37 protein-coding genes and 3 pseudogenes are annotated in these 44,951 nt (G+C 63.7%); 23 read left to right on the top strand and 17 right to left on the bottom strand.

Annotated elements, in window-relative coordinates:
* Positions 1-103: 103 nt before the first annotated feature.
* Positions 104-373 (bottom strand): annotated as a pseudogene (locus IVB01_RS19340) (transposase); the annotation flags it as partial.
* 75 nt (positions 374-448) lie between these two features.
* Here IVB01_RS19340 and IVB01_RS19335 point away from each other — a divergent pair.
* A complete protein-coding gene (locus IVB01_RS19335) occupies positions 449-1,471 on the top strand; it encodes an IS110 family transposase (protein ID WP_247494749.1) in 1,023 nt (340 codons plus the stop codon).
* 257 nt (positions 1,472-1,728) lie between these two features.
* Here the strand turns inward: IVB01_RS19335 and IVB01_RS19330 are convergent.
* Together IVB01_RS19330 and IVB01_RS19325 are read right to left on the bottom strand one after the other, a co-directional pair.
* Positions 1,729-2,510 (bottom strand): annotated as a pseudogene (locus tag IVB01_RS19330) (transposase); the annotation flags it as partial.
* 932 nt (positions 2,511-3,442) lie between these two features.
* Complete coding sequence (locus tag IVB01_RS19325; protein ID WP_247494748.1) at positions 3,443-4,666, bottom strand: AMP-binding protein; 1,224 nt, start codon at positions 4,664-4,666, stop codon at positions 3,443-3,445.
* Between the two features lie 89 nt (positions 4,667-4,755).
* On the opposite strand from IVB01_RS19325, the gene IVB01_RS19320 reads away from it, so the two are divergent.
* Positions 4,756-5,907, top strand: a complete 1,152-nt coding sequence (locus IVB01_RS19320; protein WP_247494747.1) for an AGE family epimerase/isomerase — start codon at positions 4,756-4,758, stop codon at positions 5,905-5,907.
* On the opposite strand, the gene IVB01_RS19315 is transcribed toward IVB01_RS19320, so the two are convergent.
* From IVB01_RS19315 to IVB01_RS19290, 6 genes are all read right to left on the bottom strand, one after another.
* Complete coding sequence (locus IVB01_RS19315) at positions 5,904-6,743, bottom strand: ABC transporter ATP-binding protein (RefSeq protein ID WP_247302908.1); 840 nt, start codon at positions 6,741-6,743, stop codon at positions 5,904-5,906. The two genes, IVB01_RS19320 and IVB01_RS19315, sit on opposite strands and share 4 nt — an antisense overlap.
* A 142-nt stretch (positions 6,744-6,885) precedes the next feature.
* The gene (locus IVB01_RS19310; protein ID WP_247494746.1) at positions 6,886-8,169 is read right to left on the bottom strand and encodes an ABC transporter substrate-binding protein; all 1,284 of its coding nucleotides are present in this window, start codon (positions 8,167-8,169) and stop codon (positions 6,886-6,888) included.
* A 41-nt stretch (positions 8,170-8,210) separates the two neighbouring features.
* Entirely contained in the window at positions 8,211-9,284 is a 1,074-nt protein-coding gene (locus IVB01_RS19305) for a branched-chain amino acid ABC transporter permease (protein ID WP_247302912.1), read from the bottom strand.
* 3 nt (positions 9,285-9,287) lie between these two features.
* Complete coding sequence (locus IVB01_RS19300) at positions 9,288-10,181, bottom strand: branched-chain amino acid ABC transporter permease (RefSeq protein ID WP_247302914.1); 894 nt, start codon at positions 10,179-10,181, stop codon at positions 9,288-9,290.
* Positions 10,182-10,299: 118 nt separating this feature from the next.
* The gene (locus IVB01_RS19295; protein ID WP_247494745.1) at positions 10,300-12,231 is read right to left on the bottom strand and encodes a long-chain fatty acid--CoA ligase; all 1,932 of its coding nucleotides are present in this window, start codon (positions 12,229-12,231) and stop codon (positions 10,300-10,302) included.
* Positions 12,228-13,049, bottom strand: a complete 822-nt coding sequence (locus IVB01_RS19290; RefSeq protein ID WP_247278767.1) for an ABC transporter ATP-binding protein — start codon at positions 13,047-13,049, stop codon at positions 12,228-12,230. The genes IVB01_RS19295 and IVB01_RS19290 overlap by 4 nt, the downstream gene beginning before the upstream one ends.
* A gap of 336 nt (positions 13,050-13,385) precedes the next feature.
* On the opposite strand from IVB01_RS19290, the gene IVB01_RS19285 reads away from it, so the two are divergent.
* Complete coding sequence (locus IVB01_RS19285; RefSeq protein ID WP_247278766.1) at positions 13,386-14,060, top strand: Crp/Fnr family transcriptional regulator; 675 nt, start codon at positions 13,386-13,388, stop codon at positions 14,058-14,060.
* Here the strand turns inward: IVB01_RS19285 and IVB01_RS19280 are convergent.
* On the bottom strand, positions 14,057-15,319 hold the full coding sequence (locus IVB01_RS19280) for an MFS transporter (RefSeq protein WP_247494744.1): 1,263 nt from the start codon (positions 15,317-15,319) through the stop codon (positions 14,057-14,059). The two genes, IVB01_RS19285 and IVB01_RS19280, sit on opposite strands and share 4 nt — an antisense overlap.
* A 177-nt stretch (positions 15,320-15,496) precedes the next feature.
* Positions 15,497-16,336 (bottom strand): uroporphyrinogen-III synthase, encoded by an 840-nt coding sequence (locus tag IVB01_RS19275; protein ID WP_247494743.1) that lies wholly within the window; start codon positions 16,334-16,336, stop codon positions 15,497-15,499.
* 145 nt (positions 16,337-16,481) lie between these two features.
* Between IVB01_RS19275 and purU the strand changes: the two genes are divergently transcribed.
* A complete protein-coding gene (gene purU, locus IVB01_RS19270; RefSeq protein ID WP_247278763.1) occupies positions 16,482-17,345 on the top strand; it encodes a formyltetrahydrofolate deformylase in 864 nt (287 codons plus the stop codon).
* Between the two features lie 113 nt (positions 17,346-17,458).
* Here purU and IVB01_RS19265 read toward each other — a convergent pair whose 3' ends face one another.
* Positions 17,459-17,743: a hypothetical protein gene (locus tag IVB01_RS19265; protein WP_247278762.1), complete on the bottom strand. Its 285-nt coding sequence runs from the start codon at positions 17,741-17,743 to the stop codon at positions 17,459-17,461.
* A gap of 516 nt (positions 17,744-18,259) precedes the next feature.
* Here IVB01_RS19265 and IVB01_RS19260 point away from each other — a divergent pair.
* From IVB01_RS19260 to IVB01_RS19235, 6 genes are all read left to right on the top strand, one after another.
* A complete protein-coding gene (locus IVB01_RS19260) occupies positions 18,260-19,438 on the top strand; it encodes an ABC transporter substrate-binding protein (RefSeq protein ID WP_247302927.1) in 1,179 nt (392 codons plus the stop codon).
* A 238-nt stretch (positions 19,439-19,676) separates the two neighbouring features.
* Complete coding sequence (locus IVB01_RS19255) at positions 19,677-20,546, top strand: branched-chain amino acid ABC transporter permease (RefSeq protein ID WP_247494742.1); 870 nt, start codon at positions 19,677-19,679, stop codon at positions 20,544-20,546.
* Between the two features lie 8 nt (positions 20,547-20,554).
* On the top strand, positions 20,555-21,583 hold the full coding sequence (locus IVB01_RS19250) for a branched-chain amino acid ABC transporter permease (protein WP_247302930.1): 1,029 nt from the start codon (positions 20,555-20,557) through the stop codon (positions 21,581-21,583).
* Entirely contained in the window at positions 21,580-22,335 is a 756-nt protein-coding gene (locus IVB01_RS19245) for an ABC transporter ATP-binding protein (protein ID WP_247302932.1), read from the top strand. Before IVB01_RS19250 ends, IVB01_RS19245 begins: the two co-directional genes overlap by 4 nt.
* Entirely contained in the window at positions 22,328-23,044 is a 717-nt protein-coding gene (locus IVB01_RS19240) for an ABC transporter ATP-binding protein (RefSeq protein ID WP_247334346.1), read from the top strand. Before IVB01_RS19245 ends, IVB01_RS19240 begins: the two co-directional genes overlap by 8 nt.
* Positions 23,045-23,124: 80 nt before the next feature.
* The gene (locus IVB01_RS19235) at positions 23,125-24,243 is read left to right on the top strand and encodes a cobalamin-independent methionine synthase II family protein (RefSeq protein WP_247494741.1); all 1,119 of its coding nucleotides are present in this window, start codon (positions 23,125-23,127) and stop codon (positions 24,241-24,243) included.
* Positions 24,244-24,473: 230 nt separating this feature from the next.
* Here IVB01_RS19235 and IVB01_RS19230 read toward each other — a convergent pair.
* Positions 24,474-24,951: pseudogene (locus IVB01_RS19230) on the bottom strand (peptidase C14, caspase catalytic subunit p20); the annotation flags it as partial.
* 175 nt (positions 24,952-25,126) lie between these two features.
* Between IVB01_RS19230 and IVB01_RS19225 the strand changes: the two are divergent.
* From IVB01_RS19225 to IVB01_RS19185, 9 genes are all read left to right on the top strand, one after another.
* Complete coding sequence (locus IVB01_RS19225) at positions 25,127-26,482, top strand: hypothetical protein (RefSeq protein WP_247278755.1); 1,356 nt, start codon at positions 25,127-25,129, stop codon at positions 26,480-26,482.
* A 60-nt stretch (positions 26,483-26,542) separates the two neighbouring features.
* Positions 26,543-27,739 (top strand): methionine adenosyltransferase, encoded by a 1,197-nt coding sequence (metK, locus tag IVB01_RS19220; RefSeq protein WP_247278754.1) that lies wholly within the window; start codon positions 26,543-26,545, stop codon positions 27,737-27,739.
* Between the two features lie 128 nt (positions 27,740-27,867).
* Entirely contained in the window at positions 27,868-29,289 is a 1,422-nt protein-coding gene (ahcY, locus tag IVB01_RS19215; protein ID WP_247278753.1) for an adenosylhomocysteinase, read from the top strand.
* A gap of 165 nt (positions 29,290-29,454) precedes the next feature.
* The gene (locus tag IVB01_RS19210; RefSeq protein ID WP_247334348.1) at positions 29,455-29,871 is read left to right on the top strand and encodes a nuclear transport factor 2 family protein; all 417 of its coding nucleotides are present in this window, start codon (positions 29,455-29,457) and stop codon (positions 29,869-29,871) included.
* Between the two features lie 50 nt (positions 29,872-29,921).
* Positions 29,922-31,388, top strand: coding sequence for an NAD(P)/FAD-dependent oxidoreductase (locus tag IVB01_RS19205; RefSeq protein ID WP_247494740.1), 1,467 nt, complete (start codon positions 29,922-29,924; stop codon positions 31,386-31,388).
* 159 nt (positions 31,389-31,547) lie between these two features.
* The gene (locus tag IVB01_RS19200) at positions 31,548-31,703 is read left to right on the top strand and encodes a hypothetical protein (RefSeq protein WP_007612486.1); all 156 of its coding nucleotides are present in this window, start codon (positions 31,548-31,550) and stop codon (positions 31,701-31,703) included.
* 128 nt (positions 31,704-31,831) lie between these two features.
* Positions 31,832-32,761, top strand: coding sequence for an aspartyl/asparaginyl beta-hydroxylase domain-containing protein (locus IVB01_RS19195; RefSeq protein WP_247494739.1), 930 nt, complete (start codon positions 31,832-31,834; stop codon positions 32,759-32,761).
* Positions 32,762-32,774: 13 nt separating this feature from the next.
* Entirely contained in the window at positions 32,775-33,233 is a 459-nt protein-coding gene (locus tag IVB01_RS19190) for a nuclear transport factor 2 family protein (RefSeq protein WP_247334350.1), read from the top strand.
* Positions 33,234-33,398: 165 nt separating this feature from the next.
* Positions 33,399-34,739 (top strand): MFS transporter, encoded by a 1,341-nt coding sequence (locus tag IVB01_RS19185; protein ID WP_247494738.1) that lies wholly within the window; start codon positions 33,399-33,401, stop codon positions 34,737-34,739.
* Positions 34,740-34,800: 61 nt separating this feature from the next.
* On the opposite strand, the gene IVB01_RS19180 is transcribed toward IVB01_RS19185, so the two are convergent.
* The 3 genes from IVB01_RS19180 to galE all read right to left on the bottom strand — a co-directional run bounded on the left by IVB01_RS19180 (position 34,801) and on the right by galE (position 38,475).
* On the bottom strand, positions 34,801-35,502 hold the full coding sequence (locus IVB01_RS19180) for a fumarylacetoacetate hydrolase family protein (protein WP_247334352.1): 702 nt from the start codon (positions 35,500-35,502) through the stop codon (positions 34,801-34,803).
* 38 nt (positions 35,503-35,540) lie between these two features.
* Positions 35,541-37,343 (bottom strand): ABC transporter ATP-binding protein, encoded by a 1,803-nt coding sequence (locus IVB01_RS19175; protein WP_247494737.1) that lies wholly within the window; start codon positions 37,341-37,343, stop codon positions 35,541-35,543.
* A 118-nt stretch (positions 37,344-37,461) separates the two neighbouring features.
* Complete coding sequence (gene galE, locus IVB01_RS19170) at positions 37,462-38,475, bottom strand: UDP-glucose 4-epimerase GalE (protein WP_247448949.1); 1,014 nt, start codon at positions 38,473-38,475, stop codon at positions 37,462-37,464.
* Positions 38,476-38,601: 126 nt separating this feature from the next.
* Between galE and IVB01_RS19165 the strand changes: the two genes are divergently transcribed.
* A complete protein-coding gene (locus IVB01_RS19165; protein ID WP_247494736.1) occupies positions 38,602-39,639 on the top strand; it encodes a glycosyltransferase family 4 protein in 1,038 nt (345 codons plus the stop codon).
* Between the two features lie 179 nt (positions 39,640-39,818).
* Here IVB01_RS19165 and waaF read toward each other — a convergent pair whose 3' ends face one another.
* Positions 39,819-40,889, bottom strand: a complete 1,071-nt coding sequence (gene waaF / locus IVB01_RS19160) for a lipopolysaccharide heptosyltransferase II (RefSeq protein ID WP_247422010.1) — start codon at positions 40,887-40,889, stop codon at positions 39,819-39,821.
* Between the two features lie 157 nt (positions 40,890-41,046).
* On the opposite strand from waaF, the gene rfaD reads away from it, so the two are divergent.
* Genes rfaD through IVB01_RS19145 form a run of 3 tightly spaced genes read left to right on the top strand, consistent with a single transcriptional unit; the run spans position 41,047 to position 44,823 of the window.
* A complete protein-coding gene (gene rfaD, locus IVB01_RS19155) occupies positions 41,047-42,027 on the top strand; it encodes an ADP-glyceromanno-heptose 6-epimerase (protein ID WP_247422008.1) in 981 nt (326 codons plus the stop codon).
* A 28-nt stretch (positions 42,028-42,055) separates the two neighbouring features.
* On the top strand, positions 42,056-43,540 hold the full coding sequence (rfaE1, locus tag IVB01_RS19150; RefSeq protein ID WP_247422006.1) for a D-glycero-beta-D-manno-heptose-7-phosphate kinase: 1,485 nt from the start codon (positions 42,056-42,058) through the stop codon (positions 43,538-43,540).
* A complete protein-coding gene (locus tag IVB01_RS19145; protein WP_247422005.1) occupies positions 43,537-44,823 on the top strand; it encodes an O-antigen ligase family protein in 1,287 nt (428 codons plus the stop codon). Before rfaE1 ends, IVB01_RS19145 begins: the two co-directional genes overlap by 4 nt.
* Positions 44,824-44,951: the final 128 nt, after the last annotated feature.

The raw sequence follows: 44,951 nt of genomic DNA, 5'->3' as shown, positions 1-44,951 counted from the left end.
CTAACCTGTTTCACGGAACGGTCCTTCCTTTGTGGCGTTCGAACAACGACCACGTTCTAGCACTTTGATGCTGTTGGAGCGGGCCGTTCCACCACATCAAGTTTTATCCAGTTCTGAGTTCGCCCTTGCCGATGGACTTGCCCGGTTGGGCGGTGGAAGCGACGGGAGCTGGCGCGGAGCCTTCGGCATAGCGCAGCGCCAGATCCCGGCGCGGGTAGCAGGTCATGGCGAACTCGGATGGAGTTTTCCATCCGAGCTGCGAGTGTGGCCGTGTGTCGTTGTAATCGGCCCGCCAGCATCCAAGCGCGACGCGGGCTTGGGCCAGTGACGTGAACAGCGTCTCGTTCAACAGCTCATCCCGCAGGCGACCGTTGATGGGGAGACGGCCCCGCTCTCTCAACGCCGGCGCTATGCTGGCGTGTGCGGACTGTTCACAGGAGCAAACATCATGGAAGTTGCGACAATTGGGTTGGATATCTCGAAGCACGTATTTCACGTTCATGCTGTTGACGCGCAAGGACAAGTGACTGGTCGCCAACGCCTCCGGCGCGGCGAGATAGTTTCCTTCTTCTCTTCGCTATCGCCCTGCTTAGTGGGGATAGAGGCTTGCGCGACCGCCCATTACTGGGCACGTGAGATTCAACGGTTTGGGCATTACGTGAGGTTGATACCGCCAGCTTACGTCAAGCCTTATGTCCGGCGAGGAGCAAAGAACGATGCCGCTGATGCGGCGGCCATCTGCGAAGCGGTCACCCATCCCGATATGCGGTTTGTCCCAATCAAGAGCGCCGAGAACCAGGGATTCCTGATGCTTCATCGAGCTAGAGGCCTGCTGGTCCGTCAGAGGACCATGACGGCTTGCGCCGTTCGAGCTCACTTTGCGGAGTTCGGAGTCATTGTCGGGCAAGGGCGGCAACGGGTGGATGCTTTGGTGGACTTGTTAGATGACGAAGGGCTGGCGCTACCTGCCAATGCCCGTATGGCGCTCGGGGTTCTTGTGAGCCAACTCCAGGACTTGGACCAGAAGATCGGTGCCATCGAGCATGAGCTGGCTCAGATTCAGAGAGAAAATCCCATGGCGAAGTTGCTGTCCTCCATCCCCGGCATCGGTTCCATCACGTCCACCGCGCTCGCGGCAACCGTGCCGGACCCGACCATCTTCCGCTCCGGGCGAGAGTTCGCGGCTTGGCTTGGCCCCACACCTAAGCAGAATTCAACCGGGGGGAAGGATCGGCTCGGCCGCATAACAAAACAGGGCGATTCCTACCTGAGGCACTTGCTGGTCATAGGAGCGCGCAATGTCGTTCGGGACCCAAAGGCACGCTCCAGCGTCGGAGGTGGCTGGATCGAAGCCTTGCTTGAACGGCGTCGACCCATGATCGTCGCAGTCGCGGTCGCCAATAAGTTGGCCCGGATTGTCTGGGCGATGATGGCGACTGGTGAATTCTATCGGCCTAAGCTGGCGGCGTAACGTTCCGCGCATCTTGGGCACCTGACGGTGTGAGGGCAAATGACAGGATGATGGAAACCGGCGGAGCTGGGGATCGAGCAAGCCCGAAGAGCTTTAAGCGTACAAGCGCGAACCGTTGATGAGGCCTCGATCCGCGATCTCCATCAGGGCCAGCGGCCATGTTATCGGTCGCAACGACAGGCCGTATACATGAACGCACCCGACCGATCTCCAAAAAGCTGTCAAAACCTCTTGCACCCGCGGGGCCGTCTATACATGAAGCTCTCGATGAAGGCGTTCTGCATGGGTTTGCCAGGCGCGATGTAGTGCCATGCGACACGGCTCTGGTCGGCCCATGCGAGAATGGCGTTGCTGGTGAGTTCGCTGCCGTTGTCGCTGACCAGCATCTTCGGCTTGCCACGCTCGATCATCAATCGGTCCAGCTCCCGCACCACGCGGACGCCGGCGAGCGAGGCGTCGGCCACCAGCGCCAGTCACTCGCGGGTACAACGGCGGCGCACCGTCAGCTTCTCTTCCCGATAGAGCCGGAAGAGCTTTTTGTGGTTGATCAGATACCCTTCCCGCTTGAGCAGAACATGCAGCCGCCGGTAGCCGAAGCGGCGGCGTTCCTGGGCAATCGCCCTCATGCGCTGACGAAGGCTGGCATCGTCAGCTAGGGTCGTCCGATATCTCATGGTCATGCGGCAGCAGCCGATGACTTTACACGCCCGCCGTTCGCTCATCCCGTGGGCATCGACCAGATGAGCGACAGCTTTCCGTTTCCCAGCGGGCGTCACCACTTCTTTCCCAAGAGGTCCTTCAGCGCCGCATTGTCCAGCATGGCGTCGGCCAGGAGCCGCTTCAGCTTCGTGTTCTCGTCCTCCAGCATTCTCAGCCGCTTGGCCTCGGAGACGTCCATCCCGCCGAACTTGGCCTTCCATTTGTAGATGCTGGCGTCGCTGACGCCGTGCTTGCGGCACAGATCGGCCACCGAAACCCCGGCCTCGTGCTCCTTCAAGATCCCGATGATCTGCTCTTCCGTAAAACGATTGCGCTTCATGCTCTGGTCCTCGTCTTGGGCCAGAGCAAACTTCAAACTGGATTAAGCCTGTGGGGCAAGGTCACAGGCCTTCCGAGCCGCGCAAGCCGACATTGTCCGGCCTAGACCTTCGCTGAGAGCTCGCGGCTGTAGCCTTGCCCGTGTGATCGCCGAGCCAGTCGGCTCATCGCGGCGAGATCACGTTCGGCATCTTGTGTTTGGACGGCACTCGACGCAAGCAGCTCGAGATCACTCGCCTGGCGGAACTCCGTTTGGCAAGCCACCGGGTTGGTCGAGGAAGGCTTCGGGAGTCTTCGAAACGGTAGTCACCGCTGGCGTTGCGCGGCTCTCGGTAGGGCTATCATTTTGCGCGGTTTCTCCACAGGGCCGTGATCCAGTATCGCAACTGAGCAATCTCGCTTGGCTCGCATGGACTGGGCTTTCCTCCCACAATTCTTTAGCAATAGGCAGAGGAGAGATTTGTAGGTTGGCCCACCAAGCTCTCTCGTCCCGTGCCGATGCAGGGCTTGATGGTGAAACCGGCAAAGCGGGACCGTGAACTCGTCGCTGACCTTGCGCCCGAGCGTTCGTGGTTGTGCAAACTACAGATGGTGGGGCATCGGCGGGGCTCTTTCTTGCAGACGAGGCAAGCTTGGCTGCGGACGAACGCCAGATGCTCCTTGCTGCGCTTTCGCAGCGGCTCCTTTGGAACGGCGAGGTCTCCCAGTGGGTCCGCGGTGGGTGGTTTGAGAGCGACGCCGACTGCGGTCGCGCTGTCACAGGCGTGTCTAAATCGTCCTCACCGGCTATCCTGACCAGGGCAAAGAGGGCATACCGGCGCGCGTGGGTCAGTGCTGCGCCCATCCAAAGGCGTCCATGCGGAGGGCAACCCGCTCTACAGTCGCCTGATCGGTGAGTTCGCGAACGCGACCTCGCTGTCGAAGTCGCTGAAGTCAGCGCTCGTCCGCGATCACCTTGCCGTCGTTCGGCAGCACGCCGGGGCTGACCAGCTCGACGTTGCCGCCGAGCTTCGTCACGGCACGCAAGGTGCTGGCGATCTGCTCGCGCAACGCGTCGCTCGCAGCCGTCGTTTCCGCTTTCAGCGTCATTGCGTCGGTCTCGCCCTGGCGCGAGACGACGAGGCGTAGTCGTCCGAGTGCGGAATGACGCTTGCCGATTTCGGCGATCTGCTCGGGGCGGACGAACATGCCCTTCACCTTGGTGGTCTGGTCGGCGCGGCCCATCCATCCCTTGATGCGCATGTTGGTGCGCCCGCACGGACTGACGCCCGGCAGAGTCGCGGTGAGGTCGCCGAGTGCGAGGCGGATCCAGGGATGGTGCGGGTCGAGCGAGGTGACGACGATCTCGCCGACGTCGCCCGGCGCAACCGGATCCCCCGTGCCGGGCTTGACGATCTCCAGGATCAGGTCCTCGTTCACGACCATGCCTTCGCGGGCTTCGGTCTCGAACGCAATGAGGCCGAGATCGGCGGTGCCAAAGGCCTGATAGGCGTCGATGCCGCGCGCCTTGATCTCGGCCTGGAGCGAGGGCGGAAACGCCGCGCCCGAGACCATAGCGCGCCTGATCGAGGAGACGTCGCGGCCGCCGCTTGCTGCGGCATCGAGCAGGATCTTCAGGAAATCCGGCGTGCCGCTGTAGCCGACCGGCCGGTAAGCTTCGATCAGCTCGAACTGCTGTTCGGCATTGCCGGGACCCGCCGGAATCACCGCGCAACCAAGCGCGCGTGCCGATGCGTCGAAGATGAAGCCGCCCGGGGTGAGGTGATAGCTGAAGGTGTTGAGCACGATGTCGTCCGGGCGGAACCCGGCCGCGAACAGCGCCCGTGCGCCGCGCCAGGGGTCGGCGTGGCGCCCCTCCGGCTCGAAAATGGGCCCAGGGGAGGTGAAAAGGCGGGCGAACGACCCCGGCGCGGCCGCCACAAGGCCGCCGAACGGCCTGGAAGCCTTGTGCAGGGCCGGTAGTTCCGACTTGCGCAGCACCGGCAGGCCCGCCAGCGCCTCTCTAGACCTCACCGAGGCGGGGTCGAGGCCCCTCAGCTGCTCGGCATAAGCTGGAGCGGCCATCGCGCCGCGCAGGACATCCGGGAGCCGCGAAAACAGCTCGGCCTCGCGCGCGCACTGGTCGCGCGTTTCCAGGGCGTCGTAATGAGCGGTCATGGCTGATCTTTCCGGGTTGGCATGGTCCGTTGCACGCCGCCGCCGGCATCGGTATCAGACGGCCATTGGCGAAGCTTGAAGAGGACCCGATGGCGGACGAAGGAAGTATTGCGGCGGACGAGGCGGTGGACGTCGTCGCGCGCCTGAAGCGCCGCATGATCGACGAGGCGCTGCCGCTGTGGTCGACCGTCGGCTGGGATCACGCCACGGGCGGTTTCATCGATCGGCTGCACCCGGACGGCACGGCGGATGCGGCCGCGCCGCGGCGCGTGTTCGTGCAGGCGCGCCAGATCTATTGCTACGCCAAGGCCGCGCAGATGGGCTGGTACCCCGAGGGGCGAGCGATCGCGCTGAAAGGGCTGGAGCATCTGTTGGACAGAGCGAAGGCGCCCGATGGCCGACCCGGCTATGTGCACCGGCTGACGCCGGAAGGGGCGGTGCTGGATGCCCGGCGCGATGCCTATGACCACGCCTTCATCTTGTTTGCGCTCGCGACGGTCTACGCCTTCGACCAGGATGCACAGGTGCGCGCCGAGATGGATGCGCTGCTCGCCTTCCTCGACGGCCATCTGCGCTCGCCGCATGGTGGCGTCCACGAAGGCCTTCCGGTCTCGCTGCCGCGCCGGCAGAACCCGCACATGCATCTGTTCGAGGCGATGATCGCCTGCTTCGAGGCGACCCACGATCTGTCGTTCCAGAACCGCGCCGGCGAGTTCTTTGCGCTGTTCCTCGCCAATCTCTATGACAAGCGGAAGTGCGTGCTCGGCGAGTATTTCGAGGAGGACTGGTCGAAGATCGAGCCGACCAGCGTCGAGCCGGGTCACCAGGCGGAATGGGTCTGGCTCCTGAAGGGTTTCGAACGCATCACGGGATGCCCGACCGGGCAGCGGCGCGCCGAACTGTTGGCGACCTCGCTGCGCTACCGCGACGAGGCCACGGGCTGCCTGATCGACGAGGGCGACGACACCGGCAACATCCGCCGCAGCACGCGTCGGCTGTGGCCCCAGACCGAGATCGCGAAGGCGTGGATCGCGCAGGCCGAGTCCGGCGAGGCCGGCGCGGCGGACGAAGCGCGCGCAGCGCTGTTGCGGCTCGAACGGCATTATCTCAGCCATCCTGTGAAGGGCGGCTGGTACGATCAGTTCGACCGCGACGGCAAATCGCTGATCGACACCATTCCTGCATCGTCGTTCTATCATGTTCTGTGCGCCGTCACGGAAGCGGAGCAGGTGTTGGGTTAGAGCCAACGCTTGCGCCGCTTGAAGCTCTTGAGGTTCTTGAAGCTCTTGCGCTGGTCGCCGGCGCCGCCGAGATAGAATTCCTTGACGTCCTCGTTGTCGCGCAGTTCGTCCGCGGTGCCGTCGAGCACGACCTTGCCTTGCTCCATGATGTAGCCGTGGCTCGCCACCGAGAGTGCGGCGCGCGCGTTCTGCTCGACCAGCAGAATGGTGACGCCGAGGTCGCGGTTGATCTTCTGGATGATCGAGAACACCTCCTTCACCAGCAGCGGCGACAATCCCATGGACGGCTCGTCCATCAAGATCATTTTCGGGCGCGCCATCAGCGCGCGGCCGATCGCAAGCATCTGCTGCTCGCCGCCCGAGAGATAACCGGCAAGTCCGGTGCGTTCCTTCAGGCGCGGGAAGTAGTTGAAGACCATGTCGAGGTCGGCATCGACCTCGCGATCCCTGCGGGTGAAGGCGCCGAGCCTGAGGTTCTCCAGCGAGGTCATGTCGGCGACGATGCGCCGGCCCTCCATCACCTGGAAGATGCCGCGGCGCACGATCTTGTCGGGATCGATGCCGTTAATGCGGTCGCCCTCGAACAGGATCTCGCCACGCGTGACCTCGCCGTCCTCGGTCTTGAGTAGTCCCGAGATCGCCTTCAGCGTCGTCGACTTGCCGGCGCCGTTGGCCCCTAGCAGCGCCACGATCGCGCCCTTGGGCACATCGAGGCTGAGGCCGCGCAGCACCAGGATGACGTCGTCATAGACGACCTCGATGTTGCGCACGCTGAGGAGGGCGGACGCAGGCACGATGCTGGGGTTGGGGCGCGTTGCTTCGGCAGTCTGGGTCATGCAGTCTTCTCCGCTGTCGTCACCCGCGAAGGCGGGTGACCCAGTATTCCAGAGACGCCCAACGTTCCCGAGAGGTCGCGGCGTACTGGATCCCCCGCCTTCGCGGGGGGATGACAGTTGTGTGGGGGGCGAAAGCGGGGGCTCACCACCCCAGCAATTCCGGCTTGCGCGGCAGTTCGACGGTCTTGACCTTCTCGAGCTTGATCGTGCCCTTGGCCATGAGGTCGTTGAGATCGCCATCGGTCGCACCTGAGACCTTGGTGCGATAGAGATCGACCTTCAACGTGCCGCGGTGGTCCTTGTCGGTCCAGGTCGAGGGATTGCAGACGCCTTCCATCCCAGCCGGAACCCAGTCCTTCTTCTGGTAGAAGCCTTTGGCAACGTTCTCGCCCGTGGTGCCGCCGTTCTTGGCAGCCCAGTCGAGCGCTTCCTTCATGTACAGCGCTGAGCAGACGGCGGCGACGTAGTGTACGGGACGATAGACCTTGCCGGTGGGATCGGACATCTTCGAGATCTCCATCAGGGTCTTCATGCCGGGCGCATCGCCGCCCCAGCTCACCGCGGTGCGCAAGGGGAAGATCACGCCATTGGCGGCATCGCCTGCGGTCTTGGCGGCGTTCTCGTCCATGCCCCAGACGTTGCCGAGGAACTGGATCTCAACACCCGCGGTCTTGCAGGCCTTCATCACCGAGATGTTGGAGGCCGCGGTGTTGCCGAGATAAGCGTAGTTGGCGCCCGAAGACTTCAGGCTGAGGCACTGCGCGCTGTAGTCACCGGGTGCGAGCGCGAACACCAGCGGCGGCAGCACCTCGAAGCCGAGCTCCTGTGCCATGGCTTCGCCGGCGGCCTTCGGCGCGTTCGGATAGGGATGGTTGGCGCCCATGTGGACGAATTTCGGCTTGCCGGACTTTCCCTTCGCCTTCCAGTCCTCGGCCGCCCACATCAGCATCGCGCGTAGCGCGTCGGAATAGCTCGGGCCGTAGAAGAAATTGTAGGGAGCAGGCTTGGCCTTGCCGCTGACGCCTTCGGGATCGGTCAGCGCGGCGGCATAGGAGCCAGACATGTCTGGAATCTTGTCCTGTGCGAGGAAGCCGGTCAGCGCCTCGGTGTCCGCCGTGCCCCAGCCCATGATCGCAGCGACCTTCGAGTCCGGCGCCGACCACTTCTTGTAGAGCGCGATCGCACGCGGCACCTGGTAGCCATAATCGTTGGTGTCGACGTTGAGCTGCTTGCCGCCGACGCCGCCGTTCTTGTTGACCCAGGCGAAGGTGTCGGCGACAGCCTGTCCATAGGGCGTGCCCACGTCGGAGGTGCCGCCGGAATAATCGGCGAGATGTCCGATCGCGATCTGTGCCTGCGCGCTTGCCGAGAATGCGGCGATCGCAAGCGCGAGCGATGCGGTGCTCAAAAGGGACTTCATCGTCATGGGTCGGTTCCTCCTGTTATTGTTTAAGTGAAGCGCCGCGCTCAATGCGAGAACGGGTAGAGTTTCCAGTAAGCCTTGATCTGCCGCCAGCGATGCGCGAGGCCATCAGGCTCGAACATCAGGAACGCGATGATGATCACCCCGATCGCGATCTCGCGCAGGAAGGTGATGTTGTTGTTGAGCGAGAGCGCCTTGTCGATTGCGCCTCCCTTCAAGTGCAGGCTGAGGAATTCCATCGATTCCGGCAGCAGCACCACAAAGGCGGTGCCCATCAGCGTGCCCATGATCGAGCCGGTGCCGCCGATAATGATCATGGCCAGGAACAGGATCGAGCGCTCTATGCCGAAACCTTCCTGGGAGACCACGAGCTGGTAATGCGCATAGAGCGCACCGGCAATGCCGGCGAAGAAGGCGGCGAGGCCGAACGACAGCGTGCGGTACTTGGTGAGATTGATGCCCATGATCTCCGCTGAGAGATAATGGTCGCGGATCGCCACCAGCGCGCGACCGTCGCGCGTGCGCATCAGATTGGTGACGAGGATGTAGCTCGCCAGCACATAGGCCAGCACGACGTAGAAATACTGCCTATCGCCGCGCAGCGTGTAGCCCAGAATCGAGAACGGCTCGGCGCTCGCAGGCACCGATCCGCCCGAGAACCATTCGGCGCGGGAGAAGAAGTCGAGCAGGATGTATTGCGCGGCCAGCGTCGCGATGACGAGATAGAGGCCCTTCAGCCGCGCCGCAGGGATGCCGAAGATCAGCCCGACCAGCGCAGTGACGATCCCGGCGAGCGGGATCGCGAAGAATACCGGGATCGGCGCGTTGTTGGAGATATAGGCCGATGTGAACGCGCCGAGCAGGAAGAAGGCAGCGTGCCCGATCGAGATCTGGCCGGTGAAGCCGACCAGGATGTTGAGGCCGAGCGCGGCGATCGAGAAGATGCCGATCTGGATCAGGATGCTGAGCCAGTAGCCGCTGAAGAATTGTGGCGCGAGACACAGCAGCAGCACGCCGGCGATCGCAAAATTGCGGCTGGTCGTGGTCGGGAAGATCGTGGTGTCCGCGCCATAAGTGGTGCGGAAATCACCAGCGGGGATGAGGGCAGGGCCGGCCATGGGTCAGATCCGCTCGATGTCGTGGGTGCCGAACAGGCCGTAAGGCTTGATCATCAGCACGATGATGAGGACGTAGAAGGGCGCGATCTCGTAGAGATTGCCCCAGTGCAGATATTCGCTGTCAACATATTGCGCGACGTTCTCCAGTAGCCCAATGATGATGCCGCCGAGCACGGCGCCGCCGACCGAATCGAGTCCACCGAGGATCGCCGCCGGAAACACTTTGATGCCGTAGGCCGCAAGGCCAGAGGACACACCGTTCACGACTGCAACGACGACGCCGGCGACGGCCGACACCGTCGCGGAGATCGCCCAGGCCATCGCGAACACGCTTTTCACGGAAATGCCGAGCGACTGCGCGACCTGCTGGTTGAATGCGGTGGCGCGCATCGCAAGACCATATTTGGAGACGCGGAAGAACCAGGCCATGCCAATCATCATCGCCACCGACACCACAAGGCTCATGACATAGACGGTCTGGATCTGAAGGCCAAACAGGCTGACCGACTGGCTCTCAAACACGCGCGGGAACGGCTGCGGATTGACGCCGAATATCCATTTCAGGGTCGCCTGGAGCACGGTGGAGAGGCCGATCGTCACCATGATCACCGAGATGATGGGCTCGCCGATCATCGGCCGCAGGATCAGGACCTGGACCGCGATGCCGAAAACGAACATGAACACCAGCGTCATCGGCATGCCGATCCAGAACGGCACCTGGTATTTGGCCAGCAGGGCCCAGCACACCCAGGCGCCGACCAGCAGCAGCTCGCCTTGCGCGAAATTGACGACCTGCGTCGCCTTGTAGATCAGCACGAACGACATCGCGACCACGCCATAGAGCGTGCCGACCACGAGGCCGTTGACCAGGAGCTGAAAGAGGAAAGCGGTGTTCATGTCGGTCGACCTAGTTCGTCATTGCCAGGCTCGACCCGGCAATCCATCGATGTGGAAGGAAGCTTGCTCGGAAGGGGATGGATGCGCGGGTCAAGCCCGCGCATGACGATCACTTGTGTCACTCCGCGGCCTCCGCCATGTGCCGATGTCCACCCAGATCCACGACGCGCAGGGTCGTGCGGACGCGCTGCGTGGTGCCGTCCTGGAAGCGGATCACGGTGTCGACGGGAATGTCTGAATCGCCGCGGTAGATCGCATCGATGATCCCTGCGTACTTCTCGTTGATGACGTTGCGGCGCACTTTGCGTGTGCGGGTGAGTTCGCCGTCGTCGGCGTCGAGCTCCTTGTAGAGCAGCAGGAAGCGCGAGATGCGCTGCGCCGGCGGCAGCGTCGCGTTGACGGTCTCGACCTCCTGGCGCAGCAGCGTATAGACCTCGGCCCGCGAGGCGAGGTCGCTGTAAGTCGTGAACGAGAGCCGGTTCTTCTCCGCCCATTTCGAGATGATGGAGTAGCGGATGCAGATCATGGCGGCGAGCGTGTCGCGGCCGGCGCCCAGCACCACGGCCTCGGCGATATAGGGCGAGAACTTCAGCTTGTTCTCGATGAATTGCGGCGAGAAGCGCTCGCCGCGCGATGTCTCGGCGAGATCCTTGATACGGTCGATGACGACCAATTGCCCCTGAGCGTTGAAATAGCCAGCGTCGCCCGAGCAGAGCCAGCCGTCCTTGAGGTCAGCGACGCTCGCTTCGGGGTTCTTGTAATAGCCGAGGAACATGTTGGGATGCCGCACCACGATCTCGCCGACGCCGTGGACGTCGGCGTTGTCGATCCGGATCTCGACATTGTCGGCCATTGGTACGCCTGTCGTGTCGGGATCGACCTTGCCCTCGGGATGCAGCGTATAGGCGCCCAACAGCTCGGTCTGGCCATAGAGCGTGCGCAGCGGCACACCCATCGCCTGGAAGAACTTGAACGTATCAGGACCGAGCGCCGCGCCGCCGGTCGCCGCCGAGCGCAGACGGGTGAAACCGAGCCGGTCGCGCAGTGCGCGGAAAAGGATCGCGTCGGCAAAACCCGAGCGCTTACGGTGCGCGAGTGCGGCCAGACCCGATTTCATGCCGACATCGAACAGGCGCTGCTTCAACGGCGTGGCGTCCATCACCTTGGCGCGGACATCGGCTGCGATCGATTCCCAGACGCGCGGCGCGAACAATACGAAGGTCGGCGCGATCTCGCGCAGATCGTTCATCATCGTATCGGGCTCTTCGACGAAGTTGATCTTCATCCGGCACAAGAGGCCTTTGCCGAGCACGTAGACCTGCTCCATGATCCAGGGCAGCGGCAGCACCGAGACGTATTCGTCATCAGGTCCCTTCGGATCGAAGGCGAGATAAGTCGCGCAATGGCCGAGCACGCGGCCGGCCGCGAGCATCGCCAATTTTGGATGCGAGGTGGTACCAGACGTCGTGCAGAGGATCGCGACGTCCTCGCCCTTGGTCGCATCCACGAGCCGATCGTAAAGCTTCGGATCCCGAACGGCCCGCGCGCGGCCGAGCTCGGCGAATTTCTCGGCCGACATCAGCCTGGGATCGTCATATTTCCGCATGCCGCGCGGATCGGAATAGATGATGTGCTTCAGCTTCGGCACGCGCTCGGCGAGGGTGAGCAGCTTGTCGACCTGCTCCTCGTCCTCCGCGAAGACGAGCTGCGCTTCGCCATAGGTCAGGAGATAGGCGGCTTCCTCGTCCAGCACGTCGCGATAGAGCCCGAGGCTCAACCCGCCAACGGCATGGGTCGCGACTTCCGCCGCGACCCAGTCCGGCCGGTTGTCGCCGATGATGCCGATGACGTCGCCGCGGCCGAGGCCGAGCTCGACGAGCCCGAGCGCGAAGTCGCGCACCCGCGTCTGGTAGTCGTTCCAGGTGAAGATGCGCCAGAGCCCGAGATTCTTCTCGCGCAGCGCGATCTCGTTGCCATGCTCCCTCGCATTGAGCCGGAGCATCTTGGGATAGGTGTCGGCCTGCGCTACGCGTCCTGCGTAATCCATCATGCCGCGCTCTCCTGCGCCGGCGGGGCATCGTCCGGATCGACCAGCACTTCGTCTTCCTCACCAAGATAGGCACGCTTGACGTGAGGGTCGGCAAGGACCGCCGCGGGATCGCCCTCGGCGATCTTCTTGCCGAAGTCCAGCACCATGACACGATGCGAGATGTCCATCACCACGCCCATGTCGTGCTCGATCATCACCACCGTCATCCCGAACTCCTCGTTGAGATCGACGATGTAGCGCGCCATGTCCTCCTTCTCCTCGAAGTTCATGCCGGCCATCGGCTCGTCGAGGAGGATGAGGCGCGGCTCCAGCGCCATGGCGCGGGCGAGCTCGACGCGCTTGCGCAAGCCGTAGGAGAGGGTGCCGGCGGTGGCTTTTCGCACCGATTGGAGATCGAGGAAGTCGATGATCTCCTCGACCTTGCGGCGGTGCTCGAGCTCTTCCTTGCGCGCGCCGGTGAGCCAGTACAGCGAGCCCGTGAGGAAATTGTTCTTCAGGAGGTGATGGCGCCCGACCATGATGTTGTCGAGCACGCTCATGTGGTGGAACAGCGCGAGATTCTGGAAGGTGCGGCCGATGCCGAGCGAGGCGCGGGCGTTCGGCGTCAAACCGGTGATGTCGCGACCCTGGTAGAGGAGCTGGCCTTCGGTCGGCCTGTAGCGGCCGGAAATACAGTTCACGATCGAGGTCTTGCCGGCGCCGTTGGGCCCGATGATCGAGAACAGCTCGCCTTGCCTGATGGCGAAGCCCACATCGGCCAGCGCACGGACGCCACCGAATCGCAAGGACACGCCGCGCACTTCTAGACTAGTACCCACCAACAAATCCCTCCCGGCGATGGCGCATTCAGTTGCGCTCTTCATCCGTTGTTTTCGGGCGATCCTAGTACGGTCGTCCTGGTGAGGCCATGCAGCCATTGGTCTCGACCGGAGCCGCGCGACCTTCGTTCCCATCAGGGCTCAAAGGCCGCATCGCCCAAGGTGGCTCTCAATACGGGAAAGCGCTATTTTGAAATGTCTTCGGCCTGACAATTCGGTGACAAAGTTTTTCGGGCGGGCGCGGCGTTCATCTTTGGTCGGATGGCGGCCGAGGTGATCATGTTGCAGTGCAGCAGAAGGGCGGAGTGACGAAACGATGCGGCTGGCTTCGAGATCATGATTTCAGAGGATCAACTGAAGCGCATCGCCGCCTGGTCGCGCGAGCTCACGGAGGCCGAGATCGAGGTCGCACGCGCCGGAATCACCGAGCGGTCCTACGGCACCGGCGAGACCGTGTTCATGCGCGGCGACACCTTTGGCTACTGGGCCGGCATGGTCTTTGGCCTTGCCCGGATGGGCGGGGTGTCGCGCGACGGCAAGGAGACGAGTCTTGCCGGGCTGACGGCAGGGGCCTGGTTCGGCGAAGGCAGCGTGCTCAAGAACGAGCCGCGACGCTACGACGTGGTCGCGCTGCGCGACAGCCGGGTCGCACTGATGGAACGCAGCGCCTTCATGTGGCTGTTTGAAAACAGTGTCGGCTTCAACCGCTTCCTGGTCCGCCAGCTCAACGAGCGGCTCGGCCAGTTCATCGGCATGCTCGAGGTCAACCGCACGCTTGATGCCACCGCGCGCCTCGCGCGCAGCATTGCCTCGCTGTTCAACCCGATCCTCTATCCCGAATCGACTGCGCATCTGCAGATCACCCAGGAGGAGATCGGCGCGCTCTCCGGCATGTCCCGCCAGATCGCCAACCGCGCGTTGAACCGGCTGGAGAAAGAGGGGCTGCTCCGGCTCGAATATGGCGGCGTCACGATCCTCGATATCGAGCGGCTGCGCGGATACGGGGACTAACGCGCATTGGCGGGGGCGTGCACCGGCCAGAGGTCGGCGCGCCAGCGGATCGCGATTGCCAGCATCGCGATGATCCCTGAGGCGGCATAGAGCGAACCCGTGGCGGAATAGCCGATGATATCGATCAGGCTGCCGGCCGCGAGTAGTCCGAGCGGCAGGCCGTAGATCACCATCATGCGGACGCCCATGACGCGACCGCGCAGATGTGCGCTCGCCGTCCGCATCAGGATCACGGCTGCCGAGATCATCGACATGCTCTGCGCAATACCGGCGAGGACGAGGCAGGCCATCGCCACCGGCAGGGTCCTGATCTCGACGAATACCATCAGCATGGCGTACCAGGCCAGCGTCGCGCCGATCAGGAGCCGGGCAATGCGCAGTCCGTTCACCAAGCTCAGCGTGATGGAGCCGATCAGCGAGCCGACGGCGAAGCTCGCCGAGAGATAGCCGAGGCCGGTCTGGTCGGTCTGAAAGATCTCCCGCGCGATGTAGGGCAGCAGTCCGCCGGTGAAAGGAAATGCGGTGAGATTGGCCAGGAAGGCGACGCATAGCGCCGCGCGCATTCCCGGGCCATTCCAGGCGTAGACGATCCCCTCCTTGAGGTCGGCAAATAATCGGGACATCGCGTGACTGTTCGCCGGGAGATCGCTCGTGGTGACGGTCCTTTTCGGCCGGGTCAGGCAGAGCATGAGCAGCGCGGCCACGAGGTAGAGGCATGCGATCGCCACATAGACGAGGCCAATGCCAAGAACGGCGAACAATCCGGCGCCCGTCAATGCTCCGGCGATGCGGGCGCTGTCCTGGGTGGTACGCGCAACACTGATGGCGCCGACCAGTTGCTCGGCCGGCATGATCTCGGCAAGCAGCGCGCCCCGGACGCCGAGATCCGACGGCCGAATCAGGCCCATGATCGCGACGATGACCATGACACTGAGCGGCGACAAATGACCGGCCAACGCCAGAGCCATGATGGTCGACGAGAGCACCGTATAGGCAAGACGCATCGCGACCAGCAGGTCGCGATGACCCATGCGGTCGCCGATCATGCCGAATACCGGCGCCACCAGCGTCCCGACGAACTGGAGCGATGCAAGCACGGTGAGCAGCAGCACTGAGCCGGTCTCGACCAGGATGTACCAGCCGAGCACCAGCGTCTCGACCTCGAATGCCCAGGAGGTCAGCAGGTCGGACGGCCACTGGAAGCGATAATTGCGGATGCGGAATGGCGCGAGCGCCGATCGTCGCGCGGCTGCGCTCACGACGCGATGACGCGTGTCACGGCGATTCCTTTACTTTGTTTCTTCTTCTGCGCGAGAAGGTAGCGTCGGTGACGCCGGTGTCAATCGAAGCTGCCGCATGCCGCCATGCGCCGCCGTTTCAGCGCGCCGGCCCACCGCAAGCGCGCGACCGGATTGCGGAGACCCGGCCCCCGCGGATCAACGCGTCGCCACTGGCTTCCGTTCTGCCAGCGCCGCGGCCATCGCCGAGATCAGCGGACGCATGAAAAAGGCGTCCTCTGGCGGTGAGATGTCTGTCCGCAGGCCGTGCGCGACGAGTTCGCCGGAGACCGCCGGACCTACCGAGGCGATCAGCGTCCGTTCGAGGCCTGCGCGCAACTTCGCCTCGATGCCATGCGCTTTCGCGGCCTCGATCAGGCGGCGGACCTGGCCGAGATTGGTCAGCGCGATGCAATCGATCCGCCCCTCGGCCATGTCGTCGATGGCCGTGACGATGTTGGCATCCGCCGCCTTGGAATCGTAAACATACGGCAGCACGGTATCGACCTCGGCGCCTTGCGCGGCGAGCGCGCCGGTCAGCGCGCTGTGGTCCTTGTCCGGATAGAGCTGAAGGCCAAGCCGCCGGCCCTTCAGGTCGAGCCTGCCCAGCATCTCGATTACGCCCTCGCTGGTCGGCTTCTCCGTGGTCTGCTGCGCCTCGAGGCCGATCTCGCGCAGCGCCTTGCCGGGCTTTGGGCCGCGGGTGAATTTTCGCGATTTGGCAAGCGCTGCCACGAGAGCCTGATCGAGCCCGCGAGCGACGGCGAGCTTCATGATCCGGCGCAGGCCTTCGCCCGTCATCAACACGAGGTCGTCGAACGGCCTGTCGATGGCGCGTCGGACCCAGGCTTCGACCGGTGCGGGATCCGGCGCATCGTGAATGGTGAACATCGGGCACTGCACGACCTCGGCGCCTTGCTCGGCGAGAAGCTTCGAAAACTGCGCCTCCTCGCGCGTCTCCAGGATGAGGATGCGGGTGCCGTTCAAGCGATCGGCCATAGGCGTGCTCCGGTCAGTCAAATCGCAATGGTACGTTCATCCTGACTCCGCGCTTGGGATTGGCGCAAGGGCGGCGTCGGTGCTAGAGGAGGCCGCAAATCGCAGCTAGTTCCGCGGGCCTTTGCCCAAACCTTCATCAAGAGACATGCCCGATCATCAATATGTCCTGACCCTGTCCTGTCCGGATCGCCCGGGCATCGTGTCGGCTGTGTCGACGTTCCTCGCCCACAATGGACAGAACATTCTGGACGCCCAGCAGTTCGACGATGTCGAGACCAAAAAGTTCTTCATGCGCGTGGTCTTCACCGCGGCCGATCTCGCCGTGGAGCTGTCGGCGCTCCAGACCGGCTTTGCGGCAATCGCCGAACGTTTCAGCATGGAATGGCAGATGCGCGACCGCGCCGCGCACCGCAAGGTCATGCTGCTGGTGTCGAAGTCCGACCACTGCCTGGTCGACATCCTCTATCGCTGGCGCACCGGCGAATTGCCGATGATTCCCACCGCGATCGTCTCCAACCATCCGCGCGAGGTCTATGCCGGGCTCGATTTCGGCGGCATTCCGTTCCATCATCTGCCGGTGACCAAGGAGACCAAGCGCGAGCAGGAGGCGCAGATCCTCGACCTCGTCGCCAGCACAGGCACCGATCTCGTCGTGCTCGCCCGCTACATGCAGATCCTGTCGGACGATCTCTCGGCAAAACTGTCGGGGCGCTGTATCAACATTCACCACTCGTTCCTGCCGGGCTTCAAGGGCGCAAAGCCCTATCACCAGGCCCACGAGCGCGGCGTCAAGCTGATCGGCGCGACCGCGCATTACGTCACGCGTGATCTCGACGAGGGTCCGATCATCGACCAGGACGTCGAGCGCATCAGCCATCGCGATACGCCCGAAAACCTGGTCCGCAAGGGCCGCGACATCGAGCGCCGTGTGCTGGCCCGCGCGATCCGCTACCATCTCGACGACCGCGTCATCCTCAATGGCCGCAAGACCGTGGTGTTTGTGGATTGATGCGCTGTCATCCCGGGGCGCCTCAAAGAGGCGAACCCGGTATCTCGAGATTCTCGGCGTGCGCAAGTTGCGCGCCATGGTCCGATGCTGACGCATCGCCCCGGAATGACGGCCTACCGCACCGCGCTGCTTGACGAAGATCCCGTCGCGCCCTTCTGCGCCTGCTCTTCCTTTTCGCGATCGGCGGCGGGCATCAGCCGCTTGCGTTCGCGCTCCTTCATGTAGGCGTCGTATTGCGGGGTGCCCGGCCGGGGCGGGGCATCCGCCGGCAGGCCGCCGGCCCATTGCGGGACGTAGTCGCCCATGCCGGCAGAGAGTCTTTCGTTGACGGTGCCGCAGCCGGCCAGCCCCGCTGCGAGGGCAGCGAGGACGAGGACGGAACGAAGAATCTTGGGCATTGTATCGGTGCGCGCGCGTTCGGTCGTTGGACGCCGGACCGGGCCGGCGCGAGGAGAATAGCCTTCAACACGGTAAAATAGACTTATTCGAGGTGGGTATTTTATTACCGAGGAGTGTCGATCAAGCCTCGCTGAGGTACACATTCTGCAAAAGAGAGCGAAATCCTCCATCCACGCAGTCCGTCGCGCTTCTAGACTGCGGGCCGAGGCTCGCGAGGAAGTAGCGTGACCGCGGGCAACGGGTTTTCGTTGACAAGTCCATTTTATTTGTACAATCGTACAAATGGCGTCAATCTGGACGCTCGGGTCGCCGGCGTAATCGCGATGCCGCTTGCCGCCGTCGACAATCGGAGCGCGCGGCTTGCGCCGAATGGTCGCCAAACGTCCGATTGACAATAAGGGCGCGAAAGACGCCATGTGGCGCGGCGACATGGCGCGTGCGCGCTAAGGTAAAGGCAAGGACCGGGCACTCGGTTCGATGCACAAGAGGTCAGGAATGAAGGGGAGGGACATCTGATGTTCGAGCTCAAAACGTTTTCACGGACGGCAGCAGCGGCCGCCATCGCGGGCCTCGCCGCCATCGCGCCTGCGAAGGCGCAGGACGCCGTGAAGATCGGTCTGATTCTGCCGATGACCGGCGGCCAGGCCTCGACCGGCAAGCAGATCGAGAACGCGATCAAGCTCTACATGCAGCAGAAGGGCGACACCGTCGCCGGCAAGAAGATCGAGATCATCGTCAAGGATGACGCCGCGATTCCCGACAAGACGAAGACCGCCGCGCAGGAACTGATCGTCAACGACAAGGTCAATTTCATCGCCGGCTTCGGCGTGACGCCCGCCGCGCTCGCGGCGGCGCCGCTCGCAACGCAGGCCAAGATTCCGGAAGTCGTCATGGCGGCCGGCACCTCCATCATCACCGAGCGTTCGCCCTACATCGTGCGAACCAGCTTCACGCTTGCGCAGTCCTCGACCATCATCGGCGATTGGGCGGTCAAGAACGGCATCAAGAAGGTGGCAACGCTGACCTCGGACTACGCGCCGGGTAATGACGCGCTGAACTTCTTCAAGCAGAATTTCACCGCCGGTGGCGGCGAGGTGGTCGAAGAGGTCAAGGTGCCGCTGCAAAACCCCGACTTCGCGCCGTTCCTCCAGCGCATGAAAGACGCCAAGCCTGACGCGATCTTCGTGTTCGTGCCGGCCGGCCAGGGCGGCAACTTCATGAAGCAGTATGCCGAGCGTGGTCTCGACAAGGCCGGCATCAAAGTAATCGGACCGGGCGATGTCACTGACGACGACCTACTCAACAACATGGGCGACGCCGTGCTCGGCACGGTCACCGCGCATCTCTACTCCGCGGCGCATCCCTCGCAGATGAACAAGGATTTTGTTGCCGCTTACAAGAAAGCCTTCGGCAACCGTCCGGGCTTCATGGCGGTGAGCGGCTATGACGGCATCCACCTGATCTACGAAGCGCTCAAGAAGACGGGCGGAGACACCAACGGCGACAAGCTGATCGAAGCCATGAAGGGACAGAAGTGGGAGAGCCCGCGCGGCCCGATCTCGATCGATCCCGAGACCCGCGACATCGTGCAGAACATCTACATCCGTAAAGTCGAGAAGGTCGACGGCGAGCTCTACAATGTCGAGTTCGCGACCTTCGAGGCCGTCAAGGATCTCGGCAAGACCAAGAAGTGATGCGCTCTTCTAAACCTCTCCCGCTTGCGGGAGAGCGTAGGCCACCTTTGGTGGCCGTCCTTTAAGAGTCGCCGAGGCGAAGCCTCGGCTATCGCGAAGTGCAGGGTGAGGGCTCTTTTCAAGTCGGGGATTGTCCCGTTGCCGAGATAACCTCTCCCCAGCCCTCTCCCGCAAGGGAGAGGAGCAGAGCAGCCTACTCCGCTAGACCTGATACTTTTTCGACAACGATCTGCTCCCGATGACCGCAATCCTCACCAACCTGTTCGATGGCGTTGCCTACGGCATGCTGCTGTTCGTGCTCGCTTGCGGGCTTGCAGTCACGCTCGGCCTGATGAACTTCGTCAATCTTGCCCATGGCGCCTTCGCCATGGCCGGAGGCTATATCTGCATGGTGCTGGTCAACCGGATGGGCTGGTCGTTCTTCGCCGCCCTGCCGCTCGCCTTCGTCTCCGCAGCCGCGATCGGCATTGCGCTCGAACGCACGCTCTACCGCCACCTCTATGCGCGCAGCCATCTCGACCAGGTTCTGTTCACCATCGGCCTGACCTTCATGTCGGTCGCGGCCGTCGACTACATCCAGGGATCCTCGCGCGTCTTCATCAATTTGCCGGCCGCGCTCCAGGGCCAGCTCGACCTGTTCGGCGTCGGCATCGGCCGCTACCGGCTGATGATCATTGTGATCTGCGGCTTGCTCACCATCGCTTTGCAGATGGTGCTGGCCAAGACCCGCTTCGGCAGCCGTCTGCGCGCCGCCGTTGACGATCCGCGCGCCGCCAGCGGTCTCGGCATCAACGTGCCGCAGGTGTTCGCGCTCACCTTTGCCTTTGGTTGCGGGCTCGCCGGCCTCGGCGGCGCGCTGAGCGCCGAGATCCTCGGCCTCGATCCGTACTTTCCCCTGAAGTTCATGATCTACTTCCTGATCGTGGTCACCGTCGGCGGCTCGTCCTCGATCACCGGTCCGTTTTTGGCTTCGCTCCTGCTCGGCATCGGCGACGTCGCCGGCAAATATTACGTGCCGAAGATGGGCCCCTTCGTGATCTACACCATGATGATCGTGATCCTGATCTGGCGCCCGAACGGCTTGTTCGGCCGCACGGCCGCGCGCTGAGTTTGCCGATGAGCGCCTCCTCCGACGTCGGTTATCACGCCCAGCGCCAGGCGCGCTGGCACTTTGGCGAAATCGCCTTCTGGCTCATCGTGCTGGCCTGCGGCTTCGCCTTCCCCACGCGCTATCTGATCATGACTGACATCCTGCGGCTGGCGCTGTTCACGATGTCGCTCGATCTCATCCTCGGCTATGCCGGTATCGTCTCGCTCGGCCATGCCGCATTCTTCGGCGTCGGCGCCTATGCGGCGGGGCTTCTCGCGCTGCACGGCATCATCAAAGAGCCCGTGCTGGCGCTCGTCGCCTCCGGCCTTGCCGCGATGGTGCTCGGCTTTGCCACCAGCTTCCTGGTGATCCGCGGCGTCGACCTGACCCGACTGATGGTGACGCTCGGCATCGCCCTGCTGCTGGAAGCACTGGCCGAGCGCTTCTCCAATATAACCGGTGGCAGCGACGGCCTGCAAGGCGTCGAGATGCAGCCGATCTTCGGCGAGATCCCGTTCGACATGTTCGGCAAAGCCGGCTTCTTCTACTCACTGGCTGTGTTGTTCCTGCTGTTCCTGTTCGCGCGCCGCGTCGTGCATTCGCCGTTCGGCCTGTCGCTACGTGCGATCAAGAACAATCCGCTGCGGGCCGCCGCGATCGGCATTCCGGTCAACCGCCGCCTCATCGCGATCTACACGCTGGCGGCGTTCTATGCCGGCATCGCAGGCGCACTGTTCACCCAGACCACCGCGATCGCCTCGCTCGACGTGTTTGCGTTCGAGCGCTCCGCCGATCTGATGCTGGTGCTCGTGATCGGCGGCACCGGCTATCTCTATGGCGGGCTGATCGGCGCGGTCGTGTTCCGCATGCTCCAGGAATTGTTCTCGACCATCACCCCGCAATATTGGCAGTTCTGGATCGGCCTCGTGCTGGTCGTGATCGTGCTGATCGGCCGCCAGCGCCTGCACCGCTGGGTACTTTATGTGCCGAACCTGATCATCAAGCAGGTGGCCGGGCGCAAGGCCGTTGTTGCTGTGCCGGAGAGCGACGCATGACTATCGCGCTCGAAACGAAGAATCTCGAAAAGCAGTTCGGCGGTCTGCGGGTCACCCGCGACCTGTCGCTCAAGGTCGAGCAGGGCGCCCGTCACGCGCTGATCGGCCCCAATGGCGCGGGCAAGACCACCGTCATCAACCAGCTCACCGGCGTGCTCAAGCCGAACTCGGGCCGCATCGTGCTCGAAGGCCAGGACATCACGGATCTGCCCGTGCACAAGCGCGTGCTGCGCGGCCTGTCGCGCACCTTCCAGATCAATCAGCTCTATCCCGACCTGACCCCGCTCGAAACGATCGGCCTTGCCGTCTCCGAGCGCCTTGGCCATGGCGGCGACTGGTGGCGGCGGATGGGCACTCGCAGCGACGTCAATGGCGAGATTGCCGATCTGCTCACGCGCTTCCATCTGCTCGACGTCATGAACGAGCAGACCGTGACACTGCCTTACGGCAAGCAGCGCCTGCTCGAGATTGCCGTCGCAATCGCGGCCAAGCCGCGCGTGCTGCTGCTGGACGAGCCTGCCGCCGGCGTGCCCGAGAGCGAGCGCCACGACATTCTGACGGTCGTCGGCGCGCTGCCGCGCGACGTCACCGTGCTGCTGATCGAGCACGACATGGACCTCGTGTTCTCCTTTGCCGACCGTATCTCGGTGCTGGTCTCGGGCGCGCTGCTCACGGAGGGGCCGCCCGAACAGGTCGCGCGCAATCCGCAGGTCAAGGCAGTCTATCTCGGCGAGGAGGCGGTCAATGTCTGACTTGCTCGCGATCGACGCGCTTCGCGCCGGCTATGGCGAAGCCGTGGTGCTGCCCAACATGTCCTTGCGCCTCGCCGAGGGGCAGGTGCTGGCGCTGCTGGGCCGCAACGGCACCGGCAAGACCACGCTGATCAATTCCATCGTCGGCGTCACCCGCCGCTTCTCCGGCTCCATCGCGCTCGCCGGGGTCGACGTCACGGCCATGCGGCCGGACCAGCGCGCGCGCGCCGGCATTGGCTGGGTGCCGCAGGAGCGCAACATCTTCCGCTCGCTCACGGTCGAGGAGAACATGACCGCGGTGGCCCAGCCTGGCCCCTGGACGGTCGAGAAGGTCTACCAGATGTTCCCGCGGTTGAAGGAGCGGCGGACGAACTTTGGCAACCAGCTCTCCGGCGGCGAGCAGCAGATGCTCGCGATCGGCCGCGCGCTCACCCTCAACCCGAAGGTCCTGCTGCTGGACGAGCCGACTGAGGGGCTTGCCCCCATCATCGTTGAGGAGCTCCTGAAAGCAATCGGGACCATTACCCGTGCGGGCGGCATCTGCTCGATCATCGTCGAGCAGAATGCGCAAAAGATTCTGGGGCTGGCCGACCGCGTTGTGATATTGGAGCGCGGAACGATCGTCCACGACGCCCCGAGCGCCGCGCTGAAGGCCGACCCCTCGGTCCTGGAGCGTCACCTCGGCGTCGCCGGGGCGGCGGCCCACTAACTTGTCCGACGCGTTTTCTTAACGTGAACCGGTAGCCACTTCGCTTGAAAACGCGATAGAAAATATCCCGGGAGTAACAAATGCAGCGAACCAAAGCCCCCTTCCGCGCCGACGAGGTCGGCAGCCTTCTGCGTCCGGCCAAGATCAAGGAAGCGCGCAGCCGTCTCGAGAAGGGCGAGATCTCGGCCGACGATCTGCGCAAGATCGAGGACATGGAGATCGAGAAGGTCGTGCACAAGCAGGCTTCGATCGGGCTCAAGCTCGCGACCGACGGCGAATTCCGCCGCTCCTGGTGGCATTTCGACTTCCTGGCCAAGCTCACCGGCTGCGAACTGTTCCACCCCGACACCGGCATCCAGTTTGCGGGCGTGGAGACGCGCCATGATGCGGTTCGTGTGGTCGGCAGGCTCGACTTCCCCGACAACCACCCGATGCTGGATCATTTCCGCTTCCTGAAGAAGTATGCCGACCAGGCACACGTCACCGCCAAGATGACGATCCCGTCGCCGGCAGTGCTGCATTTCCGCGGCGGCCGCAAGTCGATCTCCAAGGAGGTCTATCCCGATCTCGACGCCTTCTACGAGGACCTCGGCAAGACCTACCGCAAGGCGGTGAAGGCGTTCTACGACGCCGGCTGCCGCTATCTCCAGTTCGACGATACCGTCTGGGCCTATCTCTGCTCGCAGGACGAGTTGCAGAAGGCGCGCGAGCGCGGCGACAATCCGGACGGCCTCCAGCAGATCTATGCTCGCATCATCAACTACGCGCTGGCCGAGAAGCCCGCCGACATGGTGGTGACGACGCATGTCTGCCGCGGCAATTTCCGCTCGACCTGGATCTCTTCGGGCGGCTACGAGCCGGTTGCCGAGACCATGCTCGTTGGTACCAATTACGACGGCTATTTCCTCGAATACGACAGTGACCGCGCCGGCGGCTTCGAGCCGCTGCGCTTCCTGCCCAAGGGCAACAAGGTCGTCGTGGTCGGTGTCATCACCTCGAAGTTCGGCGAGCTCGAGAAGAAGGACGACATCAAGCGCCGCCTGGAAGAAGCCGCCAAGTTCGCCCCGCTGGAGCAGCTCGCGCTGTCGCCGCAATGCGGCTTCGCCTCGACCGAGGAGGGCAACATCCTCTCCGAGGAAGAGCAATGGGCCAAGCTCAGCCTTGCGGTCGAGATCGCCAAGGAAGTGTGGGGCCAGTAACCCCATTAGCTCCGCTGTCATTCCCCGAAGGCGGGGAATTCAGTACGCCGCGGCTTCTCCGTATCTCTGGCTATCTCTGCAATACTGGATCGCCCGGTCAAGGCCGGGCGATGACAGCTGAGTTGGGCGATAGCGCGTCGTCACTTCGCCGCCAGGTCGACCTCGACCAGCAGACGAGGAATTCGACGACGGCACCTGCTTGTTCTTCGTGATCGAGACCACCTCGGCCCGAACGAGAACGCCGACTTCGGGTCGACCCTGATTGACCTGTCGTAATCGGCAATGGCCTTGGCATAGTCACGCTTGCCGCGCCAGGCATTGCCTGCCGCGATTTTGGAAGATGATGCCGTTGGGCGGGCCGAGCTTCAGCGCGTGGCCGAAATCCGCGATCGCGACCTCGTACTCGCCTTTGTCGTAATAGGCCCATCCGCAAGCTGTAGATCGCCTGGCCGGCTGGAGCCGATCGCTTCCGTGGCGTCGGCGACGAACTTGGCGTAGTCGCCCTTCTTGTTCACGCGGCCGCACGCCAGAAGTTTTGCCCCTGAAGACTTTCAGCGCGATGATCCTGGTGCGGGCGTCGACCATCTGGTCTGCCGGCGTCGTCACGGTCGTGCAGAGTGGACCGAGCTGATTGCGCGCCTGCCCGAAGGCGGGCGCGGACCACGGCGCACGTGTGACCAGGCAGAGCGCGACGAGCAGGCGGCGCATGGCGATGATCTCGTAAGAGGAGAAGCGCTGGTTTGTTTTCCGGCGTGGCGCAGGGGTTCACGGCTTCCGCCCTGGCGCACCCGGCAAACCGCGGCGGCTCGATCCGCTATTCCATGAGTGGGCAGAATTTGCTAGGACGTGTGACCCATCCCGTCTGCCCAACACTTTCCCACTGATGAAAAACGACGAAATCCTGAGCCAAATCACCGAGTTCTGCCGCAAGGCTGATATGGCGGAATCGACCTTCGGCCGCCGCGCGGTGAACGATGGGAAGCTGGTGCACCGCCTGCGCGAGGGCAAGCGCATCACCATCGACACGCTGGAGCGGATCCAGGCCTATATGGCCGCATCGATGGCCGGCGGCGTGCCGCCGCCGCGGGGACTTCAGGTGCCGCCGGAAAAACGCGACCCGCGCGGCAATTTCCGTTTCTTCGAGAACCGTCAGAAATACCTGCTGTTCGTCCACACCTGCAGCGAGAAGCGGGTGATCGCGGACAGGGTTGCCCTGGAGCTAAGCTCCATCCACCCGCGCCCACCGGCGCTGCGCCTGTTCGACGCCGGCGTCGGCGACGGTACGGTGCTGGCGCGGGTGCTGCGCGCAACGCACCAGCGCTTTCCGCACATGCCGTTCTATGTCGCGGGCAAGGAGCTCAGCCTCGAGGACCTGCGCCTGACGCTGGAGAAGGTGCCGGATCGCATTTTCGAGCATCCGGCGTCGGTGTTCGTCTTCACCAACATGTTCTACGCCGAGGCGCCCTGGCTCACGCCGGCATCGCCTGCGGCGGCGGCGGCCACCGTCTGGCACGAAGTGCCGCTCCGCGGCGCTTCATCGGGCGAGTTCGAGCAGCAGATCGCGGAGCTGAGGCCGTTTTTGGAGCAGAATTGGCGCGCTGCGATTAGCCCGCGCACGGCCATGCCGCTCTATGAGCGACCCGTCGTCCTCGTGCTCTATCGCGAGGACCATAGGTTCCTGTTGGATTCGACCATTCCGCGGCCGGGACAGGCCGAGGCCAATTTCGACCTCGTCATCGCATCACAGCCCTACCGGGCCCTGTCCTCGGTCAATTTCCGGGCCAAGCGGATCATTGCACCGCTGGCGCGGGCGCTCCGGCCTGGCGGCCGGCTGATCGGAATTCACTCCCACGGCCAGGATCCGGGCATGGAAATGATCCAGGCGATCTGGCCTGGAGAAAATCCTTTCTCAGTCAGCCGTCATGAGCTACTGCGTGCAGTTAAGTATGAACTTGGATCAGTGGGCCGCGACTTAAATTTTAATGCCTACGCGGATAACCGTTCGATCTTCAGGTATGATATGGAAGCGCTGCCCAACGAGGTCACCGGCACCATCGGTACCTCGACGGCCTTTGCAGCGTGGAATGCGGCGGTGTATGTCGCTCAGATTGAGGACGACCGGTTGACTGAAATGACTCAAAACGGCCGCACTCTGGATGCCGCCAGGGACGTGCTGCGAAAGTACAATGGGCTCTGGTTTCTCGACGAATCCTACGTCATCTCGCGTCGGCGTGATTGACATCATCAAAAGTAAACATCGCAAACGCCCGCCGGCTAATGGCGGAACAAGGGGTTACTGATGCGCGCGTCCTATCTCTTCACCAGTGAGTCCGTGTCCGAGGGTCATCCGGACAAGGTCTGCGACCGGATCTCCGATGAGATTGTCGACCTGTTCTATCGTGAAGGGCCGAAGGCGGGCATCGACCCCTGGCAGATTCGCGCCGCCTGCGAGACGCTGGCCACCACCAACAAAGTGGTGATCGCCGGCGAGACCCGCGGTCCGAAGTCGGTGACAAACGAGCAGATCGAGAGCGTCGTCCGCGGCGCGATCAAGGACATCGGTTACGAGCAGGACGGCTTCCACTGGAAGACCTGCGACATCGAGATCCTCTTGCATCCGCAATCGGCCGACATCGCGCAGGGCGTCGACGCGCTGCAGCCGGGCGAGGTCAAGGAAGAAGGCGCGGGCGACCAGGGCATCATGTTCGGCTACGCCACCAACGAGACGCCCGACCTGATGCCGGCGCCGATCTTCTACGCCCACAAGATCCTCCGCCTCATCTCCGAAGCGCGCCACTCCGGCCGCGAGAAGGTGTTGGGCCCGGATTCCAAGAGCCAGGTCACCGTGCAATACGAGAACGGCAAGCCGGTCGGCGTGCGCGAGATCGTGGTGTCGCACCAGCATCTGGTCGAGGATCTCACCTCCAAGCAGGTGCGCGACATCGTCGAGCCCTATGTGCGCGAGGCGCTGCCGAAGGACTGGATCACGCCGAAGACGATCTGGCACATCAACCCGACCGGCAAGTTCTACATCGGCGGCCCCGACGGCGACTCCGGCCTGACCGGCCGCAAGATCATCGTCGACACCTATGGCGGCGCGGCCCCGCATGGCGGCGGCGCGTTCTCCGGCAAGGATCCGACCAAGGTCGACCGCTCCGCGGCCTATGCCGCGCGCTATGTCGCCAAGAACGTCGTTGCCGCCGGTCTTGCCGACCGCTGCACGCTCCAGCTCGCCTATGCCATCGGCGTGGCACGTCCGCTGTCGATCTACATCGACACCCACGGCACCGGTAAGGTGTCGGAGGACCAGCTCGAGAAGGCCGTCGCTAAAGCGATGGATCTCACGCCGCGCGGCATCCGCAGCCATCTCGACCTCAACCGCCCGATCTACGCGCGCACCTCGGCCTACGGCCATTTCGGCCGCACGCCCGACAATGAGGGCGGCTTCTCCTGGGAGAAGACCGACCTCGTCGAGCCGCTCAAGCGCGCGCTCTAGTTTTACGCCTCATCCTGGGCGCGCCCGCAACGCGAGCGAAGCCGGGAACCTTATCCATCACATCGAGATGCCGGGTCCGCCTCTTTGGGCGACCCGGAATGACGAGTTCAACAAACAGGACACTCGCAATGAACGCGAAGCCCGGCTTCACCGATTACATCGTCAAGGACATTTCGCTGGCCGATTTCGGCCGCAAGGAAATCTCGCTCGCCGAGACCGAGATGCCCGGTCTGATGGCCACCCGCGAGGAGTACGGCCCGAAGCAGCCGCTCAAGGGCGCGCGCATCGCAGGCTCCTTGCACATGACGATCCAGACCGCGGTGCTGATCGAGACGCTGGCCGCGCTCGGCGCCGACATCCGCTGGGTCTCCTGCAACATCTATTCGACCCAGGACCACGCCGCCGCCGCGATCGCGGCCGCCGGCATTCCCGTCTTCGCCGTCAAGGGCGAGACGCTGACCGAGTACTGGGACTACACCGCAAAATTGTTCGACTGGCATGGCGGCGGCACGCCCAACATGATCCTCGATGACGGCGGCGACGCCACCATGCTGGTGCATGCCGGCGTCCGCGCCGAGAACGGCGACACCGCCTTCCTCGACAAGCCTGCTTCGGAGGAAGAGGAGATCTTCTATGCGCTGGTCAAGCGCCTGCTGAAGGAAAAGCCCAAGGGCTACTTTGGCGAGATCGCCAAGAATATCAAGGGCGTCTCGGAAGAGACGACGACGGGCGTGCATCGCCTCTACGAGATGGCCAACAAGGGCACGCTGCTGTTCCCGGCGATCAACGTCAACGACAGCGTCACCAAGTCGAAGTTCGACAACCTGTATGGCTGCCGTGAATCACTGGTCGACGGCATCCGTCGCGGCACCGACGTGATGCTGTCGGGCAAGGTCGCCATGGTTGCGGGCTTCGGCGACGTCGGCAAGGGCTCGGCCGCTTCGCTCCGCCAGGCCGGCTGCCGCGTGATGGTTTCCGAAGTCGATCCGATCTGCGCGCTGCAGGCCGCGATGGAAGGCTACGAGGTCGTGACCATGGAAGACGCCGCGCCCCGCGCCGACATCTTCGTCACCGCCACCGGCAACAAGGACATCATCACCATCGAGCATATGCGCGCGATGAAGGATCGCGCCATCGTCTGCAACATCGGCCACTTCGACAACGAGATCCAGATCGCGTCGCTGCGTAACCTGAAATGGACCAACATCAAGCCGCAGGTCGACGAGATCGAATTCCCCGACAAGCACCGCATCATCCTGCTGTCGGAGGGCCGCCTCGTGAACCTCGGCAATGCGATGGGCCATCCGTCCTTCGTGATGTCGGCGTCGTTCACCAACCAGACGCTGGCGCAGATCGAGCTGTTCGCCAACAACAAGGACGGCAAGTACGAGAAGAAGGTCTACGTGCTGCCCAAGACGCTCGACGAGAAGGTCGCGCGCCTGCACCTCGCCAAGATCGGCGTCAAGCTCACCGAGCTGCGCAAGGACCAGGCCGACTACATCGGCGTGAAGCCGGAAGGACCGTACAAGTCGGACCACTACCGGTACTGATCTGACGTGATTGCGACACCAGGGCCCCGGAGCGATCCGGGGCCTATTTTTTGTGGTCGCCTCTGTGATACGCTCGCAGGTAGAGCCGCAACAAGCCCGCCACTTTTTGCAGCGGGCGGCCTTTTTTCCGATGTTCATTGTCAAAATGCATATGGAGGAAATGCGATGTCCAGCGAAGCCAACGTTCAGCTCTTGAAGGAAGCCTATCGCCAGTGGAATGACAGCAAGGGCCAAAGCGTCGACTATTGGTTCGACAACGTCATCGGCCCGCAGATCAAGTTCGATTCGATTCCGCGGGGAGCCGAGCCGGTACCTTTCGCCAGGCGTTATGACGACCGGACCGAGCTGCGCGGCTATTTCGACGGCCTGCTTGCTGACTGGAGCATGCAGTACTACACGATGAACGAATACGTTGCGCAGGGCGATGCCGTCGTTGCGCGCGGCGAATGCGCATGGACGAACAAGAAGACCGGAAAGGTCGCGCAGACGCCGAAGGTCGATTTCTGGCGCTTCAAGGACGGCAAGGCGGTCGAGTACCACGAGTTCTTCGATACCGCCTGCGTGGCCGCTGCTGCGGCCTGACGGTTGCAATTTGCCGCGGCGCTGCCATCCTCTGAGCGGGGAGAACCGCCGTGGCCGAAGCCAAAGAACATTTCGACGTGCTGATCGTCGGTGCCGGCCTGTCCGGCATTGGCGCGGGCTATCATTTGCAGACCAAGTGCCCGACGAAGAGCTACGTCATCCTGGAGGGACGCGACTGCATCGGCGGCACCTGGGACCTGTTCCGCTATCCCGGCATCCGATCCGACAGCGACATGTTCACGCTCGGCTATTCGTTCAAGCCGTGGACCGATCCCAAGGCGATCGCCGACGGGCCGCAGATCCTGAACTATGTGCGCGAGACGGCCGCCGAGAACGGCATCGAGAAGCACATCCGCTTCCGTCATCGCGTCAAGCGCGCATCGTGGTCGACGCCGGAGGCGCGCTGGACCGTCGAGGCCGAGCGCACAACAGGCGAGGGCGCAACCGAGTTCGTGCGCTTCACCTGCAATTTCCTGTTCATGTGCTCGGGCTATTACAAATACGAAGCGGGCTACACCCCGGAGTTCAATGGCACGGCGGATTTTCAGGGCCGCATCGTGCATCCGCAGAAATGGACTGAGGACATCGACTATTCGGGCAAGCGCGTCGTCGTGATAGGCTCGGGCGCGACGGCGGTGACGCTGGTGCCGGAGCTCGCCAAGAGGGCGGCGCAGGTCACCATGCTGCAGCGCTCGCCGACCTATGTGGTGTCGCGTCCCGCGCACGATGCCTTCGCCAACAAGCTGCGTCGTAATTTGCCGGCGCGGCTCGCTTATCACCTGATCCGCTGGCGCAATGTGATGTGGGGGACGTTCTTCTTCCAGCTCAGCCGGCGCCGGCCGGCGAAAGTGAAGGACCTCATCCTCAAGGGCGTCAGAAACGCGCTGGGGCCCGACTACGATGTCGCGACCCATTTCACGCCGCGCTACAATCCCTGGGACCAGCGGCTGTGCCTCGTGCCGGACGGCGACTTGTTCAAGGCGATCCGCGAGCAGCGCGCCTCCGTCGTCACCAATGAGATCGATACCTTCACGCGCGATGGGATCCGCCTGAAGGACGGCCGCGAACTTGCAGCCGACATCATCGTGACGGCGACTGGCTTGGTGCTCCAGGTCGTCGGCGGGCTCGAGATCAGCGTCGACGGCCGCGCCGTCGATTTCGCCAACACGCTGACTTACAGGGGCATGATGTATGCCGACGTGCCGAACATGGCCTCGGCGTTCGGTTACACCAACGCGTCGTGGACGCTGAAATGCGATCTCACCTGCGAATATGTCTGCCGGCTCATCAACTACATGGACCGGCACAATTTCCGTCAGTGCATGCCGCACAATGACGATGCCACGATCAGCGCCCAGCCGTCGCTCGACTTCAGTTCGGGTTATGTGCAGCGCTCGATCGCCAGGATGCCGAAGCAAGGCTCGAAGCGGCCGTGGCGGCTGTATCAGAACTACGCACTCGACATCGTCTCGCTGCGCTTCGGGCGGATCGACGACGGCGTGATGCGATATTCCTGACCCTGCCGCTGCTGCGGCGGGTGTCCCTTTCGAGGTGAGCGCGGTGGCGCGATCGCCGCCGGGTTGAGCCTGGCGCAGACCGCACGGTTAACGCCGGCTTAACCGATTGAGTCCTAGCCTGTCTCGGCCGGGGTTACTCGCAAGGCCGAGGTGAGCCCAATGGAAGCCCAGAGAATTGCGGTCGACGCCGTCGTCGCGCTGACCGATTGCGACCGCGACGCCGTCATCGCCTTCATCCGCCGTCTCTATCTCGCCGGCGTCACCGACCCCAAACGCCTGACCTTCAAAGGGCTCCAGGCGCTATCGCGGGCGTGACTGCGTCTCCGTCAGGTTCCATGCTCCCGCTCGCGCCAGTGTGAGTGCAACCCAGCGGTGAATATCTTGCCGCCCCGGTCGGGTCGGGATAGATGACGTCCCCGGCTGGGTCACTGGGGAACGGGGATATGCTGAAACAGCTTTTTGCGCCGCAACTTGTTATCCTTTATGTGCTGGTCGTCTCGACGATTTACGTCCACTTCCGCGGCAAGCAGCGGCTGCGCTTCGCGCGCCAGCTCGGCGACCACTCGACCTATCTCGCGCCCTACAATGTGTTGATGTATGTCGGCTCGGCCGTACCCAACAAGCCGGTGATCTCGGTCGATCAGTTTCCCGAGCTGAAGCTGCTGAGCGAGAACTGGGAGATCATCCGCGACGAGGCGGTGCGCCTGTTCGACGAAGGTTTTATTCGCGCGGCCGCCAACAACAACGACTGGGGCTTCTACTCTTTCTTCAAGAGCGGCTGGAAGCGGTTCTACCTGAAATGGTACGACGATTTCCTGCCGTCGGCGCGCACGCTCTGCCCGAAGACGGTGGAGCTGCTCAACTCGATCCCGAGCGTGCACGGCGCGATGTTCGCGATGCTGCCGCCGGGCGGCAAGCTCGGCGCCCATCGCGATCCGTTCGCGGGCTCGCTGCGCTATCACCTCGGCCTCGTCACGCCGAACTCGAACACGTGCCGCATCCTGGTCGACGGTGTCGAATGCGTCTGGCGCGACGGCGAAGCCTTCATGTTCGACGAGACCTTCATCCACAGCGCGGAGAATGCGACCGACGTCAACCGCATCATCCTGTTCTGCGACGTCGAGCGGCCGATGAAGTTCGGCTTCATGACCGCCATCAACCGCTGGGTCAGCCACCACATCGTCAAGGCGTCGGCGACCCAGAACGTCGACGGCGAGAATGTCGGCGTGCTCAACAAGGTGTTCGGCAAGCTCTACGAGATCCATCTCGCCAGCCGCAAGGTCAAGGAATGGAACCGCAACGTCTACTACGCGCTGAAATATTCGCTGACGGCGCTGATCCTCGGCCTCATCGTGCTGTCGGCTCTGCGGTGATCAGGGCGTCGCGATGAGCCCCTTGCCGGTCGCGAATACGGACATCGTGCAGTTCTTCCGCCACTGGCTGGAAAGTTTTGCCGGCTATGTCCGGGAGGTTGATTACGCTTCGGCGCGGCCGCTCTTCCATCCGGACGTGCTTGCCTTCGGCACGCATAACGACGTCATCCCTGGTCTTGATCAGTGGGTCTCGACGCAGTGGAATAACGTCTGGCCCAAGACGACCGATTTTCATTTCGTGCTCGATCAGACCTCGATCCTGGCATCCGCCGATGGCACGATGGCGACTGTGATCGCGCCATGGGCAAGCACGGGCTATCATCCCGATGGCAGCCCGTTTCCACGCCCCGGCCGGGCCACGATGGTGTTTGCCAGGAATGGCGAAACGTGGCTGTGCGTGCATTCCCACATGTCGCTCAATCGCGGTGTGCCGCAGGCAAGCCACGCCAATCGGCCCGTGAAGGCTTGGTAGCGCCAAGCCATCCGGCAGCGTGCGCCGCGGCTTTATTGGCCGACTAAAGTTTTACACTCTCGTTCCACCTCGGCCGGAACCCTTGGAACCTGATCTCGTTTGTTCCTCAAGGAACAACCGGTGAAAAATACGCAACCGGGGGGCTGTCCCGAGGGAAACGCTCCCATGGCAACACTCGGCCTTGACGCCACCCGACTTACTCCATCCGAGCATCAGCGCCAGCTTCGTCGCGCGGTGATCGCGTCCACGGTAGGGACCGCGATCGAATGGTATGATTTCTTTCTCTACAGCACCGTCACCGGTCTGGTTTTCGCAAAGCTGTTCTTTCCGCAGTCCGACCCCTGGGTTGGCACGCTGGAGGCGTTTGCGATCTACGCAGTCGGCTTCATCGCGCGCCCGATCGGCGCGGCAATCTTTGGTCACTATGGCGACCGCATCGGCCGCAAGTCGACGCTGATCGCGACGCTGCTCTTGATGGGACTGGCGACCGCCGCGGTGGCCGTGGTGCCGACCTATGCGAGCATCGGCATCTGGGGCGCCGTGATCCTGACCGTGCTGCGATTCATTCAGGGCGTCGGCGTTGGCGGCGAGTGGGGCGGCTCGGTGCTGATGTCGATGGAATGGGCCCGCAGCGACCGATCCCGAGGATTGATCGCGTCATGGCCGCAATTCGGCGTGCCCTGCGGTCTGTTCCTCGCTAATCTCGCCGTGCTGGCGTTCAGCCAGATGGCGGGCGATCAGTTCCTGGCGTGGGGCTGGCGCATTCCGTTCGCGCTCAGCATCATCCTGGTCGGCGTCGGCCTTTATATCCGGCTCGGCATCCTCGAAACGCCGGTGTTCTCAAAGCTCGTGGCCGAACGTCAGGTGGACCGCACGCCGATGCTGACCGTGATCCGGGAGTATCCGAAGGAGATTCTGCTGTCCGCCTTTGCGCGCATGTCGGAGCAGGCGCCGTTCTACATCTTCACAGCCTTCGTCTTTTCCTATGGCATCGGCACCTTGCATGTCTCGCGCGACTTCCTGCTGACCGCGGTGCTCTCGGCCTCGGTGCTGTCGTTCGTCTCGATCCCGCTGTGCGGACATATCTCCGATCAGATCGGCCGCAAGAACATGTACATGATCGGCGCTGCCGTGACGGGCATATTCGGCTTCGTCTATTTCGCGATGCTCGACACCGGATCGCCAACCATCATCTTCGTCGCGATCATCCTGTCGCTGATTCCGCATGACATGCAGTACGGCCCGCAAGCCGCCTTGATCGCCGAGAGCTTTACCGGACGCCTGCGCTACAGCGGCTCCTCGCTCGGCTATCAACTCGCTTCCGTGATCGCCGGCGGTCCGGCGCCGCTGATCGCAACCTGGCTGTTCGGCACGTTCCACTCGGCGACCGCGATCTCGATCTACATCGCGATTTGCGCTGTCGTGACGCTGGCCGCGACCGCGATGATGACCGATTACACCGGGAAGGACATCAACGTGGCCGGCGCGCATGAGCGGCGAACTTGAGCGCGTAAAAGCCCCGGACGCGACGTCCGGGGCTTTGCGTTTTCCTTGATTTGAGCTCAGCCTATTCCGGCTGGCCGATCGCGACCTTCAACGTGCCGATGCCGTCGACGCCGCATTCGAGCTTGTCGCCTACCTGGAGCTGCGACACGCCGGCCGGCGTGCCCGTCATGATGATGTCGCCGGCGGCGAGCTTCACCTGCTGCGAGAGCTGCCAGATGATTTCGGGCACGTTCCAGATCAACTCGGTGAGGTCGCCCTTCTGCGCTTCCTTGCCGTTGACCGTCAGCCAGATCTTGCCCTTGGCGGGGTGGCCGATCTTCGATGCCGGCTGAATCGCGGAGCACGGGGCGGAGCCGTCGAACGACTTGCCGATCTCCCACGGCCGCTCCTTCTTGCGCGAGGCGATCTGGAGGTCGCGGCGGGTGAGGTCGATGCCGACTGCGTAGCCGTAGACGTGGTCGAGCGCCTTGTCGGCAGGGATGTTCAGCCCACCGCTCTTCATCGCGACGACCAGCTCGACCTCGTGATGCAGATCCTTCGTCAGCGGCGGATAGGCAATGGTGGCGCCATCAGGCACCAGCATGTCGGCGTGCTTGGCGAAGAAGAACGGCGGCGCGCGCTCGTCATTGCCCATCTCGCGGATGTGCTCGAGATAATTGCGACCGACACACCAGATGCGGCGCACCGGATAGCGGCCGCTCTCACCGACGACGGGAAGCGAAGCCTGGGGCGGAAGCGGAATCACGTAGGAGGCGGCGTTCATGGAGCGGGTCTCGCGGCTCTTGAGGTTGATAAGGAACTCTATGCGGTTGCGCTGATCGGCGCCAGAGCGTCGGAATGGTGATGCTGCAGGCGGAAGAACGACGCATAGCGCCCGCCGCGGCGCAGCAGATCGTCGTGCCGGCCGTGCTCGACGATCTCGCCGCCCTCGACCACCAGGATGCGGTCTGCGTGCATGATCGTGTGCAGGCGGTGCGCGATCACGATGGTGGTGCGGTTCTGGCAGAGATGCTCGATCGCCTCCTGCACTTGCCGCTCGGACTCCGAATCGAGCGCGGCGGTGGCTTCGTCCAAGAGGATGATCGGCGCGTTCTTGATCAACGCGCGCGCCACCGCGATGCGCTGGCGCTGGCCGCCCGACAGCTGCGTGCCGTGCTCGCCGACGGGCGTGTCGTAGCCGAGCGGGAAACCCATGATGAAATCATGTGCGCAGGCCGCTTTTGCGGCCTCGATGATTTCCTGTTCGCTCGCGCCCGGCCTTCCGAAGGCGATATTGCTGCGGATGGTGTCGCGGAACAGATAGACGTCCTGGCCGACATAGGCGGTCTGCGCTCGGAGCGATTTTCGCGACACTGACGAGATCGACTGCCCGTCGATCACGATCTCGCCTTGCGTCACCTCGTGGAAGCGCAAGAGCAGCGCCAGCACGGTCGACTTGCCGCAGCCGGACGGGCCGACCAGCGCGGTGACCTTGCCCGGCTCGGCGACGAAGCTCATGCGGTTGAGCACGCTCTCGCCTGAGCGATAGGAGAAGCTCACGTCGCGCAGCTCGATGCGGGCATCTGACAGCTTCAGCGCCGGCTTGTCGTCATCGGACTGCTCGCTCGCCGGACTGTCGACGACCTCGAGCAGCATGCGCGCGCCGACCAACTGGCTGTTCAGGTCGATGTTGAGCCGCGCCAGCCGCTTGGCCGGCTCGGTCGCCATCAGGAACGCGGTCATGAAAGAGAAGAACGCGCCGGGCGTGGCATTGAGTGCAACCACGCTGTAGCCGCCATAGAGCAGGCAGCCGGCAACGGCGAATCCGCCCAGCATCTCCATCAGCGGATTGGAGCGGTTGGCGACGCGGGCCATCTTGTTGGCATTGCGCTCGACGATCGCGATGTTCTCGTCGATGCGCTTCTGCATGGTATCTTCGAGCGTGAACGCCTTCACCGTGCGGATGCCCTGCAGCGATTCCTGCATGGTTTCCATGATGTCGGCGGTGCCGGTGAACTGGTTGTAGGCGAGGCCCTTGATGCGCTTGACCAGCTTGCGCAGCACCAGCATCGCAGGCGGCACCGCGACGAGGCCGATGAACGACATCAGTGGGTCCTGCCATACCATCACGCCGATCATGGCGAGCAGCATCAACAGGTCACGCCCGACGGCGTTGACCAGCATGTTGAGCACGTCGGTGATGGACTTGGCGCCAGCGGTCAGCCGCGCCAGAAATTCGGACGAATGCCGCTCGGAGAAGAAGCCGACGCTTTCGCGCATCAGCTTGGCGAAGAGCTGACGCTGATTGGTGGCAAGGATGGCGTTGGAGATCTTGGTCAGGATCACCATGTGGCCGTAGGTCGCGACGCCTTTGATGAACAGCAGCGCCACCGTGATGCCCGAAAACATCGCGATGCCTGGAATGTTCTTGTCGACATAGGCCTGGTTGATGACCTGGCCGAGCACATAGGTCGCGCCTGCAGTCGCGCCGGCGGCGAGCGCCATCAGCGCGAAGGCGACGAGGTAGCGCCTCCAGTAGACGACCCCTTGTTCCAAGACCAGGCGGCGAATCAACACCGCTGCTGCATAGGGGTCGTCAGTGATTTTCTTTGGGAACTGGGCCATCCGGTGTCCATTGACGGCGCGGGACAAAGCCTGCCCGTGCGTCAGGGATCGATGGGCCTCTGTGCCCGCTCGGCTACAGTTTTTCAAGCCCAATTAAGGGCTTGCGCTCGGGTTGATTCTAGGCCGAGACGGCGTGGCGGAGCTCGCCATGGCGCTCGCGGAACAGCTTGTCCTCCCAGGCCAGGGCGTGCGCGGCGATGGTCTCGAGGTCATCATACTGTGGGTGCCAGTCGAGCAGGCCGCGGATGCGGCTGGTGTCGGCGACCATGGTCATGATGTCGCCAGGCCGGCGCGCGGCGTATTGCACGGCGAAGCTGCGGCCCGAAACCCGCCGCACCGCGTCGATGGTCTCCAGCACCGAATAGCCACGGCCATAGCCGCAATTGAGCGTCGTCGAGGCGCCGCCATTGCGCAAATAGGCCAGCGCCGAGCGATGCGCCTGCGAGAGGTCGGTGACGTGGATGAAATCGCGGATGCAGCTGCCGTCCGGGGTCGGATAATCCGTGCCGAACACGTCGATCTTGGCGCGCTGGCCGGTGGCGGCTTCAACTGCGATCTTGAGCAGATGCGTGGCGCCGACAGTGGCAAGCCCGATGCGCGCCTGCGGATCGGCGCCGGCGACGTTGAAGTAGCGCAAGGTCACATATCGCATGCCGTAGGCGGCCGCGACGTCATGCAGCATGATCTCGGTCATCAGCTTCGACGAGCCGTAAGGCGACAGCGGTCGCGTCGGCGCATGCTCGGGCACCGGCACCTGGTCAGGATCGCCGTAGACGGCAGCGGTCGAGGAGAAGATGAAGCGGCTGATGCCGCGCTTGACCGCGACGTTGAGCAGATTGCGCGCGGTCGTGAAGTTGTTGCGGTAATAGCCGAGCGGATCGCGCATCGAATCCGGCACGACGATCGAGCCAGCGAAATGGATGATGCTCTCGATGTCGTGCTGCGCGATCACGCCTTCGAGCAGGTTCTCGTCGCCGGCATCGCCGATGAACAGCGGCACACCTTCCGGCAGATAGGTGGAGAAACCCGTGGAGAGATCGTCGATCACGACGACGTCCTCGCCGGCTTCCGCCAGCGCCAGGACCGTGTGACTTCCGATGTAGCCGGCGCCGCCGGTGACTAGCACAGTCATGATCTCACCCGTCTTCGATCAACGCGCAAAACTACCGCCCGCGTGGTGAAGAGGGGGTATCGGCGCGGCTGAACTGGTCACTATGCTTAATGTTGCGTATAGGGATCTTTCGAAACGGAGCATGACGTGGCGAATTTCCCCGGCGATCTCGAAGTGATCGTGCCAAATCTGCACAGGCGCTATTCCGGAGTCACCGCGACCAATCGGATGGTGGCGCCGCGGCTGGCAAGGCTGTTTCGCGCGGCCTGGTTCGGCTCCGATGCGCCGGCTGGGATCGGCCGCCTGACCGCTGCGGATTTTCTGAAGCTATGGCGGCGCAAGGCGCCGCTGATCTGGCATGCGCGGCGCAACAACGAGATGATCGCCGCCGTCGCGTTGCGCGCGCTCGGCTGGCCCCTGAAGCTCGTGTTCACCTCGGCCGCGCAGCGGCATCACAGCTGGATCACGCGCTGGCTGATCCCGCGCATGGATGCGATCATCGCAACGAGCGACATCTCGGCATCATTCCTGAAAGTGAAGGCAACCGTGATCCCGCATGGTGTCGACACCGACGTCTACGCACCGCCGACAGATCGCGCCGCGGCCTTCGCGGAAGCCGCGCTGCCCGGCCGCTACGCAATCGGCTGCTTCGGCCGCGTGCGCGCCCAGAAGGGCACCGACATATTCGTCGATGCGATGTGCCGGCTGCTGCCGCGCCATCCGGATTTCTCCGCTGTGATCGTCGGCCAGGTCACGCCCGAGCAGACGCCCTTTGCCAAGGACCTGAAGCAGCGCATCGAGACAGCCGGCCTGCAATCGCGCATCGTCATGACCGGCGAATTGCCGATCGAAGCGGTGCAGCGCTGGTATCAACGCTTGACGATCTACGCCTTCACCTCACGCAACGAAGGTTTTGGCCTGACGCTGATCGAAGCGATGGCGGCCGGCAGCGCCCTCGTCGCCGCACGCGCCGGTGCCGCCGAACTCGTGGTCGAGGATGGCGTGACCGGCGTGCTGGTGCCCCCGGGCGATGTCGATGCTCTGGTCGCCGCGCTGGAGCCGCTGATGCGAGATGTGGACGCCGCGACCGCGATGGGCGCGCGCGGGCGGGCGCGGGTGCTCGCAAAGTTCAGCCTGGATGCGGAGGCGGCGCGGATCGGCGAGATCTATCGGCCGCTGCTCTGAACCGGTTTTTTTCACGACGCCAAACAAAAAGCGCGAAAACAACCCCATGCACCGTAGCCGGTGCTAGCAAAATCAATGGGTTGACCGCTGGCACGATCTTTTGCGGATTTTTCGAATCGTGTTTGACTTGTCGGGCAAAACACTGGCAGGATGTCATCATCGGCAATGGCCGGATCGCCTCACGTCGTCGTCCGCGCTTCCGCTTCACTCAACACCCGCTGCGCAATCGCGACCACCTCGCTCGCCGCGATGTCGCGCATGCAGCGGTGGTCGTTCATCTTGCAGATCGTGCTCTGGCACGGCTGGCAGGACAGCACGCTCTTGTTCTGGACCACGGTGGCGGCAAGGCCGTTGAGTGGGGCCCAGAGATAGGGGTCGGTTGGCCCGAAGATGCCCATGGTGGGCGTGCCCAGGGCGGCTGCGATGTGCATCAGGCCGGAATCGTTGGAAATCGCGACGCCGGCCGCGGCCATGGCCAGCACGCCATTGCGCAGGTCGTTGCCGGTGAGGTCTCGCACCCCCGCGCCGCCGGCTGCGACGATCTCCCGGGCGAGGCCTTTCTCGGCGGGGCCGCCGACCACCCAGACCTCCAGGCCGCGCTCGACCAGCAACCGGGCAGCCTCGGGATAGTAGGTCCAGCGTTTGGACGCCCCGACGGAGCCGGGCGCCAGCGCTACGGCTGCGCCGGCGCTGAGGCCATTGGCCTGCCGCCAGCGGGCGATCTCCTCGGCCGGGACCCGCAATTGCGGCACCGGCCATTCCGCAGGCAGCGGCGCGCCGTCGGGCTGGGCAAGGGCGGCGTTCTTGTCGATGAAGCGGGGCAGCTTCTTCTCGCCCCAGCGCCAGCGGTTGAGCAGGCCGAACCGGAACTCGCCGACGAAGCCGACCCGTTCGGGAATGCCCGCTAGCGCGGGCGCGATGGCCGCCTTCCAGGTCCGGGGCAGCACCAGGGCGGTGCCGTAGTTCCGCTCGCGCAGGCGTTTTGCCAGGCTGAGCTGGCGGCCAATTGCGAGCCGGCCGCGCGGCAGGTCCCAAACGACGCCAGCGCGCACGCCGGGCATGTAATCGACCAGCGGGGCGCACAGCGAGGTGGTCAGGAGATCGACCGGCCGGTTTGGCCATCGCTGATTTAGCACCCGCACGACGGTGTGATTCCGGACGAAATCGCCGATCCACATGTAGGGAATGATCAGGATCGGGCGCGTGTCGTCCCGGTCTGCATGTTCACCAAGTTTCGAATTTTGATTCATTGTTAATACGATCGGGCGAGCTGATATGGGCGCTCGGTTAGCCGCTCCCAGCCAGCAGGTAAAGCCGGCTGAGGAACGATGCCAAAACCGCTTACACTTTGGCAGATCATGCGCTACGGCAGGACCGGGCCTTCAGAAAATCGGGCAGGTAGGTGGAATGTTGCTGGTGACCGGCGGGGCCGGTTTTATCGGATCGAACGTCGTCGCCGCGCTGAATCAGGCCGGCCGCAGCGACGTCGTGGTCTGCGATCTCCTCGGCTCTGACGGCAAATGGCGCAACCTCGCCAAGCGGCAGCTTGTGGATATCGTCCCGCCGGCCGAACTGGAGGGCTGGCTGAAGGGCCGCAAGCTCGACGCAATGATCCATCTTGGTGCGATTTCCGAGACCACCGCGACCGACGGCGATCTCGTGATCGAGACCAATTTCCGCCTCTCGATGCGCCTGTTGGACTGGTGCACGGCGAATGCGGTGCCGTTCATCTATGCCTCATCGGCCGCGACCTATGGCGATGGCGCGGATGGCTTCGACGACGATTTCTCGCTGCCGGCGCTGAAAAAGCTGCGGCCGATGAATCTGTACGGCTGGAGCAAGCACCTGTTCGACCTCGCTGTTGCCGAGCGCGTAGCGAGGGGCGACCGGCTCCCGCCGCAATGGGCGGGCCTGAAATTCTTCAACGTGTTCGGCCCCAACGAATACCACAAGGGCTCGATGATCAGCGTGCTGGCGCGCCGCTTCGATGACGTGAAAGCGGGCCGCGTCGTGCAATTGTTCAAGTCGCATCGCGAAGGTATTGCTGACGGCGACCAGCGCCGCGATTTCATCTATGTCGACGACGTCGTGCGTGTCCTCATGTGGCTGCTGGCGACGCCGTCGGTCTCCGGCCTCTTCAACGTCGGGACCGGCAAGGCGCGCAGTTTCAAGGACCTGATGCTGGCAGCCTATGCAGCCCTCGGCAAAAGCCCCAACATCGAATACATCGACATGCCCGAGGCGATCCGGGGCAGCTACCAATACTTCACCCAGAGCAAGGTCGATCGTCTCCACCGCGCCGGCTATAACGGTGGCTTCACGACGCTTGAGAACGCGGTCAAGGCCTATGTCGGGGATTACCTCGACCGGCCCGACCGCTTCCGCTGAGGCCCCAAGGACCTGAGGCCCAAAGATCATGCCGACACCCATCCTCGATTTCGATGCCCTCGCACAGGCCATCAGCGGCCGCACGGTGCTGTGCATCGGCGACATCATGCTGGACGAGTTTGTCTATGGCGAGGTGTCGCGAATCTCGCCGGAAGCGCCCGCGCCGGTGATCTCGGCACAGCGCAGCGAGATCCATATCGGCGGCGCCGGCAACGTCGCGCGCAACGTCGCCTCCCTCGGCGCGCGCTGCATCTTCGTCGGACTCATCGGCGAGGACGATGCGGGCAGGCGGCTTGCCTCGGCGCTGGCGGAGTACGCCGGCATCGACAGCGTTCTGGTGAGCGACGTCTCGCGCCCGACCACGCGAAAAGTCCGCTTCGTTTCCGAGCATTTTTCCACGCATATGTTGCGTGCGGATTGGGAGCAGGCGGGGCCTGCCTCCGATGCGACCGAGACGAAGCTGATCGAGGCGATCCTGCCGCAGATCGCGCGCGCCGACATCGTGCTGCTGTCCGACTACGCCAAGGGCGTGCTGACCGCACGCGTGATCCGCCACACCATCGACGCCGCGCGAAAGCTCGGCAAGCCCGTCATCGTCGACCCCAAGAGCCTGAACTGGGCGATCTATCGTGGCGCCACGCTGCTCACGCCCAACCGCAAGGAGTTTTCGGAGGCGACGCGGAGCCGCGCCGACAGCACGCAGAGCATCGTTGATGCCGGCGAGGACGTGATGCGGCTCGCCGATTGCGAGGCGATCCTGGTCACGTTGGGCGAGCACGGCATGACGCTGGTGCCGCGCAGCGGCGAGGCGGTCCATGTTCCGGCGTTCCCGGTGAAGGTGCGCGACGTCTCCGGCGCCGGCGACACGGTTGCCGCCGCGCTTGCGGTCTCGCTCGCAGCGGGCGCGGACTGGGACACGGCGCTGCGCATGGCCAATGCCGCCGCCGCCGTCGCCGTCGGCAAGCAGGGCACCGCCACCGTGAGCGCGGCCGAGCTGCGGCGAAAGATCCTGCCCCACGCCTATCTCGCCGCCGAGGTGAAGATCGTGCTCGAGCCGGACGCGCTGGACGCGCAACTCGCCGAATGGACGAGGCAGGGCCAGCGCGTCGGCTTCACCAATGGCTGTTTCGACATCCTCCACCCCGGCCACGTCAAGGTGCTGACCGCGGCGCGCGCCGCCTGTGACCGCCTGATCGTGGGTCTCAACAGCGACGCGTCGGTGCGGCGGCTGAAGGGCGCCGATCGTCCGGTCCAGGACGAGCGCGCGCGTGCCGAGGTGCTGGCCGCGCTCGAGGCCGTCGATCTCGTCGTCATCTTCGAGGAGGACACGCCGATCGAGCTGATCACCAAGATCAAGCCGGCTGTGCTGGTGAAGGGCGGCGACTATACCCGCGAGCAGGTGGTCGGCCACGAGGTCGTCGAGGCCACGGGCGGGACGGTCGTGCTGGTCGACATCCTCCAGGGCTTCAGCACCACCGCGCTGGTGCATCGCGCGCGGGGAGGGAGCAAGTGACGGCGCTCGCCCGCGAGACGACGGGCCATATGCTCTTGCGGCGCCTGCGCAGCCCGGCGGCCTGGCGCGAGACGGTGGACATTTTTGCGGTGCTGACCGCGGCTTCGCTGCCCTGGTCGACGTCGCTCGCGGGGATATTCAATGCCCTCATGCTGCTGTGCATGGTGCCGTTTCTCGACGTCCGCGCATTCCTGCAGTCGCTGAAGCGTCCGATCTGCGTTGCGCCGATTGCGCTGGTCGTTCTCGCGCTGGCGGGGACGCTGTGGTCGGACGCGTCCTGGGGCGCGCGCCTATATGCGGTCAACCCAACCGTCAAGCTGCTCGTGCTGCCCGTCCTGCTCTACCATTTCGAGCGCTCGCGGCGCGGGCATTGGGTGATCGTCGCGTTCCTGGTGTCCTGCGCGCTGTTGTCGGTGATGTCGTGGCTGGTCGCCTTCTATCCCAACCTTGCGCTCAAGACCGACCCGCCCGAACGCGGCATCTTCGTCAAGAACTATATCGACCAGAGCCAGGAATTCGCGCTCTGCGCGGTCGCGCTCGCCTATCCGGTCGTGACGCTGCTGCGTGAGAAGCGTTACTGGCTGGCCGGGCTGCTCACTGTGCTGGCACTCAGCTTCTTCGTCAACATGGCCTTCGTGGTGGTGTCGCGCACGGCGCTCGTCACCATTCCGATTCTGTTCGGCGTGTTCGCGCTGCTTCACCTCAAAGGCCGCAGCATAGCGATCGTTGCCGCCGTTCTGCTCGCCGGCGCCGTTCTGGCTTGGCAGGCTTCGCCGCATTTGCGGCAGACCGCCGAGAGGTTCGCCAGGGATTACACCGGCTATGTGGAAAGGGGCGAGCCGACCTCGATGGGCATGCGGCTCGAGTTCTGGCGGAAATCGCTCGGCTTCTTCGCGGAGGCGCCGATCTTCGGCCACGGCACAGGCTCGACGCGGGGATTGTTCGAGCGGGTCGCAACGCCCCGCGGTCAGTACCAGGCATCCGCCGAAGTGATCGGCAATCCCCATAACCAGACGCTGAACGTCGCCGTGCAATGGGGCGCTATCGGCATCGCCGCTCTCTATGCGATCTGGATCCTGCATCTGCTGTTGTTTCGTGGCGAGGGGCTTGCCGACTGGATCGGGCTGCTGGTGGTGGTGCAGAACGTCTTCACTTCGTTGTTCAACTCCCATCTGTTCGACTTCCACGAGGGCTGGATGTACGTCATCGGCGTCGGCGTTGCCGGCGGCATGGTGATCCGGGCACGACAGGTGGAGGTGAAGGCGGGGGACTGCGGTTCCTGAACGGCCGGCGCGCGGTTGCTACGCTCTGACTGGCATGTCTTGCCGAGATGGGCTATCAGCGCCGTCAGGTTGCACCTAACTGGGTTTCATCGGCCGGCGGATGACGCGTCTTTCGCATCTCACCTCGC

Source organism: Bradyrhizobium sp. 164, from assembly GCF_023073715.1.
Lineage (GTDB): Bacteria > Pseudomonadota > Alphaproteobacteria > Rhizobiales > Xanthobacteraceae > Bradyrhizobium.
The sequence above is the reverse complement of the archived record's forward strand: the minus strand, read 5'-3'. Positions and strand labels throughout refer to the sequence as shown.

Coding starts and splice junctions, on each gene's coding strand:
- IVB01_RS19335 (WP_247494749.1), top strand. CDS start 449: ATGGAAGTTGCGACAATTGGGTTGGATATCTCGAAGCACGTATTTCAC.
- IVB01_RS19325 (WP_247494748.1), bottom strand. CDS start 4,666: ATGACCGCTCATTACGACGCCCTGGAAACGCGCGACCAGTGCGCGCGC.
- IVB01_RS19320 (WP_247494747.1), top strand. CDS start 4,756: ATGGCGGACGAAGGAAGTATTGCGGCGGACGAGGCGGTGGACGTCGTC.
- IVB01_RS19315 (WP_247302908.1), bottom strand. CDS start 6,743: ATGACCCAGACTGCCGAAGCAACGCGCCCCAACCCCAGCATCGTGCCT.
- IVB01_RS19310 (WP_247494746.1), bottom strand. CDS start 8,169: ATGACGATGAAGTCCCTTTTGAGCACCGCATCGCTCGCGCTTGCGATC.
- IVB01_RS19305 (WP_247302912.1), bottom strand. CDS start 9,284: ATGGCCGGCCCTGCCCTCATCCCCGCTGGTGATTTCCGCACCACTTAT.
- IVB01_RS19300 (WP_247302914.1), bottom strand. CDS start 10,181: ATGAACACCGCTTTCCTCTTTCAGCTCCTGGTCAACGGCCTCGTGGTC.
- IVB01_RS19295 (WP_247494745.1), bottom strand. CDS start 12,231: ATGATGGATTACGCAGGACGCGTAGCGCAGGCCGACACCTATCCCAAG.
- IVB01_RS19285 (WP_247278766.1), top strand. CDS start 13,386: ATGATTTCAGAGGATCAACTGAAGCGCATCGCCGCCTGGTCGCGCGAG.
- IVB01_RS19275 (WP_247494743.1), bottom strand. CDS start 16,336: ATGGCCGATCGCTTGAACGGCACCCGCATCCTCATCCTGGAGACGCGC.
- purU (WP_247278763.1), top strand. CDS start 16,482: ATGCCCGATCATCAATATGTCCTGACCCTGTCCTGTCCGGATCGCCCG.
- IVB01_RS19265 (WP_247278762.1), bottom strand. CDS start 17,743: ATGCCCAAGATTCTTCGTTCCGTCCTCGTCCTCGCTGCCCTCGCAGCG.
- IVB01_RS19260 (WP_247302927.1), top strand. CDS start 18,260: ATGTTCGAGCTCAAAACGTTTTCACGGACGGCAGCAGCGGCCGCCATC.
- IVB01_RS19255 (WP_247494742.1), top strand. CDS start 19,677: ATGACCGCAATCCTCACCAACCTGTTCGATGGCGTTGCCTACGGCATG.
- IVB01_RS19250 (WP_247302930.1), top strand. CDS start 20,555: ATGAGCGCCTCCTCCGACGTCGGTTATCACGCCCAGCGCCAGGCGCGC.
- IVB01_RS19245 (WP_247302932.1), top strand. CDS start 21,580: ATGACTATCGCGCTCGAAACGAAGAATCTCGAAAAGCAGTTCGGCGGT.
- IVB01_RS19240 (WP_247334346.1), top strand. CDS start 22,328: ATGTCTGACTTGCTCGCGATCGACGCGCTTCGCGCCGGCTATGGCGAA.
- IVB01_RS19235 (WP_247494741.1), top strand. CDS start 23,125: ATGCAGCGAACCAAAGCCCCCTTCCGCGCCGACGAGGTCGGCAGCCTT.
- IVB01_RS19225 (WP_247278755.1), top strand. CDS start 25,127: ATGAAAAACGACGAAATCCTGAGCCAAATCACCGAGTTCTGCCGCAAG.
- metK (WP_247278754.1), top strand. CDS start 26,543: ATGCGCGCGTCCTATCTCTTCACCAGTGAGTCCGTGTCCGAGGGTCAT.
- ahcY (WP_247278753.1), top strand. CDS start 27,868: ATGAACGCGAAGCCCGGCTTCACCGATTACATCGTCAAGGACATTTCG.
- IVB01_RS19210 (WP_247334348.1), top strand. CDS start 29,455: ATGTCCAGCGAAGCCAACGTTCAGCTCTTGAAGGAAGCCTATCGCCAG.
- IVB01_RS19200 (WP_007612486.1), top strand. CDS start 31,548: ATGGAAGCCCAGAGAATTGCGGTCGACGCCGTCGTCGCGCTGACCGAT.
- IVB01_RS19195 (WP_247494739.1), top strand. CDS start 31,832: ATGCTGAAACAGCTTTTTGCGCCGCAACTTGTTATCCTTTATGTGCTG.
- IVB01_RS19190 (WP_247334350.1), top strand. CDS start 32,775: ATGAGCCCCTTGCCGGTCGCGAATACGGACATCGTGCAGTTCTTCCGC.
- IVB01_RS19185 (WP_247494738.1), top strand. CDS start 33,399: ATGGCAACACTCGGCCTTGACGCCACCCGACTTACTCCATCCGAGCAT.
- IVB01_RS19180 (WP_247334352.1), bottom strand. CDS start 35,502: ATGAACGCCGCCTCCTACGTGATTCCGCTTCCGCCCCAGGCTTCGCTT.
- IVB01_RS19175 (WP_247494737.1), bottom strand. CDS start 37,343: ATGGCCCAGTTCCCAAAGAAAATCACTGACGACCCCTATGCAGCAGCG.
- galE (WP_247448949.1), bottom strand. CDS start 38,475: ATGACTGTGCTAGTCACCGGCGGCGCCGGCTACATCGGAAGTCACACG.
- waaF (WP_247422010.1), bottom strand. CDS start 40,889: ATGAATCAAAATTCGAAACTTGGTGAACATGCAGACCGGGACGACACG.
- rfaD (WP_247422008.1), top strand. CDS start 41,047: ATGTTGCTGGTGACCGGCGGGGCCGGTTTTATCGGATCGAACGTCGTC.
- rfaE1 (WP_247422006.1), top strand. CDS start 42,056: ATGCCGACACCCATCCTCGATTTCGATGCCCTCGCACAGGCCATCAGC.